Consider the following 57,057-nt stretch of genomic DNA (forward strand, 5'->3'; position numbering starts at 1 on the left):
CTCCGGGACGGCTGTCGGCCGGGGGTGTGGGGGTTGCCCCCTCATACCGCGGTACGGCTGCCGTCCGCCGAAGCGTCGCCGCGTCTGACGCGGGCCTCGGCTCCGGGACGGCTGTCGGCCGGGGGTGTGGGGGTTGCCCCCTCATACCGCGGTACGGCTGCCGTCCGCCGAAGCGTCGCCGCGTCTGACGCGGGCCTGGCTTCGCGGAGCGGCCTCGCCGCTCCGAGTGGCTTGTCGCAGCGGTACGGACTCACCTCCGGACCGTTGTGACCGGGCGGTACGTCCCCTTCGGGGCGTACCGCCCGTACCCTGTTTTAAGCAACACCTGTCGGGCGTCAAATAGCGGGCGCCCCCGACTGAAGGAACGATCCGCATGCTGATCGCTCAGCGTCCCTCGCTGACCGAAGAGGTCGTCGACGAGTACCGCTCCCGGTTCGTGATCGAGCCGCTGGAGCCGGGCTTCGGCTACACCCTCGGCAACTCCCTCCGCCGTACCCTCCTCTCCTCGATCCCGGGCGCGGCCGTCACGTCCATCCGGATCGACGGGGTCCTGCACGAGTTCACCACCGTGCCGGGCGTCAAGGAGGACGTCACCGACCTGATCCTCAACATCAAGCAGCTCGTGGTCTCCTCGGAGCACGACGAGCCGGTCGTGATGTACCTGCGCAAGCAGGGCCCGGGTCTGGTCACCGCCGCCGACATCGCGCCTCCGGCCGGTGTCGAGGTCCACAACCCCGACCTCGTCCTCGCCACCCTCAACGGCAAGGGCAAGCTGGAGATGGAGCTGACCGTCGAGCGCGGTCGCGGCTATGTCTCCGCCGTGCAGAACAAGCAGGTCGGCCAGGAGATCGGCCGGATCCCGGTCGACTCCATCTACTCGCCGGTCCTCAAGGTCACGTACAAGGTCGAGGCCACCCGAGTCGAGCAGCGCACCGACTTCGACAAGCTGATCGTCGACGTCGAGACCAAGCAGGCGATGCGTCCCCGTGACGCCATGGCCTCCGCGGGCAAGACCCTGGTCGAGCTGTTCGGTCTCGCCCGCGAGCTGAACATCGACGCCGAGGGCATCGACATGGGCCCGTCCCCGACGGACGCCGCGCTCGCCGCGGACCTGGCCCTGCCGATCGAGGAGCTGGAGCTGACGGTCCGCTCCTACAACTGCCTCAAGCGCGAGGGCATCCACTCGGTGGGCGAGCTGGTGGCCCGCTCCGAGGCGGACCTGCTCGACATCCGCAACTTCGGCGCCAAGTCGATCGACGAGGTCAAGGCGAAGCTGGCCGGGATGGGCCTGGCGCTCAAGGACAGCCCGCCCGGATTCGACCCGACCGCCGCGGCGGACGCGTTCGGCGCGGACGACGACGCGGATGCCGGTTTCGTGGAGACCGAGCAGTACTGAGGCGGCTCCCCCCGGGGCGCGCGGGCAGGACCGTAGGTCCGCTGCCCGGTGGGGGACTGCCGGTCGACTTCGGTTGATCGCGCAGTTCCTCGCGCCCCTGGCGGGGCGCACCTACTTCCCGGCCCTGAGAAGGGCCGGGCACAGTTGCCCGTAGGCGGCCGCCTGCGGGGTCCTGACATCGGTACCTGATACGGCCGGTGCAGACACAAGGAGAAACACCATGCCGAAGCCCGCCAAGGGCGCCCGTCTGGGCGGCAGCGCAGCGCACGAGCGGCTGCTCCTCGCGAACCTCGCGAAGGCGCTGTTCGAGCACGGCCGGATCACCACGACCGAGGCCAAGGCCCGTCGTCTGCGTCCGGTCGCCGAGCGGCTGATCACCAAGGCGAAGAAGGGCGACATCCACAACCGTCGCCTCGTTCTTCAGACGATCACGGACAAGGGCATCGTGCACGCGCTCTTCACCGAGATCGCTCCGCGCTACGCCGAGCGCCCGGGTGGCTACACCCGGATCACCAAGATCGGCAACCGTCGCGGTGACAACGCCAAGATGGCCGTCATCGAGCTGGTCGAGGGCGAGATCGCCAAGAAGGCGACCGTCGCCGAGGCCGAGGCCGCGACCGTGCGCGCGGTCAAGGAGGACGCCCTGAAGAAGGAGTCCGCCGAGGCCGAGGCCGCTCCGGCCGAGGACGCCAAGCCGGCCGCCGAGGCCGCCGAGGAGTCCAAGGACGCCTGATCGGTTTCCCCGATCGCGTTCCGAAGGCTGATGGACGGGCCCGTTCCCTCTCGGGGGGACGGGCCCGTTCCGTTGGCGGTATCCGCAGAGACGAGGATCTTCAGAGATGACCGATGACGGCTACGGCGTCCCGGCGGGCCGGGTGCGGGTGCGGTTCGATCTGTCGTACGACGGCACCGCGTTCTCCGGCTGGGCCAAGCAGGCCGCCGGGCGCCGGACCGTGCAGGGCGAGATCGAGGACGCGCTGCGTACGGTGACCAGGTCCCCGGAGACGTACGAGCTGACCGTCGCCGGGCGGACCGACGCCGGGGTGCACGCCCGGGGCCAGGTGGCCCATGTCGATCTGCCCGCCGGGGTGTGGGCCGAGCACCGGGAGAAGCTGCTGAAGCGGCTCGCCGGGCGGCTGTCGCGCGATGTCCGGATCTGGCGGGCCGAGGAGGCCCCCACGGGCTTCGACGCCCGGTTCTCGGCGGTCTGGCGGCGGTACGCGTACCGGATCGGCGACCATCCGGGCGGGGTCGACCCGCTGCTGCGCGGGCATGTCCTCTGGCACGACTGGCCGCTCGACGTGGCCGCGATGAACGAGGCGTCCCGGGGGCTGCTCGGCGAGCACGATTTCGCCGCGTACTGCAAGCGGCGGGAGGGCGCGACCACGATCCGTACCCTTCAGCGGCTGGAGTGGGAGCGCGACGGGGACGGGATCATCACGGCGACCGTGCGGGCCGACGCCTTCTGCCACAACATGGTCCGCTCCCTGGTGGGCGCGCTGCTCTTCGTCGGCGACGGGCACCGGCCGGTGCAGTGGCCCGCCCAGGTGCTGGCCGCGGGTGTGCGGGACTCCGCCGTCCATGTCGTACGGCCGCACGGGCTGACCCTGGAGGAGGTCGGCTATCCGGCCGACGAGCTGCTGGCGGCCCGCAGCCGCGAGGCCCGTAACAAGCGGTCGCTGCCGGTGGCCGGGGCCGGGTCAGTCGGAGGGCCCGCCGACTGCTGCTGACGCCTGGGCGGTGCCCCGGGCCGCGATCTGCTTGAAGACGAAGTCGGCGACGTCGTTGTTCATCCGGTAGGCCCGGTCGTCGCCGGGGGTGACGTTCTTCGTCCCGGTGTAGCCGGTCGCCGTGTAGTACGCGTACCGGCCGACCTGGTTGGACGTGAAGAGGCAGACCCGGCGGCCGCCCTGGCAGAAGGAGGGGACGCCCTTCCCGGCCAGCGGGGCGATGTTCCGGCTGGTCTCCTTCGCCCGCTGGGCCTCGGCCGTGGTGCCGAAGACCGCGATACCGACGGTGACCGCGAGACCGTCCCGGTGGTACGTGGCCCGGAACACCTGGTCGCAGTTGTTGGTGCGGAGCGTCGCGGCGAGGGCCCGCTGGGCGACGGCCGCGCAGTTGCCGGTCCGGTGGGTGCTCCCCTTCGCGTACGACCGGTCCCCGGCGGTGATCCGGTCGCCGGGGAAGAGGCCGTCCGCCGTCAGCGGCGCCTTGTCCTTCTTCTCGTCGGCGATGAAGTCATTGGGGTTCGGCGGGGGCGGCGGGGCGACCGAGGAGAACGAGGGGCCCGGCTCGGACGGGCCGGGCGCGGTGCTCTGCTTGCCGTCGGCCCGGTCGCCGCCGCCCTTGCCGTCGTCCGACGTGACGATCGCGGTGGCCACGATTCCGGCGATCGCCACGGTCGCCAGCACACCGCCGCCGACCATCAGCAGGCGCCGCCGCCGGGCGCGGGCCGCGGAGGCGTCCGCCAGGGCCGCCCAGTCGGGGGTGGCGCCGCCGTCCCGGCCCTGGGCGGCGTGGTTGCCGTACGGGTCGTGGCCCGGGCCTCCGGAGCCGTACGGCGCCCCGCCCTGCCACGGGTTCTGGTTCTGCGGCTGCTGTCCTTCACCGGCCCCCCACGGAGGCCCCCCCTGACCGAAGCTCATGCCGCGCATCCTAAACCGGTTGGGTGAGGGGGGTATCGACCCGCATCATCGGAGGATGGGACATCTCGAAGCCGCGCATCTGGAGTACTACCTTCCCGACGGGAGGATCCTGCTCGCCGACGCCTCCTTCCGGGTCGGCGACGGCGCGGTGGTCGCCCTGGTGGGGGCGAACGGCGCGGGCAAGACGACCCTGCTGAGGATGCTGTCGGGCGAGCTGCGGCCGCACGGGGGCTCCGTCTCGGTCAGCGGCGGGCTGGGAGTGATGCGCCAGTTCATCGGCTCCGTACGGGACGACCGCACGGTCCGCGATCTGCTGGTGTCCCTCGCCCCCGAGCGGATCAGGACGGCCGCCCTGGCGGTCGACGAGGCCGAGCGTCTGATCATGACCGTGGACGACGAGGCCGCCCAGCTGCGGTACGCGCAGGCGCTCAGCGACTGGGCGGAGGTCCGGGGGTACGAGTCCGAGACGCTCTGGGACATGTGTACGACGGCGGCGCTCGGCGTGCCGTACGAGCGGGCCCAGTTCCGGGACCTGAAGACGCTCAGCGGCGGCGAGCAGAAGCGGCTGGCGCTGGAGGCGCTGCTGCGCGGTCCGGAGGAGGTGCTGCTCCTGGACGAGCCGGACAACTATCTGGACGTGCCGGGGAAGCGGTGGCTGGAGGAGCGGCTGAAGGAGACCCGTAAGACGGTCCTCTTCGTCTCCCACGACCGCGAGCTGCTGTCCCGGGCCGCGGAGAAGATCGTCAGTGTGGAGCCCAGCCCGGCCGGATCGGACGTCTGGGTGCACGGCGGCGGCTTCGACAGCTACCACCGGGCGCGGGCGGAGCGGTTCGAGCGGTTCGAGGAGCTGCGGCGGCGCTGGGACGAGAAGCGGGCGCAGCTGAAGAAGCTGGTACTCGACCTCCAGCAGTACGCGGCCCGCAGCGACGACATGGCCTCCCGGTACCAGGCGGCCAAGACCCGGCTGCGGAAGTTCGACGAGGCGGGGCCGCCGCCCGAGCCGCCCCGGCAGCAGGAGATCCGGATGCGGCTGACCGGCGGCCGGACCGGGGTCCGGGCGGTGACCTGCGAGGGTCTTGAGCTGACCGGGCTGATGAAGCCGTTCGACCTGGAGGTGTTCTACGGCGAGCGGGTGGCCGTGCTGGGCTCGAACGGCTCGGGGAAGTCGCACTTCCTGCGGCTGCTGGCCGGGGACGGCTCGGTGGGGCACTCGGGACGGTGGAAGCTGGGCGCCCGGGTCGTGCCGGGGCACTTCGCCCAGACCCACGCCCACCCCGAGCTGGCCGGGCGGCCCCTGGTGGACATCCTGTGGACGGAGTTCGCCCGGGACCGGGGCGGCGCGATGTCCGTACTGCGCCGGTACGAGCTGGAGCGGCAGGGCGACCAGCCGTTCGACCGGCTCTCCGGCGGGCAGCAGGCGCGCTTCCAGATCCTGCTGCTGGAGCTGGCCGGGACCACGGCGCTGCTGCTGGACGAGCCCACGGACAATCTGGACCTGGAGTCGGCGCAGGCGCTCCAGGACGGTCTGGAGGCGTACGAGGGGACGGTGCTCGCGGTCACCCACGACCGGTGGTTCGCCCGCTCCTTCGACCGGTATCTGGTCTTCGGCGAGGACGGCGTGGTCCGGGAGACCGACGGGCCGGTCTGGGACGAGCGGCGGGTCCGGCGGGCGCGGTAGCCCGTACGGGAGCCCCGGGGCGGCGCCGGGCCGCTCAGCGGGACTGGAGGGCGTCCGGGGCCACGGCCGTGGAGAGCACCAGCCCGCGGTCGGGGTCCGGGTCCTGGATCCGGACCGGATAGCGGTCCCGGATGCCCCACTTCCGTTCCACCGAGAAGACCGGGACACCGTCCCGGACGAAGCCGAAGTGGAAGACGAAGGACGCGGTACCGCGAACGGCAGGACCATGTCCGCGACCTTCCACGCCCGGCGCGGTACGGCGATCCCGGCGCTGCGCTCGGTGCCCGTCGCCCCGGCCGGGCCGGTGACGTCGCGGGCCGGGCCGAGGTCCCAGACCTGGCGGGCGCGGAAGGAGCGGACTTCGTCCCGGCGGTCCTCGCCGGTGTGCGGGGCGCCCCGTTGCTTGAGGGCGAGCCGCTTCTGCCGGGCGAAGGCGATCAGAGGTCCTTCGCCGTCCCCGGCGGTGATCCGGTACTGGTTGACGACCGGGGTGATCTTCTGGATCACGACGAACTCGGTGAGCTGCTGCCCGACCGGGACGGCGGGCGGGGCCGGGCGGCCGGCCCAGGTGCCGGAAGCGGACGGGCCGGGAGACTTTCGTCGTACGAGGCACCCGGCCGCGCGTCTCGGGGCCCGCTCCGGCCCCGTACGGCTCCCGCTGCCGCGTCTCCGGACCGGTCGTCGCTCTCCGTCCCGGCCGGTCGACCGGGGGCGACTTTGACCCGTGCGAAGGGGGCCGGGTAAGCTTCTGGTTCGTTATGCGTATTGGCTTGCTCTATCTCACGTGAGGGGCCCTTACGCCGGTCCACCAGGCCGATGACCAGCGACAGGCACCCGGGTTGCGTCCCCGGCGTGCTGTCACGGCTGTCGTGATCGTTCAGGTGGCCTTGTCAGGACCTTCTTCTCCAGTCCTCGCGGACCGGGGAAGACCAACTCACTGAAGAAGCGAAGGCTACGACCGTGCGTACGTACAGCCCCAAGCCCGGCGATGTGACGCGCCAGTGGCACATCATCGACGCGCAGGACGTTGTCCTGGGCCGTCTGGCTACCACCGCCGCCACCCTTCTCCGGGGCAAGCACAAGCCGATCTACGCCCCCCACGTCGACGCTGGTGACTTCGTCATCATCATCAACGCGGACAAGGTGCACCTGTCCGGCAACAAGCGGACCCAGAAGATGGCGTACCGCCACTCCGGCTACCCGGGTGGTCTGCGTTCCGTCCGCTACGACGAGCTGCTGGCGAAGAGCCCGGAGAAGGCCGTCGAGAAGGCCGTCAAGGGCATGCTCCCCAAGAACACCCTGGGCCGTCAGATGCTCTCGAAGCTGAAGGTCTACTCGGGCGAGAACCACCCGCACGCTGCCCAGCAGCCGGTTCCGTTCGAGATCACCCAGGTCGCGCAGTAATTCCGGCCACCCCCTAAGACGAAAAGAATCTGAGGAGCATCGTGGCCGAGACCACCGCTGAGAACCCCGTCGAGGTCGAGGAGACCTACGAGGAGGTCACCACCTTCGAGTCGGAGACGCCCCTGGAGGGCGAGTACACCTCCGAGTCGATGGCGTCCCGCTTCGGCGACCCGCAGCCCGCCGCGGGCCTGGGCCGCCGCAAGAACGCCATCGCCCGCGTCCGGATCGTTCCGGGCACCGGCAAGTGGAAGATCAACGGTCGCACCCTCGAGGACTACTTCCCGAACAAGGTGCACCAGCAGGAAGTCAACGAGCCCTTCAAGGTGCTCGAGCTCGACAACCGCTACGACGTCATCGCCCGTATCGCGGGTGGCGGCGTCTCCGGCCAGGCCGGCGCCCTGCGCCTGGGCGTGGCCCGCGCGCTGAACGAGGCGGACGTGGACAACAACCGCGGCGCGCTGAAGAAGGCCGGCTTCCTGAGCCGCGACGACCGCGCCGTCGAGCGCAAGAAGGCCGGTCTGAAGAAGGCCCGTAAGGCCCCGCAGTACAGCAAGCGTTAATCACGCCTGCTCGGTCTGTTTCACACGTACGCCCCGGCGGCACTGTTCGTGCCCCCGGGGCGTACGTTTTGCACAGCTGAACGAAGCTGAACGAAGGAGTCCGCCCGTCCCGGCGGACCCTCGGGCCCGCGGCCGGGCCCGGTGTTTTCAATCCCGGAGCAGGGCTCAGGCTCACGAGGCACTTTCGGAGGACGGTTGTGGGACGACTCTTCGGCACGGACGGTGTGCGCGGTGTCGCCAACGCGGATCTGACGGCCGAGCTGGCGCTCGGTCTGTCGGTGGCGGCGGCGCACGTACTCGCCGAGGCGGGTACCTTCGAGGGCCACCGGCCCACCGCCGTGGTGGGGCGCGACCCGCGGGCGTCGGGCGAGTTCCTGGAGGCGGCCGTGGTCGCCGGTCTCGCCAGCGCCGGTGTCGACGTGCTGCGGGTCGGTGTGCTGCCGACCCCGGCGGTGGCGCATCTGACCGGGGCGCTCGGCGCCGATCTCGGTGTGATGCTCTCCGCCAGTCACAACGCCATGCCCGACAACGGCATCAAGTTCTTCGCCCGCGGCGGCCACAAGCTCGCCGACGATCTGGAGGACCGGATCGAGACGGTCTACGAGCAGCACCGCACCGGTGCGCCGTGGGACCGGCCGACCGGGGCGGGCGTCGGCCGGGTCACCGACTACGACGAGGGCTTCGACAGGTACGTCGCCCATCTCATCGCCGTACTGCCGAACCGGCTCGACGGGCTGAAGGTCGTCCTCGACGAGGCGCACGGCGCGGCGGCCCGGGTCTCCCCGGAGGCGTTCACCCGGGCGGGCGCCGAGGTGATCACGATCGGCGCCGACCCGGACGGCCTCAACATCAACGACGGCTGCGGCTCCACCCATCTGGGCCAGCTGCGGGCCGCGGTCGTGGAGCACGGCGCGGACTTCGGCATCGCCCACGACGGCGACGCGGACCGCTGCCTCGCCGTCGACGCGACGGGCGAGGAGATCGACGGCGACCAGATCCTCGCGGTGCTGGCGCTGGCCATGCGCGAGGCGGGCACCCTGCGCGGCGACACGGTCGTGGCGACCGTGATGTCGAACCTGGGCTTCAAGCTGGCGATGGAGCGCGAGGGCCTCGAACTGGTCCAGACGGCGGTAGGCGACCGCTATGTCCTGGAGTCCATGAAGGAGCACGGCTACGCGCTCGGCGGCGAGCAGTCCGGCCATGTGATCGTCCTCGACCACGCCACCACCGGCGACGGCACCCTCACCGGTCTGATGCTGGCGGCCCGGGTCGTCGCGACCGGCCGGTCCCTGGCCGATCTCGCGGGTGTGATGGAGCGGCTGCCGCAGATCCTGATCAACGTCCCGGACGTCGACAAGTCGCGGGTCCACACCTCGGCGGAGCTGGCGTCCGCGGTGACCGAGGCGGAGCGCGAGCTGGGCACCACCGGCCGCGTACTGCTCCGCCCCTCCGGTACGGAGCCGCTGGTCCGGGTCATGGTCGAGGCCGCCGACATCGAGCAGGCGCGGGCGGTCGCGGAGCGGCTGGCGGACGCGGTGAAGTCGGCCCTGGGCTGACGCGGACGGTTCTTCTCCCGTGCCCCCGGGCGTACCTGTCGTACGCCCGGGGGCACGGGTGTGTCCGGTGGTCCGCGGCGGGCCTTCCGGCCGTCCGGTCAGTCGAAGAGGGAGACGGCGCCCAGCACCCAGAGCGTGACGGCGGCGGCGGCGACGGTCAGACAGCCGAGCCCGATGAAGACGTCGGTGACCGTATCGCGCCAGGTGCGCGTCGGCTCCTCCGCATCGGGCTCGAACTCGTCGTCCTCGGGGATGCGGTCCCAGCCGACGTCCCGCCCGACCGCGTCGGAGCAGGCGGTCCGGACGGCGGCCAGCCGTTCGCGGGCGAGGTCGGAGGGCGCGTCGGACTCCGGCCCCCGCCAGGCGAGGGCCCGCATCCGGCGGCCGGGGTTGCGGTACCGCTCCTCGAAGGCCGCGGTCTCGGCCGGGTCGCGGTCCGTTTCGAGATACATCCAGCGGCCCGCCTCGGCCGGGTCCCCGTAGAGCCGGTAGACCTCGGCCAGCCGCCGGCGCGGCACCGGATCGCCGGGGTAGGACGCGACCAGTCCGCGGAGCCGCTGGCGGGCCATGGGTATGCGTCCGGCGGCGAGGTCGGCGTCGACACGGGCGAGGGTCTCTCTCAGGGCCATGAGGGCATGATCGGCCAGCGGCCGGACCGCCGTCGAACCGGTTTCGCCGACGGCCCTGATCAGGGCCGGTCGGCCCGGAGCGCCCGTTCGACCTCGGCGGCCGGGTACGGGGTCTCCCGGCTCTCCTCCGTCAGCCTGCCGTGGAACTCGGTGACGACGGCGGCGATCCGCGCGTGCCGGACGATCGCGGCCCGGGCGGCCTCGGGCCCCGGCGGTGGCTCGGCCCCGTCGGCACAGGCCCGGATCAGGGCCTCGCGCTCGGGCCGCCGGTACCCGTAGACGGCGCTGATCAGCCAGTTGACCAGATAGCTCAGGGCATACGCCGGGTCGTGGGCGCGGTGCCGGGCGGCGAAGTCGCGTTCGGCGGGGGAGAGATCGAAGCCGGGGGAGAGGGCGAGCCCGAAGTCGGTGAAGCGGAGCCGGCGGCCGTCGGTGAGGACATTGCCGAAGTGGCCGTCGAAGTGCAGCAGCCCCAGCTCGTTCATGGCCCGTACCCCGGCGGTCAGTTGCTCCTCGACGGACCGTACGGCGGCGTCCGCCGTGCCCCGGTCGGCCCCGATCCGCGCGGAGAGCCAGTCGTGCAGGGTCTCCGGCAGCCGCTCCAGGAACAGGACGAGACTCGCGGGGGAGCCCCGCAGCCCCTCGATCCGCCGCCGGATCCCGTCCCCGCCGCCCCAGTAGGCCACGGCCCTTTCGACATCGGCGAGTTCGGCGGGCAGCGGCGAGGGTTCCCCGGGCAGTACCCGCCAGTGATAGAGCAGGGGAAAGCCGTCATGGGCCCCGGTCAGCGCCCAGTCGGTGGTCATCCGGTGCGCGGCCAGCTCACGCCACGCCCCGAACCCCGGACTGCCGGGCAGGCCGACGCCGTAGTGGCAGTACGCGGGCAGCCCGAAGACATCGGCGGTCGAGTACCGGTGCTCCGGGACCAGTTCGCCGGCGGTGAGGGGTACGCGCTTCACGAAGACGGGCGTCCCGGCGACGTCCAGCACCCCCGTGGCACCCCCGATCCCGGCCCCCAGCGGCACGACCCCCGCCAGCACCTCCCCGAGTCGCCGCTCCCCGACCGCCGCGAGCCACCCGCCGACCTTCTCGTACGCGCCCAGCCGCGCGCCGTGGTCCGGTCCGGTGCCCATGGTGGTTCTCCCTCCTGGGGCGGGGTGTCCGGGCACTGTACGCGGGCGGCGGCTATCACGGTCCGATGGCAGGACACCTTGTGGAAAAAGGGGGCCGTCCGGCCGGGAGACCCCACCGGCAGTCGGCGATTCGGACGTACGGCCGTCCGGCGCCCGCACCGCCCTGCTCGCGGCTCTCCCCTCCTTGATCACCGAACTCGAACGCGGCGCTCCGGATCCAGCCGATCCCCACCGCGTTCGGGTGGTGGACCTCACCGACTGGTAAGTCGAAATTCTCTTCGATTTCCCGGGAGTGCCGTCCGTGTGGTCCCGATCGTGGCGGATCCGTCCGGGGAGGTCGGGGCGGGTGTCCGGGGGCGCGGCCGGGGCATGGGCGGTGCGTCGTTGCCCGCCGGGCCTTCGTGCATCCGGGGGATTCCGCGCGCCGCTCCTCGACCAAGCGCTAACGGAATGTCAGGATGACGCAACTCACCCTGTTTCCAAGGGTGTTGGAGGGGTGTTGACGGCCTCAGGGCTTCGCCCGCTTCTTCTGGCGGGTCCAGAAGAGTTTCTGGGCCAGCAGGGTCAGGGTGCCCGCCGTCATGATGCCGAGGAGGTTGAGGAGGAGCTGTTCCGTCGAGCCCCAGGCCTGGCGGTACTCGTCGAAGGAGAAGGCGACCGCCGCGTTGGCCGCCGCCGGGATCGTGGTGACCGAGATGGCGACGCCGACGAGGGCGCCGGACTTGGCGGAGGTGAGGGAGAGGGTGCCCGCGACGCCCGCGAGGATGGCGACGACCAGGGAGAACTCGTCGGGCTGGTAGATGAAGTTGGTGTTGGGGCGGGGGGCTTCGAGGGCGGCCGCGTCGAAGAGGTCGAACCAGGTCATCAGGTGGCTGAAGCCGACCGTGACGGACATCGCGGTGGCGAAGCCGATCAGCAGGGCCAGCAGGGAGCGGGCCGCCAGCCGGGGCGCGCGGCGGACCAGGGCGGTGGAGAGGCCCGCCAGGGGGCCGAATTCGGGGCCCACCGCCATCGCGCCGACGATCAGGATCGCGTTGTCGAGGACCACGCCGCAGGCGGCGATCATCGTGGCCAGCGACATGAAGGCCAGATATGTGGCCGAGAGGGTCGACTCCTCGTGGGTGGCGTCCTCCAGGTGGTCCCAGAGGACCGCGTCCGCGCTCTCGCCGGGGGCCTCGTGTTCCGCGTGGTCGGCGCGGCGGGAGACGGAGAGGTCGATGTTCTCGACCGCGATGCAGCCGGTCTCGTCGATGCCCAGTTCCCGTAGGTCGGCGATGAGTTCGTCGGCGGCCTCCCGGGCCACGTCGCAGAGGACCAGGTCGCCCGCCGGGTCCCGGGCCGCGCCCGGCAGGACGACCAGGTGGGCGGTGCCGACCGCGGCTTCGAGCAGCCGGGTGACGTCGGCGGTGCGGTCGGCGGGGGTGATCAGTCGCAGATGCAGCACGCCGGGCGGCTCCCCACGGTCCGGGACGGTCAGAGTTTGCGCAGGGAGAGCCGTCGCACCTTGTGGTCGGGGCCCTTGCGCACCACCAGGGTGGCACGGCCGCGGGTCGGAGCCACGTTCTGGAGGAGGTTCGGCTTGTTGACGGTGCGCCAGGTGGTGCGGGCGTACTCCATCGCCTCCTCCTCGGTGACCTCGGTGTACTTGCGGAAGTACGAGGACGGGTCCCGGAACGCGGTCTCCCGGAGCTGCCGGAACCGGTTCAGGTACCAGGTCTCGATGTCCTCGGGGCGGGCGTCGACATAGACCGAGAAGTCGAAGTAGTCGGCGAGCGCGACCCGGGTCCGGCCGTCCTGGCCGGGGAGGGCGGGCTGGAGGACGTTGATGCCTTCCACGATGAGGATGTCGGGACGGCGTACCACCAGCCGCTCGCCGGGCACGATGTCGTAGATCAGATGGGAGTAGACGGGTGCGGTGACCTCGTCCTTGCCCGCCTTGATGTCGGCGACGAACCGGGTCAGCGCCCGGCGGTCGTACGACTCCGGGAACCCCTTGCGGGACATCAGGTCCCGGGCCTTCAGCTCCTTCATCGGCAGCAGGAAGCCGTCGGTGGTGACCCGCTCCACCCGGGGGTGTTCGGGCCAGCGGGCCAGCAGGGCCTGGAGCAGCCGGGCGACCGTCGACTTGCCGACCGCGACCGAGCCCGCGACCCCTATGACGAAGGGGGTGCCGCGCTGGGGGACCTGGCCGCCGCCGGTGTCCCCGAGGAAGGTGTTCAGGGCCCCGCGGAGTTCGCCGGTGGCCTTGACGTAGAGGTTCAGCAGCCGGGAGAGCGGCAGGTAGACGTCCCGTACCTCGTCCAGGTCGATCACGTCCCCGAGGCCGCGCAGCCGCTCGACCTCGTCGGCGGTGAGCGGTAGCGGGGTCTTGTCGCGCAGCGCGCTCCACTCCGCCCGGGTGAGGTCGACGTACGGGGTGGCGTCGGCGGCCTTGCGGTGGGTGTTCCGTGGCGGCGTCGTGATCACAGGCCCATTGTCGGTGCCGGGCGGCGGAAGCGGGCCGTGGGGTCCGTCACGCGGGTGGTGACAGGGGTGATAACAGGGGTCGCGAGGGTGGAAGGGGAGGGGTCCCTGGTGTGCCTGGGACAGGTGAGGCTTGTGGTCCGTGAGGGCTGGGCGGGTGGCGTGCCGCCGGGCGACGGGCGGTGGTGCGGACGCGGTACGGCTCCGGCGCCGTACAGTGCGGCATATGTGTGGAATCGTGGGGTATGTCGGAGGGCAGTCGGCGCTGGACGTCGTGGTCGCCGGCCTCAAGCGGCTGGAGTACCGCGGCTACGACTCCGCCGGGGTCGCCGTACTCGCCGACGGGGGCATCGCCGCCGCCCGGAAGGCCGGAAAGCTGGTCAATCTGGAGAAGGCGCTGGTCGAACGGCCCCTGCCGGCCGGATCAACCGGGATCGGGCACACCCGCTGGGCCACCCACGGCGGCCCCACCGACGCCAACGCGCATCCGCATCTCGACAACGCGGGCCGGGTCGCCGTCGTCCACAACGGCATCATCGAGAACTTCGCCGCCCTCCGGGCCGAACTGGCGGACCGGGGTCATCGGCTGGACTCCGAGACCGATACCGAGGTCGCCGCCCATCTGCTCGCCGAGTCCTTCTCCTCCTGCGGTGATCTCGCCGACGCGATGCGGCTCGTCTGCCGTCGGCTCGAAGGCGCGTTCACCCTGGTCGCCGTACACGCCGACCAGCCCGGTACCGTCGTCGGCGCCCGGCGGAACTCGCCCCTGGTCGTCGGGGTCGGCGAGGAGGAGTCCTTCCTCGCCTCCGACGTCTCCGCCTTCATCGCGTACACCCGCTCCGCGATCGAACTGGGCCAGGACCAGGTCGTGGAGGTGCGCCGGGACGGGATCACCGTCACCGGCTTCGACGGCGCCCCGGCCGAGGTCCGTCCGTACCACGTCGACTGGGACGTGTCGGCGGCCGAGAAGGGCGGCTACGCCTCCTTCATGCTCAAGGAGATCGCCGAGCAGCCGCGGGCCGTCGCCGACACCCTGCTGGGCCGGGTGGACGCGGACGGGTCCCTGACCCTGGACGAGGTCCGGATCCCGGTACCCGAGCTGCGGGCGGTGGAGAAGGTCGTGGTCGTCGCCTGCGGGACGGCGTTCCACGCGGGTCTGATCGCCAAGTACGCGATCGAGCACTGGACCAGGATCCCCTGTGAGGTCGAGCTGGCGAGCGAGTTCCGCTACCGGGACCCGATCCTCGACCGGCGGTCCCTGGTGATCGCGATCTCCCAGTCCGGCGAGACCATGGACACCCTGATGGCGGTCCGGCACGCCCGGGAGCAGGGCGCGAAGGTCCTCGCGGTCTGCAACACCAACGGCTCCACCATTCCGCGCGAGTCGGACGCCGTGCTCTACACCCATGCCGGTCCCGAGGTCGCCGTCGCCTCCACCAAGGCGTTCCTCACCCAGCTCGTCGCCTGCTATCTGGTCGCCCTCTATCTGGGGCAGGCGCGCGGGACGACCTGGGGCGACGAGATCCGGGCGGTCATCCGCGACCTGGCCGGGGTCCCGGCCGCGCTCGACCGCGTACTGGAGACCACGGAGCCGGTACGCGCCCTCGCCCGCTCGCTGGCCGGTCAGGGCACCGTCCTCTTCCTGGGCCGCCATGTCGGCTATCCGGTCGCCCTGGAGGGCGCGCTCAAGCTGAAGGAACTGGCCTATATGCATGCCGAGGGCTTCGCCGCGGGTGAGCTGAAGCACGGTCCGATCGCCCTGGTGGAAGCCGGGCTCCCGGTGGTCGTCGTGGTGCCGTCTCCCCGGGGCCGGTCGGTGCTCCACGGCAAGATCGTCTCCAATATCCAGGAGATCAGGGCGCGGGGGGCGCGGACCGTGGTGATCGCGGAGGAGGGCGACGAGGCGGTGGTGCCGTACGCGGATCATCTGGTCCGGATCCCGGCCGTCCCGACCCTGCTCCAGCCGCTGGTCGCTACGGTTCCGTTGCAGGTGTTCGCCTGTGAGCTGGCCACGGCCCGGGGCAACGAGGTCGACCAGCCGCGCAATCTGGCCAAGTCCGTGACCGTGGAGTAGTGAGTCAACAGATGATCATCGGGGTGGGGATCGACGTCGCCGAGATCGACCGGTTCGCGGCGTCGCTGCGGCGTACGCCGGGGATGGCCCGGCGGCTCTTCCTGGAACGCGAGCTGCTGCTGCCCAGCGGGGAGCGGCGGGGGTACGCGTCCCTCGCGGCCAGGTTCGCCGCGAAGGAGGCGGTGGCGAAGGCGCTGGGCGCTCCGCCGGGCCTCCAGTGGACGGACGCGGAGATCCGCGTCGAGTCCGACGGGCGCCCCCGGCTGGAGGTCTACGGCACGGTGGCGGCGCGGGCGACGGCGCTGGGGGTGCGCTCCTGGCATATCTCCCTCAGCCATGACGCGGGCGTGGCGTCGGCGGTGGCGATCGCGGAGGGGTGACGGGCCGTCCGCGGCGGGCTCGGAGGGGGCTGGGCTCCGACGGGCGGCGGGTCGGCCGGGGCGGCGGTCGGCGGGCGGCGATGAGCGGGTGCCGCGGAACACCGGTGCCGCCGCCCGTTCCCCGGGGAGGGAGGAGGGCGGCGGCACCGGTGGGTCCCGCGGGGGGTGTAGGGCCCCGGTGAGGGCCGGGACGGCCCGCGCGAGCCTTGCAGGGGCGCGCGGTCCGTCCCGGCCGGCGGGTGTTCCGGCCGGTGGGGTGTTCCGGGCCGGGTCAGGCCGTCCCGCGACGGCGGTGGACCAGGAAGGTGGCCAGGGCGCCCGCGACCGCGAGTCCGGCCGCCGCGCCGGTGAGGGCGAAGGCGCTCGTACCGGTGGAGGCGAGCGATCCGCCGCCGGATCCGCCGGTACCGCCGCCGGACGCGCCGCCGCCGGTGGAGCCGCCGCCTGCCGAACCGCCGCCCGAGGCACCCGTCGTACCGCTGTTTCCGCCGCCCGTGGAGTGGCCGCCGGTGCTGCCGGAGGACGAGCCGCCCGACGAGCCGCCGTTGGCCGAACCGTTGGACGAACCGCCGGCCGAGCCGGGCGGCGGCTCCTGCGTGGCCTCCTTCACCGTCAGTGCGGCCGGGGCGGAGCGCAGGGACCCGACGGGGTTGGAGAAGACCGCCCGGTAGCGGTTCCCGTCGTGCTCCCTCGCCGCCGTGAAGGTGAGCTTCGGGCCCGACGCGCCGGCGATCGGCAGCCAGGCCGAGCCGTCCGAGCTGACCTCCCAGCCGTTGACGGGCGCCGGGAAGCCCGTCGCCGCGGCCGTGAACTCGGCCTTCCCGCCCGCCGTGACCGTCGCCGCCTTCGGGGCCCGGGTCACCGCCGGGGAGACCTGTCGCTGGCTGTGGGTCACCTTGCCGTCGGCGACCGTGAAGACGCCGCGGACCTCCGGATCGAGGGTGATCCCGGAGGGCTGGTCGCCGACCTCCAGTACCTCGGTCTTCCCGGTCCTCACATCGATCGCGGCGACCTCCGGCGCCTGGGTCCGGGCCACGTACAGCGTCTCGGTGGACGCGTCGAACGCCATCGCCTTCGGGTTGGGGCCCGCGGGCAGGGTGCCGGTGACCTTGTTCGCCGCCAGGTCGACGGCGAAGGCCGTGCCCGCCGCCAGATTGGCGACATAGCCGGTACGGGTCTTCGGGTCGACTGTGAGCCCCATACTGCCGAGCGCCGACGTGCCCAGGCTCAGCTCGCTCGTGACCGCCCCGGTCTTCCCGTCGATGCCGTTCAGGATGTTGTGGAACGTCATCGGCGAGGTGGAGGTGTTGGGCCCGACATGGGTGGCGTACGCGCGGTCCGCCGAGGTGTCGACGGCCAGCCCCGCGGGCGGGAACCGGAGTACGGCCGGTGCGCCGATCCGCTGCCAGTCGGCGGACGCCGTCCTCCCGGTGGTGAAGGTCGTGACCGACCTCCTTGACGGTTCGGCGGCGTAGACCCGCCCGGCCGAGGGATCGACGGCCAGCAGACTCACATGGGCGTCCAGCAGCGCCTTGTCCGTCAGCTCGCCGGACTTCGTGTCGTACGTCGCCAGCCGCCCGTCGAAGGCCAGATGCAGGGCGTTCGCGCCGGAGTCCAGTGCCATCGCCGAGACCGCGCCCGGCAGTACGGCGGGGGCGCCGACGGCCTGCCCCGTGGTGGTGTCGTAGGTCGTCAGCCGCCGCTCGGTGCCGCTGTCGCTCGCCACGTACAGCCGCCCCTTCGCCGGGTCGGCCACCGCGTGGTCGGCGCCGCCGACGGGCGGGGTGAGGGTCCGCAGCGCCTGGTGCCGTACGGTCCCGGCCGGGACCTCGGGCGCGGGCGGTCCGCCGCCCGCCGCGAAGGTGAACGGGACGATGACGTCCTGGTCGCGGTCGGAGATATGGGTGTGGTCCGCCCGGGTGACGACGGCACAGCGGGCCTGGGTGCAGTCCGCGCCGCTGTCCTTCGCCTTGAGGGTCAGATCGAAGGTGAAGCTCCCCTTGCCGTCGCCGTCGGCGGTGAACTTCTTCACCAGGCCGACGCCGTAGGGCGGCGGGTTGTTGGAGATCCAGTAGGAGGAACCGGAACTTCCGGAGAAATCACTGCCGCCCAGGCAGGGGCTGGGCTGCTCGCCGGGCTCGGGAACCCGGCAGACCGCCAGGTAGATGCCCTTGGTGACGTCGTAACCGGTGCCGGAGACCCGGACCTTCTGTCCGGCCGGGTCGATATTCGCCGTCTCGGAGACGGTCAGCTTCTGGCCGGTGGGCCCGGTGGCCTCGCCGGGCGTGGCCGCCGCGGCCGTTCCCGGCGCCGCCGCGGTGAGGGCCGCGGCGGCGAACAGGAACGGCGCGGCGAAGGCCACGAGGCGTCCGGCGCTTCTGGTGCGCGTGGGCATGGGTTAGGAGAACGTCACCGGGACGTAGACGTCGTACTTGCGGTCATTGGTATCGAAGTGGTCGGCGCGGGTGACGATCGCGCAGGTCACGCCGTTCTGGCCGCAGGTGACGGAGGGCGAGATCTGCGCCTTGACGTGGATCTGGACCGAGAAGCCGCCGCGACCCGCCGCGACCGTGTACGGCGAGGAGTTGTTCGGGGCCATCCAGTACCAGTCCTTGTTGACCCAGTGCGACGCGCCCGTCGTACCGGCCTGGTCCTGGCCGCCGAGACACGGCGTCGGCTTGGCGTTCCAGGTCGACGGGTCGGTGACGTTCACACCCGCGGGCACCGCGCACAGGCCCACGTACACACCCCGCGAGGGGTTGTAGCCGGAACCGCTGACGGTGACGTTCTGCCCGGTCGCCGCGGCCGTGTTCGGGGCGGTCAGGGAGAGGTTGTACGTCGCCCCGTCCACCACCGTTCTCGTCACGGTCGCCGCGGACGCGGAGGAGGCGAGGCCCAGGGTGAGGGCGGCGGCACCGAGCGCGGCGACACCGGCGCGGGCGGCCGTACGAGCGGCCTTGCTGGGGGCCTTGGTGGCGGCAGAGCGCATGGGTGGGGGCACCTTTCGGTTTCGGGGAAGGCCAGGAGTGGTCGCGAAACGCTCACGACCACTTAGGTAAGGCAAACCTAAGTTCGACTTGAGGTCGCGTCAACCCCGCGGTGAGGCCGGGGTACGCGCCCACGCGGTCCGGCGCCTGAGACCTCGTCAGCGGCCCCTCCGGGGAGGGCCGGGGCCTCCGGGGCCCGGGCGTGGTGGGGGCGCGGCCGGACGAAGGGTGGGGGAGACTCGGACCATGCGTACCGCCCACACCGTGGACACCGTCCGCCGCGCCGAGGCCGAACTGATGGCCCGGCTCCCCGACGGCACCCTGATGGCGCGCGCCGCCGCCGGACTCGCCGCCGTCTGCGCCCGGCTCCTGCGGGGCGGACCGGGCGGCGGGCCCGGCGGCGGACCGGCCGGCGGACCGGCCGGCCGGGTCTACGGGTCACGGGTCGTCGTCCTCGCGGGCGGCGGCGACAACGGCGGCGACGCCCTTTACGCGGGCGCCCGGCTCGCCCGCCGGGGCGCCGCGGTGAGCGCCGTACTCCTCGCCCCCGACCGGGCCCACCCCGGCGGCCTCGCGGCGCTGCTCGCGGCGGGCGGCCGGGTCGCCGACGACCCGTACGAGGTCCTGGCCGCGGCCGACCTCGTACTCGACGGGATCACCGGCATCGGCGGCCGAGGCGGACTCCGCCCCGACGCCGTGCCCGTGGCCCGCGCCGCCCGGGGCTCCCGGGCCGTGATCGTCGCCGTCGACCTGCCCAGCGGCGTCGAAGCCGACAGCGGCGAGGTGCGCGGCGAGCCGCTCCGGGCCGATCTGACCGTCGTCTTCGGCACGGAGAAGCCGGGGCTCCTCGTCGACCCGGCGCGCGAACACGCGGGCGCGGTACACCTCGTCGACATCGGACTCGGCGGCGTACTGCCGTCCGTACCGGCGCTGGAGGCCCTCCAGCACGCCGACGTGGCCCGGCTGCTGCCCCGGCCCGGCGCGGCCGACGACAAATACCGGCGCGGTGTCGTCGGGATCGCCGCGGGCTCCGCGCGCTACCCGGGCGCGGCGGTCCTCGCGGTCGCGGGCGCCCTGCGGGGCGGCGCCGGAGCCGTACGGTACGTCGGGCACGCCGCCGACCAGGTGATCGCCCGCTACCCCGAGACGCTGGTCCACGCCGGGCCGCCGGAGAAGGCGGGCCGCGTCCAGGCCTGGGTCGTCGGGCCCGGACTCGGCGACGAACTCGACGCCGTCGCGGAGATCCTCGCCGCGCCCGTCCCCGTACTGGTCGACGCGGACGGACTGCGCCGCCTCGCCGACGAACCCGGCCTGCTGCGGGACCGCGCCGCGCCCACCCTGCTCACCCCGCACGCAGGCGAGGCGGCGGCGCTCCTCGGCACCACCCGCGACGAGGTCGAGGCCGGACGGCTCGCCGCCGTCCGGGAACTCGCGGGCCGGTACGGGGCGACGGTCCTGCTCAAGGGCTCCACGACCCTGGTCGCCGACGCGGACCCGGGAACACCGGTCCGGGCCGACACGATGGGCACACCATGGCTGGCGACGGCGGGCTCCGGGGACGTGCTCTCCGGCCTCGCGGGCTCCCTCCTCGCGACGGGCCTCTCCGCGCGGGACGCGGGCTCCGCCGCGGCCTACCTCCACGGCCTGTCGGCCCGCACGGCCGCGACCCGGGTCGGCACCCCGGTCACGGCCCCCGACATCGCGACGACCCTCCCTGCGGCGTGGCGCGACATCCAGTCCCCCTGAGGGCCATCGCCGTCCCGCCTCGGACGGAGGGGGCGGCGTTCGGGGGCGCGGCCCCCAGCGCCTCGGCCCTTCGGGTGAGGGCCACGCCATCCGACCTGCCGGGCGGGTGTTGTCGGGCGACCGCCCGCCGTCTGTAGCTGGTCGCGCAGTTCCCCGCGCCCCTAAATGCTCTCCCCAGCGCCGTCCCTGAAAAGGGCCCCGCCTCCCTGCAAGGGCGGTGACGAGGGCAACCCAGGGGCTCGGGGAACTGCGAGACGAGCCACCGGCGGTCCGCGGGCCGCCGGTGGCGCCAGGTCGCCGGGCGCGGCCCGGTTGGTCGGGGGCGGTACCCCGGGGACGGGCTCCCGCCGCGGGCGCCCGCAGGGGCAGGTACCCCTCAGCGGGGGCTCTGAGAGACTGGGGGGGATGAACGACACCGTCACCACCTCAGGCTTCTCCCGCGTCCGCGCCGAGATCGATCTCGGCGCGCTCCGCGGCAACGTCGCGACGCTGCGCGCCCGGACCGGCGGCGCGGCGCTGATGGCCGTGGTGAAGTCCGACGCCTACGGGCACGGCGCCCTGCCCTGCGCCCGGGCCGCCCGGGAGGCGGGGGCCGCCTGGGTGGGGACGGCGACGCCGTGGGAGGCGCTCGCGTTGCGCGCCGCCGGGCTCGACGGGCCCCTGATGTGCTGGCTGTGGACGCCCGGCGGCCCCTGGCGCGAGGGTGTCGAAGCCGGGCTCGACATGTCGGTCAGCGGTATGTGGGCGCTGACGGAGGTGGTCGCCGCCGCCCGGGAGGCCGGCCGCCCCGCCCGGATCCAGTTGAAGGCGGATACGGGCCTGGGCCGTAACGGCTGCCAGCCCGGCGACTGGCCCGAGCTGGTGGCCGCCGCCCGCGCCGCCGAGGCGTCCGGCGCGGTCCGGGTGACCGGTGTCTGGTCGCATTTCGCCTGCGCCGACGAGCCGGGGCATCCGTCGATCCGGCTCCAGTCGGACACGTTCCGGGAGATGCTGGCGTACGCGGAGGGCCGGGGCATCGATCCGGAGGTGCGGCACATCGCCAACTCCCCGGCTGCCCTCACCCTCCCCGAGGCCCATTTCGACCTGGTGCGGACGGGGATCGCGATGTACGGCATCTCGCCGTCGCCCGAGGTCGGTACGGCCCGGGAGCTGGGGCTGCGGCCGGTGATGACGCTCTCCGCCCGGGTCGCTCTGGTGAAGGCCGTCCCGGCCGGACACGGCGTCAGCTACGGGCACACCTATGTCACCGGCGAGGAGACGAACCTCGGTCTGATCCCCGTCGGGTACGCGGACGGCGTTCCGCGCCATGCCTCCGGCCGGGGGCCCGTACTCGTCGGCGGGGAGCTGCACACGGTCGCCGGACGGGTCGCCATGGACCAGTTCGTGGTCGATCTGGGGCGGCACAAGGTGCAGGAGGGCACGGAGGCGGTGCTGTTCGGCCCGGGGGACCGGGGTGAGCCGACGGCCGAGGACTGGGCGCGGGCCTCGGACACCATCGCGTACGAGATCGTCACCCGGATCGGCCAGCGGGTGCCCCGCCACTACGTCGGCACGGCCGCCGGCGCCGGAACCGCGCCCGCCGCCGACCCGAACGGCGGTACGCAGCCCCCGGCATGAGAACCGGGTCCGCGCGGAAGGAGCGGGAGGGCCGATGCCCGCCCGCCCGGATCCCCCCGGGGCCGCGGGACCACGGAGACGGACGACGACCCGGCCGACGAGGACGACCAGGAGGAGCCGCACGGTGACCGAGACCAGTACGGGGGAAGCCCTGGCCGCAGCCGCGGTCTCCGCCGGGACGGGCCCCTGGCGCCGGGCCGGGATCGCGGGCGCCGCGATAGGGGTGATCGCGGCGGGCGCGGCCGTGGGCGTGGCCGTCGAGCGGCTCACCGTCGGCCGGGGGGTCCGTAAGAAGGCCCGGCTCGCCCTCGACGCCACGGGCCCGTACGGATCGGTGCGCGGCGTCCCCGGGAAGGCCGTCGCCGACGACGGCACCCTCCTCTACTACGAGGTCGACGATCTCGATCCGCAGGCCGCCGGGCCGCGTCGGCGCAGGCTCTTCGGCCGTAAGGCGCCCGCCCCGGTCACCGTCGTCTTCAGCCACGGCTACTGCCTCAGCCAGGACGCGTGGCACTTCCAGCGGGCCGCCCTGCGCGGACTGGTCCGTACCGTCCACTGGGACCAGCGGAGCCACGGCAGGTCGGAGCGGGGCGCCGCCCAGCAGGGGCCGGGCCGGCGGCCGGTCTCCATCGACCAGCTGGGCCGGGATCTGAGGGCCGTGATCGACGCGGCGGCCCCCGAGGGTCCCGTGGTGCTCGTGGGGCATTCGATGGGCGGGATGACGGTGATGGCGCTGGGCTCGCAGTATCCGGAGTTCGTCCGGGACCGGGTCGCGGCCGTCGCCTTCGTCGGCACCTCCAGCGGACGGCTGGGCGAGGTCAACTACGGGCTCCCGGTCGCGGGTGTGGCCGCCGTACGGCGCGTACTGCCGCAGGTGCTGCGGGCCCTCGGCTCCCAGGCCGAGCTGGTGGAACGCGGCCGCCGGGCCACGGCCGACCTCTTCGCCGGGCTGATCAAGCGGTACTCGTTCTCCTCCCGCGACGTCGATCCGGCGGTCGCGCGGTTCGCGGAGCGGATGATCGAGTCGACCCCGATCGATGTGGTCGCCGAGTTCTATCCCGCCTTCGACGACCACGACAAGGCCGGTGACCTGGAGGTCTTCGCCGGCCTTCCGGTACTGGTACTGGCCGGGGACAAGGATCTGGTCACCCCGAGCGCGCACAGCGAGTCCATCGCCGACCTGCTGCCGGACGCCGAGCTGGTGATCGTGCCGGACGCCGGACATCTGGTGATGCTGGAGTACCCGGAGGCCGTCACGGACCGGCTGGCGGATCTGCTCGCCCGCGCCGGGGCGGTACCGGCAGCGGCTAACGTTGGCCCGTATGGAAGCACCGCACAACCCGGCTGACGCCGTCCCCGCGCCGCCCGCCCCCGCGTCCGGAGCCGCGTCCGGCTCCGCCCCCGCTGCCGCCGCCGTCGCCGGACGTGCCGTCGAATCGGCCGAGGAGATGCGCGACCTGGGACGACGGCTGGCGAAGCTGCTGCGCCCCGGCGATCTGGTGATGCTCACCGGCGAGCTGGGCGCCGGAAAGACGACCCTGACCCGGGGGCTGGGGGAGGGCCTCGGCGTCCGGGGCGCGGTCACCTCGCCCACCTTTGTCATCGCCCGGGTCCATCCACCGCTGAGCGGCGGCCCGGCCCTCGTCCATGTGGACGCCTACCGGCTGGGCGGCGGTCTGGACGAGATGGAGGATCTCGATCTCGACGTCTCCCTGCCGGATTCGGTGGTCGTGGTGGAGTGGGGCGACGGGAAGGTCGAGGACCTGTCGGACGACCGGCTCCATGTGGTGATCCACCGGGTCGTCGGCGACACCGACGACGACCGCCGGACGGTGACGCTGACCGGGTACGGGGCGCGCTGGGCGGAGTCGGACCTGCGGTCGGTCTGACGTCGGGGCGGCCGTGCCGCGCCCGGAGCCGGGGTTTGCGACGGGCGAGGTTTCGCGACCGGCGGGGTACGCGTACGAGCCGGGGTCCGGCGGGTCCGGAGGCGATCCCGCGCGGCGCTCCGGCCGGATTCCCCGGATATTCCGACAAGCCGTCGGGAAATTGTTGCGCGGGACGTACCGGGCGTGGTGACATGGTACGGACGCTTGGTTAGGTGTACCTAACTACCCGACCGTCCACCGATGACCGTCGACCGAACCGGTCCTCGTGACCTGGGAGGCAGCCATGGCATCCGAGCGCGACACGGCACTCCGGCCGTCCCGGCGGCACCGGCCGCCCCAGCCGCCGTCCATGCGGGATCTGCTGGCCTCCTGCGCGGCGGCGACGGCGGTCTCCACCCCGCCCCGGCTCCACGACGAGACCGACCGCGACCGCGCATACGAAGGTGCGGACTGCGTGGCGCACGCCGAGCCGGGCGCCCGTGCCGACGAGGCCCGTCCGCCGACCCGCCGCGACGCCGCCTGACCGTCCGGCCGGGGCCGTCCGGGCGCCGGAGCGCCCGGAGCCGTACGAACGCGTACCGGGGCCGGGGACGTACCGCCGAGGAGTACGGGACCTCTCACCCCGCCGGGTCCTCCGTACGGGCGGTTCTCCCCGCCTGTACGTCGACGCGACCGGCCGGGGCGGTGCCGGACCGGTCAGGGGAGGACGACGACCTTCGTCCCGACCGTCGCGAAGCTCCAGATCACATCGCCGTCGGCGCGCGTCATCCGCACACCGCCGGTCTTCTTCTTCGGATTCGGCGCCGCCATGGAGCCGTTGACCGCCGCGCTGAAGCCGACCGTCACCCCGTCGGCCTTGGCGAACCGGATCACATGCTCGATCGCCACCCCGTCGGAGCCGGGGATCTTCCCCGCCCGCGAGGTCACCGAGTACGTCCCCGGCTTCGGGTTCACCGTCGACGGCATCACCTGGAAGGTGTGCTTGACCTTGTTCCCCTTGGCCTCGACGAGCCAGACCCGGCGCGACTGGAGCCCGTAGACCACCCGTTCGCCCGAGCCCGATCCGGCTGGCAGCGCCAGCGGGTTGACCGGCGTCTTGGGCGCGGACTTCCCGGGGCCCGTACTCGCGCCCGGCCTGGCCTTCATGTCGGAGACGCTGGCCTCCGCCTTGTAGGCGAGGAAACCGACACCCGCCAGAGCGGCTGCCGTGAGCCCGGCCACCAGTCCCGAGCTGCGTGCCACCTGCGCCACCTTTCGGTCTTCTCCGGCTCTCCGGGTCCGTCGCTTCCGTCATGCCGACTTCCGGGCCGGGCCGGGTCGGTTCGGTCCGTCTTCCGTTCCGAATCCGTTCCGGCCTGACCGGCGTCGTTCTGTTCAGATCCGTATCTGACCCGTATCTGATCCATTTCGTTCCGGATCTGCTCCGGGACGTCGAAACGACTGAACGACTGTCGCATGGGATGTCTCCGTGGCGACGGTAGCAGCAGCCTCCCCCCTGGGAGGGGGAGCCGTGCCCGGGTCGCGGGAGCCGTAGGCTGTTCGCGTGCTCCTGCTCGCCGTAGATACCGCCACGCCCGCCGTCACCGCCGCCCTCCACGACGGCACCGACGTCGTCGCCGAGTCCAGCCGGGTGGACGCCAGGCGCCACGGCGAACTGCTGCTGCCCGCCGTCGACCGGGTCCTGACCGAGGCCGGGGTCGGACTCGACGCCGTCACGGCCGTGGTGACCGGGGTCGGCCCCGGCCCCTACACCGGGCTGCGGGTCGGTCTGGTGACCGCCGCGACCTTCGGTTCGGCGCTGGGCGTGCCCGTGTACGGGCTCTGCACGCTGGACGGGATCGCCTACGCGGCCGGACGCGACGCGGGCCTCGAAGGGCCGTTCGTGGTGGCGACGGACGCCCGGCGCAAGGAGGTCTACTGGGCCCGGTACGACTCCCCGCGCGCCCGGGTCGAGGGACCGGCCGTCGACCGGCCCGCGGACCTCGCCGAGCGGGTCGCGGGCCTGCCCGCCGTCGGCGCGGGCGCCCTGCTCTACCCCGACGCCTTCACCACCGTGCTGCCGGGACCCGAGTACGTGTCGGCCGCCGCCCTGGCGGCGCTGGCCGCCGACGAACTGGCCCGGGAGGCCGCGTCCGGCGAGCCGTCGGCGGTGTTCCTGCCGCCGAGGCCGCTGTATCTGCGCCGGCCGGACGCGCAGGTGCCGAAGAACTACAAGGTGGTCACCCCGCAGTGACCGTCCCGCGCGATCCGGCCGGGGACGGCCGGGCTTCTGCCTCCACCACCGAGCCCGAATCCGAGCCCGAATCCGGGTCCGGGTCCGGGTCCGGGTCCGGTGCCGGTTCCGGCGGCGCTCCCGTCCTGCGCGGGATGCGCTGGTGGGATCTCGGACAAGTACTTGTCCTGGAAAACGACCTCTTCCCCGAGGACGCCTGGTCACCGGGGATGTTCTGGGGCGATCTCGCCCATGCCCGGGGGCCCCGCGCCAACCGCCACTACGTGGTCGCCGAGGAGCCCGGGACCGGCCGGATCACCGGCTACGCCGGGCTCGGCGCGGCGGGCGGCCTCGCCGACGTCCTCACCATCGCCGTGGCCCGCGACCGCTGGGGCACCGGCCTCGGCGCCCGGCTGCTGACCGATCTCGTCCGGCACGCCACCGCCTTCGAGTGCGAGGAGATCCTGCTCGAAGTGCGGGTGGACAACACCAGGGCCCAGAAGCTCTACGAGCGCTTCGGCTTCGAGCCCATCGGAATCCGCCCCGGCTACTACCAGCCGGGCAATGTCGACGCGCTCGTCATGCGCCACCAGGTGCGCGGCACCGCGAAGGAATGTTGAGTGATGGCTGACGAACCGCTGGTCCTCGGTATCGAGACCTCCTGCGACGAGACCGGCGTCGGGATCGTCCGGGGGACGACCCTGCTCGCCGACGCCGTGGCGTCCAGCGTCGACGATCACGCCCGTTTCGGCGGCGTCGTCCCCGAGATCGCCTCCCGCGCCCATCTGGAGGCCATGGTCCCCACCATCGAGCGCGCCCTGAAGGACGCGGGCGTCTCGGCCCGCGACCTCGACGGGATCGCGGTCACCGCCGGGCCAGGTCTGGCGGGCGCGCTGCTGGTGGGCGTGGCGGCGGCGAAGGCGTACGCCTATGCCCTCGGCAAGCCGCTGTACGGGGTCAACCACCTCGCCTCCCATATCTGCGTCGACCAGCTGGAGCACGGCAAACTGCCCGAGCCGACGATGGCCCTGCTGGTCTCCGGCGGCCACTCGTCGCTGCTGCTCGCGCCGGACATCACCAGCGACGTCCGGCCCCTGGGCTCGACCATCGACGACGCGGCGGGCGAGGCGTTCGACAAGATCGCCCGGGTGCTGGACCTCGGATTCCCCGGCGGCCCGGTGATCGACCGGCTGGCGAAGGAGGGCGACCCGGCCGCGATCGCGTTCCCGCGCGGACTGACCGGCTCCCGCGACCCGGCGTACGACTTCTCCTTCTCCGGGCTGAAGACGGCCGTGGCCCGCTGGATCGAGGCGAAGCGGGCGGCGGGCGAGGAGGTGCCGGTACGCGATGTGGCGGCGTCCTTCCAGGAGGCGGTCGTCGACGTCCTGACCCGTAAGGCGGTCCGCGCCTGCCGGGACGAGGGCGTCGACCATCTGATGATCGGCGGCGGCGTGGCGGCCAACTCGCGGCTGCGGGCGCTGGCCCAGGAGCGGTGCGAGCGGGCGGGCATCCGGCTGCGGGTGCCCCGGCCCAAGCTCTGTACGGACAACGGGGCGATGGTGGCGGCGCTGGGCGCTGAGATGGTGGCGCGCAACCGGCCCGCGTCGGATCTGGAGCTGTCGGCGGACTCGTCGCTGCCGGTGACGGATCCGCATGTACCGGGCGCCGGGACGGGAGACCACGGCCACGGTGATGGCCACGGGCACGAGCATTCCCATGACCACGACCATGTGCACGAGATCAGCAAGAAGAACCTGTACTCGTGACGGCCCGGAGACGGGCCGAGGGGAGGCGTCATGACGGCGAACGCGGACGCGAACGGGGACGGCGGGCCGGCTGATTCGGCGCTGGTCGCCCTGATGTGGGAGGCCAAGGCGGCCCCGGGCCGGGGCGCCGAACTGCTGGCCTGGGCCCGTAGCCGACCGCTGCCCGGCCCGCACCGGCGGGAGACCTTCGGTGCCGGGGCCGACCGGGTCCTGGTGATCACCTGGTGGCGGACGGCCGACGGGCTCGGGGCCGGCCTGCCCGAGCTGCCCGACCCCCCGGCGGAGCTGGTCTCCCGGCCCGTACACCGCTGGCGGTTCGAGTCGCTCGGCGTCGGCTGACTCCGGCAGGTACCGGGGCTGAACTGGGCTTTTCGGGTGCTGAAAAGTTTTTTCGCGGGTCGTGTCGAAAACGTCGTCGCGCGATCGACGGAAGGGTGAGAGGCGGGAAGAAGACCCCGCGCGAACTCTCATCCGAACCAACGAGGAGCTTGTCATGCCCCGCTTTCTGACCCTGGTCCGAGTCGACGAGAACAACGTGCCCGAGGAGGGCTTCTCCCCCGAGATGGGCGAGCGGATGGGTGCCCTCCTGAAGGAGATCACCGAGGCCGGGGTGATGCTGGAGACCGCCGGTCTCGCCCCCACCTCGGAGGGGCGCCGGGTCACCTGGTCCGGCGGGAAGCTCTCGTACACGGACGGCCCCTTCACCGAGGCCACCGAGGTCGTCGGGGGCTACTCGATCATCCAGGCCAAGGACATGGCCGAGGCCGTGGAGTGGGCGAACCGCTTCCTCAAGGTCCACGACGACGCCTGGACGGTGACCTGTGAGGTCCGGCAGATCACCGAGATGACCGACGAGGGCTGACCCCCGCACCGGGTCCCGCACCGGGTCCCGCACCGGATCCCGGGGCGTACCCGGCCCGGCTTGCCGTCGCCGTCCACGGCTGCTCTGATGGGTGGCCGTGACGGCGGCGAGTGCGGTGGAAACGGTGTTCCGGATCGAGCAGCCGCGGGTGATCGCCGCGGCGGCACGGATCGTCCGGGACGTCGGAACGGCGGAGGAGATCGCGCAGGACGCCCTGGTCAGCGCGCTCGAACAGTGGCCCGCCGAAGGGGTCCCGGCGAAACCCGGGGCATGGCTCGTCGCGGTCGCCAAGCGCCGGGCGATCGATCTCGTCCGCCGCCGGGAGAACTACGCGCGGAAGCTGGCCGAGGCCGGCCGGGCGCAGGAGACCGCGGCGCCGCCGCCGCCGGAGCCGTCGGACGACACCGGTACCGAGGCCGATATCGACGACGATCTGCTCCGGCTGATCTTCACGGCCTGCCATCCCGTGCTGTCGACCCAGGCGCGGATCGCCCTGACGCTACGGCTCCTCGGCGGACTGACCACCGACGAGATCGCCCGCGCGTTCCTGGCCGCCGAACCCGCGGTGGCCCAGCGGATCGTCCGCGCCAAACGCACCCTCGCCGGGGCCGACGTGCCGTTCGAGGTGCCGTACGGGCCCGACCGCGCGGCCCGGATCGGCTCCGTACTGGAGGTCGTCTATCTCGTCTTCAACGAGGGCTACTCGGCCACCAAGGGCGACGACTGGGTACGACCGGCGCTCTGCGAGGAGGCACTGCGGCTGGCCCGGGTCCTCGCGGGGCTGCTGCCGGACGAGGCCGAGGTGCACGGGCTCGTCGCCCTGCTGGAGATCCAGGCGTCGCGGATCCCGGCCAGGATGGGGTCCGGCGGCGAGCCCGTCCTGATCGCCGACCAGAACCGGGCCCGCTGGGACGGGCTGCTGATCCGGCGCGGCTTCGCGGCACTCGACCGGGCGGGCGCGGCCGGAACGGCGGCCGGGGCCGCGCCGGGTCCCTATACGCTCCAGGCCGCGATCGCCGCCTGCCACGCCCGCGCGGTCCGGTACGAGGACACCGACTGGGCCATGATCGCCACGCTGTACGGGCGGCTCGCCGTCGTCGCGCCCTCCCCGGTCGTGGAGGTCAACCGGGCGGTGGCCGTCGGAATGGCCCTCGGCCCCGAGGCCGGGCTCGCTGTGGTGGACGCGGTCGCCGACGACCCGGGGCTGCGCGAGTACCACCCGCTGCCGGGCGTACGGGGCGATCTGCTGGCCCGGCTCGGCCGCACGGCGGAGGCGGCGGAGGAATTCCGCCGGGCGGCGGCGCTGGCCCGCAACGCCCGCGAACGCGCCCTGCTCCTCACCCGCGCGAACACCCCTCCCCCGGAGCCCCCGAACACGCCGTAGCCCGCCGGGCGGGACCTCGCGCCGAATGCCCCGCCGTGCGGGCGCCGCCGGACGCCCGCGCGCAGTTCCCCGCGCCCCTGGTTGCCCTCCTCAACGCCCTCGCAGAGAGGCGGGCCTCCTTTCAGGGTCGGAGCGGGGAGGGCATTCAGGGGCGCGGGGAACTGCGCGAACGGCCACGGGCGGTCCGCGGACCGCCGACAACACCAGGCCGCCGGACGCGTCCCGGCACTTCGAGACCTGGACCCCGCAGGAGGCGGGTTCGCGCGTCCCGGCACTTCGAGACCTGGGACCCCGCGGGAGGCGGGGACTCCGGGCCCGGGGGCTCGCCGCAGGCGGGTCCGCTAGTCTCCGCGCATGTCTGAGCTGCCCTCACCACCACCGGACCCGGACGACATATCCCCCTGGCCGGACCGGGTCGCCCTGCTCGACGAGCGGCGGCGGGTGCTCGAACGGCTGGTCGGCAAGTCGGTGGGACCGGCCCGGCTGCTCGGTCTGCTGCTGGTGGTGGCGGCGTTCGAGGCGGGCTGGGCCCTCGTGGGCGTCGGGCTCCGCGCCGTCGACGACACCCTGGACGGCTTCAATCTGGTTTTCGCCGCGTTCGTCGGCCTGGTCGGGGTGGCGATCCTGGTGCCGACGCTGGCCGTGGTGGCGGCGGAGGCCCGCGAGGACCGGGCCGTACGGGGGCTGCTGCGGTCGTGGACTGCGCTCGACCGGGATCCGCGCGGTGACGCCCGGTTCGGCCGGGGCTGGCTCAACGCGGGCTGGCTGCTGGTGTCCCTGGGCTGTGTGGCGGCCGGGCTCCTGGTCTGCGGCACGCTCTCCGGCGCCGTGGAGGAGGGGCATCGCACCCCGTACTCGACCCTGGTCTACGTCCTGGGCGCGGGGATCGTCCCGATCATCGCCGGGCTCGCGGGCCTGGTGAACACGGTGGCGCATCTGCGCTGGCTGGCCCGGACTCTCGATCCGGTCCCCGCCGCGCGCCGCCCCGGGGGCGCGCACCGCTGACCCGGGCGCCCCGCCGGGCCGGGCGCCTCCACCACCAAAGCCCCACCAAAGCCCCGCGTCACCCCGGGCCCGCCGTCACCGGGTGACCGATCAGCATCGAGGGCGCCCCGCTCACCCGGGTCAGGATGACCGTCGCCGCGTTCGGCCCGCTCGGTTTCACCTTCCGCCGTACCTCCTCGGGTTCGACCGCCGATCCCCGCTTCTTCACGGTCAGCGTGCCGACCGCCCGTTCCCGCAGCAGCGCCTTCAGCCGCTTGAGGTTGAACGGCAGTACGTCCGTGAGCTCGTACGCGGCGGCGGACGGCAGCGGGCGCAGCTCGTCCGATGTGATGAACGCGATCGTCTCGTCGATCAGGCCGCCGTCGGGGAGTCCGGCCGCCGCCTCGGCCACCAGATGGGCCCGGATGACCGCGCCGTCCGGCTCGTACAGATAGCGCCCGACGGGCCGTACCGGCGGGTTCGGCAGCCCCAGCCCGGTGAGGGCGTACGGCTCGGAGCCGTCGCCGGAGAGCAGGGTCGCGGTGACACCGCCCGGCGCCGGGTCGGTCGTACCGCGCCAGAGCACGGCCTCCTTCACCTCGCCCTCGTACGAGATCCACTCGGCCGAGAAGTCGGGCGGGATCAGTTCGTGCGGCACGCCGGGGGCGATCTTGAGGGCGGCGACCGGGCGGCGGCGGGCCGCGTCGAGCGCCCAGGACAGCGGGGGCGAGTACGCCTCCGGGTCGAAGACCCGGCCCCGGCCGCCCCGCCGGGCGGGGTCGCAGAAGACCGCGTCGTACGGCTCGGTGTCGATCTCCGTGACGTCGGCGCACCGCACCTCGATCAGCCCGGTCAGGCCCAGGGCCTCGGCGTTGGCCCGGACCACGGCGGCGGTCAGCGGATCGCGGTCCACGGCCAGGACCCGGATCCCGGCCCTGGCCAGGGCGATGGCGTCGCCGCCGATACCGCTGCACAGATCGGCGACGGACCGGACCCCGCACTCCGCGAGCCGGGCGGCCCGGTGGGCGGCGACCGGGGCGCGGGTGGCCTGCTCGACCCCGTTCGGTGTGAAGAACATCCGCTCCGCGTCCGCCGCGCCGAACTTGGGCACGGCGCGCCGCCGCAGCGCCGCCTGGGCCAGCGCCGCCGAGACCAGTTCGGCCGGGTGGTCGCGGCGCAGCCGGGTCGCCAGCGCCAGTTCACCGGCCGGGTCGTACTCCCGTACGGAGTCGAGCACGGCACGGCCCTCGGGGGAGAGCAGGACCGCGAGGGGCGCGGGGACTCCGGCGGGGACTCCGGCCGGGGCGTCGGCGGAGGACCCGGGCGAGACGGGGGAGGCGGGGGCGGGCACGTCGTTCACCCGGCCCATTGTGAGCCAGGTGTGGGCCAGGCGGGTCACTGTCCACAGGCCATGGCGGTGTCGTACGGATCCGGCCCGGACGGGCTGCCAGGATGCAGCGCCATGCGACTAGTACGACAAAACGGAAAGATGGTTGAAACGGTAGATATCGCGAGCCGGTCCGGGCCGGGGGCCGTGACCGGGCGCGGGGCGGGGCCCGGCGCCCTGAGCGCCTTCGCGGGGGCGCGCGGCCGGCGGCTCCGCCGGAGCGCGATCGCCCTCGTCCTGCTCGCCGGAGCCCTCGGTACGGGCTGTACCGTCCCCGGCCCGGAGGGCCATGGCGCCCCGGCCCCCCATTCCGGGGCCCAGGCGGAGAAGTCCCAGCTGGAACGGGCCGAGCAGGACGCCCACCGGGCGGGCCCCGCCGGATCGCGGGCCGACTACGTCGAACAGGTGGCCAAGGACCAGAAGGCCCGGGTGGCCGCGGCCCGCACCTGGGGTCTGGAGAAGACCCCGCTGCCGGCGCCCCGGCCCCCGGCGACCAAGCCCTTCCTCAACACCCGCCAGGGGTTCGAGGTCGAGGGCGGCGCGGCCCTCCCGCCGGTCTTCACCACCGTCCCGGTGAAGGAGAAGATCGTCTTCCTGACGGTCGACGACGGCGCCGAGAAGGACCCCGACTTCATCCGGATGATGAGCGAGCTGAAGATCCCGTACAGCGCCTTCCTCAGCGACTACGTGATCAACGACGACTACGGCTACTTCCGGCGGATGCAGGACGCGGGGGTCGCCCTGCACAACCACACCCTCAACCACCGCTATATGCCCGGCCTCTCCTACGAGGAGCAGCGCCGGGAGATCTGCGGCCAGCAGGACAGCCTCCAGCGGCTCTACGGCAAGCGTCCGCCGCTCTTCCGGCCGCCGTACGGCAACTACAACCGGGACACCCTGAAGGCCGCGCAGACCTGCGGGGTCAAGGCGGTGCCGCTGTGGGCGGCGGAGGCTTTCCCGGACCATATGGAGTGGCGCGAGTGGGATCGCGACCTGCACCCCGGCGACATCATCCTGACCCACTTCCGGGGTACCGGTGACTGGAAGGGCAGCATGCCGGACATGGTGCGCCAGGTGATGAAGACGGTCACGGACAAGGGATACGCCGTGGCCCGGCTGGAGGACTACGTCTGAGCCCGGGGCGCCGCCCGGCTCCGCCGGGCGGCGCCTTTCGCGGGGGCGGGGCGTGCTGGAATCCGCCGCGGACGGCCGGTTCGCGGAGGCGCGCGCCCGGCGCGCCGGGTTCCGCCACGGGCGGACGGATTGGCACTCCGCTTGACCGAGTGCTAATCGCGGTCATAGTCTCGGTTCTGGCACTCCCCCAGGGAGAGTGCCAAAACAGCGACGGGCAGGTCCGGCACCCGCGACGACGGATCGACCTGGTCGCCACCTCAGACAGTTAACCCCGTGAGATCTCCGAAGGGGGAGGTCGGATCGTGACGACCGCCAGCTCCAAGGTTGCCATCAAGCCGCTTGAGGACCGCATCGTGGTCCAGCCGCTCGACGCCGAGCAGACCACGGCCTCCGGCCTGGTCATTCCGGACACCGCGAAGGAGAAGCCCCAGGAGGGCGCTGTCCTCGCCGTCGGTCCGGGCCGCTTCGAGAACGGCGAGCGCCTGCCGCTCGACGTCAAGGTCGGTGACGTCGTGCTGTACAGCAAGTACGGCGGCACCGAGGTGAAGTACAACGGTGACGAGTACCTCGTGCTCTCGGCTCGCGACGTGCTCGCGATCATCGAGAAGTAAGCCGAGCCGTCTCCGCTTGTTCTTGATCCGCGCCCCTGGCTCCCGCTGACGTACTGAACCGGGCGCCGGGGGCGCGGTTTTTTCGCAGACCTTTTCAGAAGAGGACAGAAACGCTCCCATGGCGAAGATCCTGAAGTTCGACGAGGACGCCCGTCGCGCCCTTGAGCGCGGCGTCAACAAGCTGGCCGACACCGTGAAGGTGACGATCGGCCCCCGTGGCCGCAATGTCGTCATCGACAAGAAGTTCGGCGCTCCCACGATCACCAACGACGGTGTCACGATCGCCCGCGAGGTCGAGATCGAGGACCCGTACGAGAACCTGGGCGCCCAGCTCCTCAAGGAGGTGGCGACCAAGACCAACGACATCGCGGGTGACGGCACCACCACCGCCACCGTGCTGGCGCAGGCGCTGGTCCGCGAGGGTCTGCGCAACGTCGCCGCCGGTGCCTCCCCGGCCGCCCTGAAGAAGGGCATCGACGCCGCGGTCAAGGCCGTCTCCGACGAACTGCTCGCCACCGCCCGTCCGATCGAGGACAAGTCCGACATCGCCGCCGTGGCCGGGCTCTCCGCCCAGGACCCGCAGGTCGGCGAGCTCATCGGCGAGGCGATGGACAAGGTCGGCAAGGACGGCGTCATCACCGTCGAGGAGTCCAACACCTTCGGTCTGGAGCTGGACTTCACCGAGGGCATGGCCTTCGACAAGGGCTACCTCTCGCCGTACATGGTCACCGACCAGGAGCGGATGGAGGCCGTCCTGGAGGACCCGTACATCCTGATCAACCAGGGCAAGATCTCCTCCATCCAGGATCTGCTGCCGCTGCTGGAGAAGGTCATCCAGGCCGGTGGCTCCAAGCCGCTGCTGATCATCGCCGAGGACGTCGAGGGCGAGGCGCTCTCCACCCTCGTCGTCAACAAGATCCGCGGCACGTTCAACGCCGTCGCGGTCAAGGCCCCCGGCTTCGGTGACCGCCGCAAGGCGATGCTCCAGGACATGGCCACCCTCACCGGTGCCACCGTCGTCGCCGAAGAGGTCGGCCTCAAGCTCGACCAGGCCGGTCTGGACGTGCTGGGCTCCGCCCGCCGCGTGACCATCACCAAGGACGACACCACCATCGTCGACGGCGGCGGCGACTCCGCCGACGTCGCGGGCCGCGTCGCCCAGATCAAGGCCGAGATCGAGGGCACGGACTCCGACTGGGACCGCGAGAAGCTCCAGGAGCGCCTCGCCAAGCTGGCCGGCGGCGTCTGCGTGATCCGGGTCGGCGCCGCCACCGAGGTGGAGCTGAAGGAGAAGAAGCACCGTCTGGAGGACGCCATCTCCGCGACCCGCGCCGCGGTCGAGGAGGGCATCGTCTCCGGTGGTGGCTCCGCTCTCGTCCATGCCGCCAAGGTGCTCGACGGCGACCTCGGCAAGAAGGGCGACGAGGCCACCGGTGTCGGCGTCGTCCGCCGCGCCGCGGTCGAGCCGCTGCGCTGGATCGCCGAGAACGCCGGCCTCGAGGGCTACGTCATCGTCTCCAAGGTCCGCGAGCTGGAGACCGGCCACGGCTACAACGCCGCCACCGGCGAGTACCTGGACATGGTGAAGGCCGGCATCAACGACCCGGTCAAGGTCACCCGCTCCGCGCTGGAGAACGCCGCGTCGATCGCCTCCCTGCTGCTCACGACCGAGACCCTGGTCGTCGAGAAGAAGGAAGAGGAGCCGGCGGACGCGGGCCACGGCGGCCACGGCCACTCGCACTGACGCCTCCCGCCACCAAGGCCCGGCGCCCCCACGGGGCCCGGGCCTTGTGCGTTTCCGCCTCTCGCGGAGGGGGCCTCAGCCTTCCGGGGCACCGCCCCGAACTACCCGGGTCCCGCCCGGCGGCCTGATGCTGTCGGCGGTCTGCGGACCGGCCGTGGCTGGTCGCGCGGTTCCCCGCGCCCCTGAACACCTCCACCTGCTCCTGCTTCCGAAGGAGCCCGGCTCCGGGCCCGGGCTCCTCCTCAGCGGTGGTGCTGGGGAGAGCATTTAGGGGCGCGGGGAACCGCGCGAACGGCCACAGACGGGCCGCGGGCGCTCCGAAAGCGGTACTTCTGCGGCGCTGCCCCCGGCACGAGAACAAGGCGGCGCCCCGGGGGGCCTACGCCGAGTGGTGGAGCGACTCCCGGGTGACCGGTGTCGCGAACGGCGCGCCCCGGGCGAACCGTTCCAACTCCGAGAGCGCCGCGTCCGCCAGCCGGTGCAGCTCGTTCCCGAGCGACCCCGCCAGGTGCGGGGTCAGCAGCACGTTCGGCAGGGAGTACAGCGGTGAGCCGGCCGCCGGGACCTCCGGCTCCGTGACGTCCAGGACCGCGAAGAGCCGCCCGGACTCCAGCTCCCGTACCAGCGCCTCCTCCGCCACGAGCGACCCCCGGGACGTGTTGATCAGGGTCGCGCCGTCCGGCATCAGCGCCAGCCGCCGCGCGTCGATCAGCGACCTGGTCTCCGGCAGTTCCGGCGCGTGCACCGTGACGATGTCGCCGCGTGCGCAGAGCTCGTCGAGACCCACCGCCTCCGCGCCGAGCGCCGCCGCTTCCGCGCCGCCCAGGTACGGGTCGTACACCAGGACGTCCAGGTCGAACGGGCGCAGCAGTCCGATCACCAGACGGCCGATCCGGGACGCCCCGACGACTCCGACCGTACGGCGGTGGTTGCCCGCCCCGGCCAGTTCGGCGCCCCAGTCGTGGGCCGTACGCAGCTCCGCGTACCGCCGGGCCGACGGCAGGACCCGTTTGCCCGCGAAGAGGATCGCGGCCAGCGTGTACTCGGCGACCGGGACCGCGTTGGCCGCCGCCGCCGAGGAGACGGCGATGCCCCGCGCCCAGCAGGCGGCCGTGATGTGGCCCCGGACGGAGCCCGCCGCGTGCACCACGGCCGTGAGCCGGGGGGCCGCCGCGAGTGCCTCGGCGTCGAGGACCGGCGCTCCCCAGCAGGTCAGCAGGGCGTCGGCGGTCGCCAGGGCGTCGCGGACGGCGGGGGAGGGGTGCCGTAGATCATGGGCGACGAGCGCCGGATCGGTCCGGGCGATCGAGGTCAGCCGGTCCAGTCGGCGGCCGGTGAAGAGGCGTTCCGCGAGGCCGGGTTCCATGGCCAGCAGCACCCTGGGCCGGGTGTCCCCGCTGCCCCGGTCGCCGTCGGCGGCGTCCCCGCCGTCCGGGGCAGCGGCGGTGTCCGTGGTCCGCACGGGCGCGCCCTTACCGGGGGCCGTACTTGCGGCCGGTCCTGGAGGTGAGTCCCCCCAGCAGTCCGCGCGGGGCCAGTTTCACCACCCCCATCAGCGCCTTGTACCGAGGGTCCGGGATCGAGACCGACTTGCCGCGCGCCAGGTCCGCCAGCGCCGCGTCCACCAGCTTGTCGGCGTCCAGCCACATCCAGCCGGGGATGTTCTCCGTGCCCATTCCGGCCCGCTGATGGAACTCGGTCCGTACGAAACCGGGGCAGAGCGCCATCAGACGTACGCCCGAACCCGCCAGGTCCCGGGCCGCGCCCTGGGTGAACTGGACGACCCACGCCTTGGACGCGCCGTAGGTGCCGCGCGGGACGAAGGCCGCCACCGACGCCACATTGACCACACCGCCCCGGCCCCGGTCCCGCATCGGCCCGGCCGCCGCCGCGGTCAGCCGCAGCACCGCCTCGCAGTGGACCTTGAGCATGGTCAGCTCGTCGGCCATGGAGACTTCGAGGAAGCGGCCCTTGTTGCCGAAGCCCGCGTTGTTGACCAGCAGGTCCACCGGGTTTCTGCGGTCGTCGAGCCGCCGTTCCACGGCCGCGATGCCGTCCTCCGCCGACAGATCGGCGGTCAGCACCTCCGCCTCGATGCCGTGCCGGTCGTGCAGTTCGGTGGCCTGCTCCCGGAGCCTCTCGGTGTCCCGGGCCACCAGGACCAGATCGCGGCCGTCGGCGGCGAGTCGGCGGGCGAACGCGGCGCCGATCCCCGCGGTCGCTCCCGTAATCAGTGCGGTCGTCATAGGCGGCACGTTAGTGCCCCGGCCAGGGCCCGGACGTCGGCGCCCGCCCCGGCCGGAACCGGGACGGGCGCCGAAGACGGCCCCGGGCGGCGGTCCCGGACGCTCCCGTACGGCCGGGGGCGGCCCCGGCCCGTGCCGTCAGGCGGACCGCGGCCGTCCGGCCTGCCTGGCCAGATACTTGTCCATCTTCTCGATCACCGACGGATTGAGGACGTCCCGGACGACCCGCAACGACGGCAGCAGGTGCCGCTCCGTGGTGGCGGCCCGGAAGCAGAGGTTGACCGTGATCCCGTGGTCCGGGCGGTACGCGATCTCCACCGGGTCGCCCGCGCGGACCTCGCCGGGCTCGACGACCCGCAGATACGCCCCCGAGTCGGCCTGCTGGGTGAACCGCTTCAGCCAGCCCTTCTCGGGCAGTCCCAGTTCGCCGAGCCGGCCCGCGAACGTCCGGCACGGCACCCGGCCGCTGGTGACCTCCAGCAGGGCGCCGCCGATCCGCCAGCGCTCACCGATCAGGGCGCCGCTGACGTCGACACCGAGCGTCGTGAGGTTCTCGCCGAAGGAGCCGTTGGCGATCGGCTGCCCCAGCTCGCGCTCCCAGCGGTCCAGGTCCTCCCGGGCGAAGGCGTACACCGCCTGGTGGGGGCCGCCGTGGTTCTCCGCGTCGCAGACCGTGTCCCCGGCCACCCCGCTGCCCACGTTCCCCGCGCCCGGGTCCGCGAGCCCGACCGGCCCGTCGGCGGGCCGCTTGTCGATACCGGTGACCCCGCCGGGCGTACTCGTGTAGTCGACTATCCGGGGGCGGGCGACATTCACCGTCAGTAGCTTCATGTCCCTACGCTAAACCCCCGTGCTCAAAGCATCCACGGAGTAAGTCGCGCGATACCCAAGAATCTCTTATATTCGAAGGATGATCGAGGCGCGTCATCTCCGAGTCCTGCGCGCGGTGGCCGCCACCGGCTCCTTCTCCGCCGCCGCCCGCACCCTGGGCTGCACCCAGCCCGCGGTCAGCCAGCAGATGAAGGCCCTGGAGGGCTCGGCGGGCACCCCGCTGCTGATCCGTACCGGCCGTGAGATGCGACTCACCCAGGCCGGGGAGGCGCTGGTACGCCATGCCTCGGGCATCCTCGCCGGGCTCACCGCCGCCGAGGAGGAGGTCGCGGCGATCGCCGGGCTGCGGGCCGGCCGGGTCAGGCTGGTCTCCTTCCCCAGCGGCAGCTCCACCCTGGTCCCGACCGCCCTGGCCGCGCTCCGCGCCGCCCATCCCGGCACCCGGGTCTCCCTGGTCGACGCCGAGCCTCCGCGCTCGGTGGAGATGCTCCGCGACGGCGACTGCGATGTGGCGCTGGCCTTCCGCTACGCGGACCCGGGCGGGGACGCCGCGCCCGGAGCCGGAGCCGGAGCGGAAGGCCGGGCGGCCGACCGTGCCGACCAGGCCGACCAGTGGGACGACCTGGTGGTCCGGCCGCTGCTCGCCGACCGGCTCGTAGGGCTGGTCCCCGAGGGCCACCGGCTCGCCGGCGCCGGGACCGTCGCCATCGGGGACCTCGCCGACGATCCGTGGATCGCGGGCTGCCCCCGCTGCCGCCGTCAGCTGGTCGATGTCTGCGAGTCCGCCGGGTTCACCCCCAGGATCGACTTCGCCACCGACGACTACCCGGCCGTCGCGGGGCTCGTCGGCGCCGGGCTCGGCGTCGCCGTCCTGCCCGAGCTGGCGCTGGAGTCGGTCCGGGCCAAGGGCGCGGTCACGGTCACGCTCGCCCCCCGGGTCGAACGGGAGATCGTCGCCCTCACCCTGCCCGACCTGGCCCAGGTGCCCGCCGTCGCGGCCACCCTCGACCAGCTGACCCGGGCCGCCGCGCGCTGAGCCGCCGTACGCCCGACCGCCCGGACGGCCGCCGTGCCGTACGGGCCGCGCCGGTACGGGCGCCCGCGCCGGGGCGGCCGGCCCCTGCGGCGGGCCGGCTGTAAAGAAACGTTTCTGCGCTGTTCGGGGCCGGTTCGGTCAATGCCGGCGGTTGGTCTCCCCGGCGCCGCTCCCGGCGGGCACCAGCCGGTGCCGCGCCCGCCCCATCAGCTCCTCGCGCTCGTCCTCGGTCAGCCCGCCCCAGACGCCGTAGGGCTCCCGCACCGCGAGGGCGTGGGCCGCGCACTCCGCCCGTACCGGGCACCGCATGCACACCTCTTTCGCCGAATTCTCCCGGGCGCTGCGGGCGGCGCCCCGCTCGCCCTCGGGGTGGAAGAAGAGAGAGCTGTCCACCCCGCGGCAGGCGGCGAGCAGCTGCCAGTCCCACAAGTCGGCGTTGGGTCCCGGAAGGCGGGAGAAATCTGCCATGGCTTGCCCCTTGAATCCGTGCTCAGTGGGTCCGGTCGGGTCGTACGGGCGTGTGGCCGCCGCGCCGCGCCGATGTCCGCACCATGTCTCACGACCGTACATCTACTATCTAAGTAGATGTAAATATGATTCATTGCGAATCTAGCCATAGACACTGACGAAAGTGAAGAAAAAGCATCTAAATGGGGCATAGCTTTCAGGTAAACCCCGCCACCCGCGCGGTCCCGCCCGGATGCCGAAGAGGCCCCGGGAACCCGTAACTCTTTCGAGTGACCGTCGTTTGTAGGTCGAGGCGGTTGAAGGAACGAGCGCTCGGGCACATGTCCGAGAGCGTTCAACCGCACAGGTGACGATACGTACCAGCCTGGAGGCTCAAGGTGACGCGCATCAGCTGCGAGCGCCGCGGAGGTCAGCCATGACGTCCGTCCTCGTCTGCGACGACTCCCCGCTCGCCCGAGAGGCGCTCCGCCGCGCGGTGGCAACCGTGCCCGGCGTGGAGCGCGTGACGACCGCGGCCAACGGCGAGGAGGTCCTCCGCCGCTGGGGTGCCGACCGCTCGGACCTCATCCTGATGGATGTCCGCATGCCCGGCCTGGGCGGGGTCGAAACCGTCCGGCGGCTGCTCTCGGCCGATCCGGGCGCCCGGATCATCATGCTCACGGTCGCCGAGGACCTCGACGGGGTGGCCCTCGCGGTCGCCGCCGGGGCCCGCGGCTATCTCCACAAGGACGCCTCCCGCGCCGAGCTGCGGGCGACGGTCACCCAGGCGCTGGCCGACCCGACCTGGCGGCTCGCCCCCCGGCGGCTGCGGTCGGCCGAGATGGGTGCCGCCCCCACGCTCACCGCCCGGGAGATCCAGGTCCTGGAGGGTATGAGCCACGGCCGGTCCAATGCGGAGATCGGCCGGGAGCTGTTCCTCTCGGAGGACACGGTCAAGACCCATGCCCGCCGCCTCTTCAAGAAGCTGGGCGCGTCGGACCGGGCGCACGCCGTCGCGCTCGGATTCCGCTGGGGCCTGGTCCGCTGAGGGCAACCCCCTGATGAACTCGACGCTCCTTCGCGGGACCCCGGTCCCCGGAGGCACCGGGTACCCCGCTCGCCGTACGGTGGTGGGCGGGGAGACGGAGCCGGCGGGCGTTCGTTTCCTCCGCGATGCCGCATCCTTGAGGTGTGGAGTTCCTCGGGGAGTCGGTCGAGCGGAAGGGGAGGGCGCTAGCGATGAGTTCCGGCGCACCTGCTCATAACGCTTCGGTGCACAACATGGGGCGCGGTGCCACGGACGAGCGGCCACCGAGGCACCATGGACCGATGCGTGACGACAGAAGCACAGTGATTGGTGCCCTCGTTCGCCACGCCGTCGACGGGGACGAACGGGCCACCCGCGATCTGCTCGCCCATGTTCACCCCCTCGCGCTGCGCTACTGCCGCACCCGGTTGAGCAGGCTCCCCGGTGACGCCCGCCACTTCGTCGAGGACCTGGCGCAGGAGGTCTGCGTCGCCGTGCTGATGGCCCTGCCGCGCTACCGGGACACGGGCCGCCCCTTCGAGGCGTTCGTCTTCGCCATCGCCTCCCACAAGGTCGCCGACCTGCAACGGGCCGCCATGCGGCACCCCGGTTCGACGGCCGTGCCCTCCGACGAGATGCCGGAGCGGCCGGACGATTCCCTCGGGCCCGAGGAGCGGGCGCTGCTCAGCAGCGACGCCGAATGGGTCAAGAAGCTGCTGGCCAATCTGCCCGAGACGCAGCGCGAGCTGCTGGTGCTGAGGGTCGCGGTGGGGCTGACGGCGGAGGAGACCGGCCAGATGCTCGGGATGTCGCCCGGCGCGGTCCGGGTCGCCCAGCACCGAGCGCTGAGCCGGCTGCGGGCCCTCGCCGAGCAATAGCCGTACGCCTCCCGGGACGAGGTGAGCCGCGCCGGGACGAGCCGCGCCGAGCTGCGGTCCGACGCCGGAACGGTGCCGCGACGGCGCCGGAACGAACCCGGCGGGTCGGCTGGTTTCGATGGCGGGCCGGTTCCGTGCGAGCGGGGCGCGTACGGCATTCGTACGGCCCCCGGGCCTCGCGCCTACGCCATCCGTCCGCCGCCCGCAAACCATTCGTACGACATGTGGACCATCGCACAAAGTGGCCGGGTGATCTTGATCGTGGAATGGGACGGGCCTCCGGGCCGTTAGCATGGACATCCGCACCGATCAAGGCCATTTGGGGAAGGTGTCATGACCAACGTCGACGGAGTGCCCGAGAAATTCGCGACACTCGGGCTGACCTACGACGATGTGCTGCTGCTGCCGGGCTCCTCCGATATGGCCCCCGACCAGATCGACACCTCTTCGTACATCTCCAGGAACGTCCGGGTGAACGTCCCGCTGCTCTCCGCGGCCATGGACAAGGTCACCGAGTCCCGGATGGCCATCGCGATGGCCCGTCAGGGCGGCGTGGGCGTACTGCACCGCAATCTCTCCATCACCGACCAGGCCAACCAGGTCGACCTGGTGAAGCGGTCCGAGTCCGGCATGGTCACCGACCCGATCACGGTGCACCCCGACGCCACGCTCGCCGAGGCCGATCTGCTCTGCGCCAAGTTCCGGATCAGCGGTGTCCCGGTCACCGACCGGGGCGGCAAGCTGCTGGGCATCGTCACCAACCGCGATATGGCCTTCGAGTCGGACCGGGGCCGTCAGGTCCGTGAGGTCATGACCCCGATGCCGCTGGTCACCGGCAAGGTCGGGATCTCCGGTGTGGACGCCATGGAGCTGCTGCGCCGTCACAAGATCGAGAAGCTGCCGCTGGTGGACGACGCCGGGGTGCTCAAGGGCCTGATCACGGTCAAGGACTTCGTCAAGGCCGAGCAGTACCCCAACGCGGCCAAGGACGGCAACGGCCGGCTGCTGGTCGGCGCGGCCGTCGGAGTCGCCGGTGACGCCTTCGAGCGGGCCCAGGCCCTGATCGGGGCCGGGGTCGACTTCATCGTGGTCGACACCGCGCACGGCCACTCCCGGCTGGTCGGCGACATGGTCGCCAAGATCAAGTCGAACCACGGGGGCGTCGATGTCATCGGCGGCAACGTGGCCACCCGCGACGGCGCCCAGGCGCTGATCGACGCGGGCGCCGACGGCGTCAAGGTCGGGGTCGGCCCCGGCTCCATCTGCACCACCCGGGTGGTCGCCGGTATCGGCGTCCCCCAGGTCACCGCGATCTACGAGGCGTCCCTCGCCGCCAAGGAGGCCGGGATCCCGGTCATCGGCGACGGCGGCCTCCAGTACTCGGGCGATATCGCCAAGGCCCTGGTCGCGGGTGCCGACACGGTGATGCTGGGCTCCCTGCTCGCCGGGTGCGAGGAGTCCCCGGGCGAGCTGCTCTTCATCAACGGCAAGCAGTTCAAGTCGTACCGCGGCATGGGTTCCCTGGGCGCCATGCAGTCCCGCGGCGAGCAGCGCTCCTTCTCCAAGGACCGCTACTTCCAGGAGGGCGTCGCCTCCGACGAGAAGATCGTCCCCGAGGGCATCGAGGGCCAGGTTCCGTACCGGGGTCCGCTCTCCGCCGTCGTCCACCAGCTGGTCGGCGGGCTGCGCCAGTCGATGTTCTACGTCGGCGGCCGTACGGTCCCCGAGCTCCAGGCCAACGGCCGGTTCGTCCGGATCACCTCGGCCGGGCTCAAGGAGAGCCACCCGCACGACATTCAGATGACCGTCGAGGCGCCGAACTACAGCCGTAAGTAATTCGCGCACCGGTACCCCGTGACGGTTGTGCGGACCGTCACGTCCCCGGGAGGGGCGGTACGGGGCGTTCCGCGAGGACGCCCGGGCCGCCCCTCCGTCATGTGTCGGGGATACTGGTAGGCGCTGACTCAGAGGAAAGGTCCGGACAAGGTGACTGAGATCGAGATCGGGCGCGGCAAGCGCGGACGGCGGGCGTACGCGTTCGATGACATCGCCGTCGTACCGAGCCGTCGTACGCGGGACCCGAAGGAGGTCTCGATCGCCTGGCAGATCGACGCCTACCGCTTCGAGCTGCCCTTCCTGGCCGCCCCCATGGACTCCGTGGTCTCCCCGCAGACCGCGATCCGGATCGGTGAGCTGGGCGGACTGGGCGTACTGAACCTCGAAGGGCTCTGGACCCGGTACGAGGACCCGCAGCCGCTGCTCGACGAGATCGCCGAGCTGCCCGCCGAGACGGCGACCCGGCGCCTCCAGGAGATCTACGAGGCTCCTATCAAGGAAGAGCTGATCGGGCAGCGGATCAAGGAGGTGCGCGACTCGGGCGTGGTCACGGCCGCCGCGCTCTCCCCGCAGCGCACCGCGCAGTTCTCCAAGGCCGTGGTGGACGCGGGTGTGGACCTCTTCGTGATCCGCGGGACCACGGTCTCCGCCGAGCACGTCTCGGGCGCCGCCGAGCCGCTCAACCTCAAGCAGTTCATCTACGAACTGGACGTTCCGGTCATCGTGGGCGGCTGTGCCACCTACACGGCCGCCCTGCACCTGATGCGGACCGGCGCGGCCGGTGTGCTGGTGGGCTTCGGCGGCGGCGCCGCGCACACCACCCGCAACGTGCTGGGCATCCAGGTGCCGATGGCGACGGCGGTGGCCGATGTCGCCGCGGCCCGCCGGGACTACATGGACGAGTCCGGCGGCCGGTACGTGCACGTCATCGCCGACGGCGGAGTGGGCTGGTCCGGCGATCTGCCGAAGGCCATCGCCTGCGGCGCCGACGCCGTGATGATCGGCTCCCCGCTGGCCCGCGCCACGGACGCCCCCGGCCGGGGCCGCCACTGGGGCATGGAGGCCGCGCACGAGGACGTCCCGCGCGGCAAGCTGGTCGACCTGGGCATCGTCGGCACCACCGAGGAGGTCCTCACCGGCCCCTCGCACACGCCGGACGGTTCGATGAACTTCTTCGGCGCGCTGCGCCGGGCGATGGCGACGACGGGCTACAGCGAGCTGAAGGAGTTCCAGCGCGTCGAGGTCACGATCGCGGATTCCCAGCACCGCCGCTGATCTCTCTCCGCCTCTCGGGGCCCGCCACCTGCGAAGGTGCCGGGCCCTTCGGGCTTTCCGGGGGCGGGGGCCGCCTTCCTCCAGGGCGGCGCCGGTGAGGCATCCAGGGGCGCGGGGAACTACGCGACCAGCCACCTCCGAGCTGCGGTCGAGGCCAACCGTTCCCGGCAGACGCGACCGCCCCCACGAAAGATTCAGAGGCGGTACGCCGCCCCCGTCGGCGTCGCGCCCCTCGTGTCGAGGAAGAGCTGCGCCTTCACCGCGAGCCCCTGGAGGTCGTAGGTGCGGTGGTTCTGGAGGAGGACCGTGAGATCCGCGTCGGCCACGGCCTCGTAGAGCGATTCGGCCCGGGGGACGGGCGCGCCGTCGACCTGCCAGTCGAGGATGTACGGGTCGTGGTAGCCGAGGGTCGCGCCGAGCCCGGTCAGCCGGTGGGCGATCTCGGTGGCGGGGGTGCCCCGGAGGTCGGCGATATCGGGTTTGTAGGTGACGCCGAGCAGCAGGACCCGCGCGCCCCGGGCCGATTTGCCGTGCTCGTTGAGGAGCGTCGCGCACCGCTGGACGACGTACCGGGGCATTCGGCCGTTGATCTCCCGGGCCAGCCCGGTCATCCGGAGGGCGGGGCCGGGGGCCCGGCCGGGGTCCAGCGGCGCGCCGTGGCCGCCGACGCCGGGGCCGGGGCGGAAGGCGTGGAAGCCGTACGGCTTGGTCTCGGCGCAGCGGATGACGTCCCACAGGTCGACGCCGAGGTCGTGGCAGAGCACCGCCATCTCGTTGACGAGGGCGATGTTGACCTGGCGGTAGTTGGTCTCCAGCAGTCTCACGGTCTCGGCCTCGCGCGGGCCCCTGGCCCGGACGACCCGGTCGGTGAGCCTGCCGTAGAAGGCGGCGGCGGACTCGGTGCAGGCGGGGGTGAGGCCGCCGATGACCTTGGGGACGGTGGTGTAGTCGTGGGTCCGGCGGCCGGGGTCCACCCGTCCGGGCGAGTACGCCAGATGGAAATCGCGTCCGGCCCGCAGTCCGGAGCCCTCTTCGAGGAGGGGGCGCAGAAACGTCTCGGTGGTGCCGGGCGCGACGGGGGACTCCAGCAGGACGGTGGTGTGGGGGCGGAGCCGGGCGGCGAGCAGCCGGGTGGCGTCGGCGAGGCCGGTGAGATCGGGGTCGCCGACGGGGTCGAGGGGGGTGGGGACGCAGAGGGCGGCGGTGCGTACCCGGCCGAGTTCGGCGGGGTCGGTGACGGCTTTGAAGCCGCCCGCGACCATCCGGCGGACGTCGGCGGGGGTCCGCCCGGCCGCCGGATCGGCGAGGCGGGCGGGGTCGGGGTCGTAGCCGATGGTGGCGATACCGGCGGTCACGGCGGCCTGGGCGAGCGGGAGGCCGTCGGTGCCGAGTCCGATGACGGCGAGATCTGCGGGCATGGCGTGGGCCGTCCTTCCCTTAACCGGAGGGGGTTGTCGGCGCAAGCCCGGTGGGCTGCATGGGCGGGCGCAATGTCAGACTAGGCGTAAATATGAACGTTATGTCGGATTGTGCGGCTGTGGGATACGGAGTGTTATCCACAGGCGGTGGCTGAAGTCGCGGAGCGGGGACAGAATCGAAGAGGTGGACCCGGCGGGATCTTCCGGCCGGACCACCGGACCGGTCCTGGGCCGGTGCGGTTCGGCATGGTTCTGTGCGGGCCGCCGGGCGGAACCGATCCGTGCGGGCCGCCGGGCCGCGGCGCATGGGCGCGGTGTGCGCGGGCACGCGCATATCGGGGCCCGCGGCTCGCGGCTTCGCGGGCCGGGCAGGGCAGACGGGGGCGACGGGAGGCATGCGGTGAAGACAGCGGCACTTGGACCCGAGGAGCGCGCCGAGGCGCTCGCCGCGATGGCGGAGCGGGAGTTGGACGTCCTGGTCGTCGGCGCGGGCGTGGTCGGCGCCGGTACGGCGTTGGACGCGGTGACCAGAGGGCTCTCCACCGGCCTGGTGGAGGCCCGTGACTGGGCGTCCGGTACGTCGAGCCGGTCGAGCAAGCTCATTCACGGGGGGCTGCGCTATCTGGAGATGCTGGACTTCGCGCTGGTCCGCGAGGCGTTGAAGGAGCGGGGGCTGTTGCTGGAGCGGCTCGCGCCGCATCTGGTGAAGCCGGTGCCGTTCCTCTATCCCCTCCAGCACAAGGGCTGGGAGCGGTTCTACGCGGGCGCGGGCGTCGCGCTCTACGACACGATGTCCATCTCCTCCGGCCACGGCCGGGGCCTGCCCGTCCACCGCCATCTCTCCCGGCGGCACGCCCTGCGGGTGGCGCCCTGTCTGCGCAAGGACGCCCTCGTCGGCGCCCTCCAGTATTACGACGCCCAGATGGACGACGCCCGGTTCGTCGCCACCCTGGTGCGGACCGCCGCGACCTACGGGGCCAGGGTCGCCAGCCGGGCCCGGGTGATCGGCTTCCTGCGGGAGGGCGAGCGGGTCGTCGGCGCCCGGGTGCAGGACGTCGAGGGCGGCGGGGAGTACGAGATCCGGGCCCGCCAGGTGGTCAACGCCACCGGTGTGTGGACGGACGACACCCAGGCCCTGATCGCCGAACGCGGCCAGTTCCACGTCCGGGCGTCCAAGGGCATTCATCTCGTCGTCCCCAAGGACCGGATCCACTCCACCACCGGGCTGATCCTGCGGACCGAGAAGTCGGTGCTCTTCGTCATCCCCTGGGGACGGCACTGGATCGTCGGCACCACGGACACCGACTGGGATCTCGACAAGGCGCATCCCGCCGCCTCCAGCGCCGATATCGACTATCTGCTGGAGCATGTGAACTCGGTCCTGGCCACCCCGCTGACCCGGGACGACGTCCAGGGCGTCTATGCCGGACTGCGGCCCCTGCTCGCCGGGGAGTCCGATGCGACCAGCAAGCTCTCCCGGGAGCACACGGTCGCCCATCCGGTCCCCGGCCTCGTGGTGGTGGCGGGCGGCAAGTACACGACGTACCGGGTGATGGCGAAGGACGCGGTGGACGAGGCGGTGCACGGGCTCGACCAGCGGGTGGCCGCCTGTGTCACCGAGGAGACGCCCCTGGTCGGTGCCGAGGGCTACCCGGCCTTGTGGAACAAGCGCGCCGGGATCGCCGCCAGGACCGGACTCCATGTCGTCCGGGTCGAGCATCTGCTCAACCGCTACGGCTCATTGGCCGAGGAGGTCCTCGCCCTGGTCACCGAGGATCCGGGGCTCGGGGAGCCGCTGGGCGGCGCGGACGACTATCTGCGGGCCGAGGTCGTCTATGCCGCGTCCCACGAGGGCGCCCGCCATCTCGACGACGTCCTCACCCGCCGGACCCGGATCTCCATCGAGACCTTCGACCGGGGGACCCGCTGTGCCCGGGAGTGCGCCGAGTTGATGGCCCCCGTGCTGGGCTGGGACGCGAAGCAGATCGAGAAGGAGGTCGAGCACTACGAGAAGCGGGTGGAGGCCGAACGGGAGTCGCAGCGCCAGCCGGACGATCTGACGGCGGACGCGGCGAGACTGGGCGCGCCGGACATCGTGCCGCTCTGACGGGAGGCGGGAGTCCGGCGCGGCGCGCGGCCGAGAGGCCGAGGGGGCGGACCCGCGCGGCGCCGGTGCGAGGCGCGTCCGGTACGGCGACGGCCGGGCGCGTCCGGGGCGGGTGAGCGCGTCGGAAAGGGGGCGTGCGATCGGTGGGGCAGATGTTTTCCATGAGCTGGGAGGGACGTGCAGGGCCGGAGTTCCCGGCGGGATTTCGTCATCGACCGTCCCGTGGTGGGGAATTCACCGCGGGCCGGTGGCCGCCGCCGGGGGCGGGGGTGTACCACCGCGTGGGACGGTGCCCCGCCGAGGGTGGGGGCCCGGCGGGTTCCGTACTACTCTCGCCAGAACCCACGGGTGTGCGGCGGACCCTGAAGACATGCCCTGCCCGGAGTGAGAGACAATGAAAGCTCTGCCAGGGCGTGTTACCGCATCGCGCGGGAGCGACAGGCGCGGGCGAAGACCAGGGATCGCAGAGGGGACGCATGTCGGAGGCAGAGCAGTCGCGGAAGCCCCAGCGGGACGGCTCCGAGGAGCGTGCGTCTGCGGTGGACGGGGCGGGTAACGGAGCTGACGGCGGATCGGCCGCGGACCCGGGCTCCGGCCGGGGCGGCGGTGCGGAGCCGGCCCGGGAAGAGCCCGCCCGGAAGAAGTCGGCGGCCGGGAGCGAGCGGACGGCGGAACCGGCCTCCGCGGACGCGAAGACCGCCGTCGTGGGCGCGTCCGCCGGGGCCCGTAAGGCCGGTGGCCCGTCCGGCGAGGGCGGCGCGAGTACCGGGAAAGGCGCGTCCGGCGAGCGTCCCGGCGGCGACAAGGAGCCGGTGATCGGCGCCCAGGCCGACCGGCGTTCGAAGGCCCGCCCGGCCCCTGAACGCGCCACCGGCAGCGGCACCGGTGGCGAGAGCGACGGCGACGGACCCGGGGCGGGTTCGGACGAGGGCGGGAACACGGACTCGGACGAGTCGAAGGCCGCCCCGGCGGCCGGGGGCGCCGGAGAGCCGGCGAAGCCCGTAAAGGCCGATGAGAGCGGCGAAGCCCGTAAGACGGCGAAGAAACCCGCCGCCTCCGCCGCCTCCGCCGACTCCGGGCGCAAGGCCCGGGGCACGGGCCGCGCCGAGTCCGAGGGGCGGCTGCTCGCCGGGCGCTACCGGCTGGGCGGGGTGCTCGGCCGGGGCGGTATGGGCACGGTCTGGCGGGCCGAGGACGAGACCCTCGGCCGGACCGTCGCCGTCAAGGAACTGCGCTTCCCCAACCAGATCGACGAGGACGAGAAGCGACGGCTCATCACCCGGACGCTGCGCGAGGCCAAGGCGATCGCCCGGATCCGCAACACCAGCGCCGTCACCGTCTACGACGTGGTCGACGAGGACGACCGGCCGTGGATCGTGATGGAGCTGGTCGAGGGCAAGTCCCTGGCCGAAGTCATCCGCGAGGACGGCATCCTGACGCCCCGCCGCGCCGCCGAGGTCGGCCTGGCGATACTCGACGTCCTGCGGTCGGCCCACCGCGAGGGCATCCTGCACCGCGATGTGAAGCCGTCGAACGTGCTGATCGGCAAGGACGGCCGGGTCGTCCTCACCGACTTCGGTATCGCCCTGGTCGAGGGCGACCCCTCCATCACCTCCACCGGCATGCTCGTCGGCGCCCCCTCGTACATCTCGCCCGAGCGGGCCCGGGGCCACCGGCCGGGACCCGCGGCCGACCTGTGGTCGCTGGGCGGTCTGCTCTACGCCAGCGTCGAGGGCACCCCGCCGTACGACAAGGGCTCGGCGATCGCCACCCTGACCGCCGTCATGACCGAACCCCTGGACCCGCCGAAGAACGCGGGCCCCCTGGAGGAGGTCATCTACGGACTGCTCGCCAAGGACCCCGCGCAGCGCCTCGACGACGACGGCGCCCGGGCCCTGCTGAGCCGGGTCGTCAACGCCCCGGACGAGCCGGTGGCGCCGCTCCCGGCCGACGCCACCCGCGCCATGGCGCTGCCGACCATCCCGCCGCCCGAGCCCGCCGCCCCGGCCCGGCCGCCCGTCGCCGACCGGCCGCGCGGCCCCCGGCGGCCCGCCCGTCCCGGCGGCCGGGGCGCCGCCGCTACAGGTGCCGCCGCCACGGGCGCGGCGGCCGGAGGCGCGGGCGCCGTACAGCAGCCCGCCCGGCCGCCGGAGCCGCCGGTGCAGCGGGCCGCGCCCCGCCGGGCGCCCCTGACCGACGTCGTCCCGCGCCGTACGCTGATCCTGCTCGCGGTCGGCGTCGTGCTGGCCCTGCTCGGCACGATCCTCTATCTGACCATCGGCCGGGACGGGAACAACGGCGACGACGCGGCGAAGACCGGTACCGGGAAGCCGCCCGCGTCCGCCGGGGCCGACGACGGCACCAGGGGCGACGGCGGCCGGGAGAAGACCACCGGCGGTACCGGCAGGGAATCGCCCGCCGGTGACCCCGCGAAGGACGGCGGCAAGTCCGGTACCACCCCCGGCGGTACGAACCCCGGGGCGTCGAAGCCGCCCGCGAAGGGCGACGGCGCCAAGGGCGACCCGGCGAAGGGCGAACTGCCCGCCGGATACGCGGCCAAGTCCGACGACCGGTTCCGCTTCTCCATGGCGATGCCGAAGGAGTTCCGCCGGACCCAGATAGCCGGGCGGAACTCGGGCGGCATATTCAACGACCGCAGGGGCGCCTACCCGCGCGTCCAGGTCGACTTCAACAGCAGCCCCGGCAATGACGCGGCCGCCGCCTGGCAGGCCGCGGTCCCCGCGACCCGGGGCAGCAGCCGGAACTTCAAGCAGCTCGGTATCGAGACCGTCCAGTACCGGGGCTATCCGACCGTCGCCGACTGGCGGTTCGAACGGGACCACGACGGCGAGCGCATCCGCTTCCTCAACCGGGGCTTCAAGGTCGACGAACGGCGCGGCTACTCGATCATGGTGTCCTGTCCGGTGGCCGAGTGGGACGGGCCCGAGTGCCGGACGCTGCGGGACACCGCGTTCGCGACATTCGAGCCCAAGGACTGAGCGGGTACACGTATCGTGAGAAGTCCCGGACGGAACGCGGCCGGACGGGCGTTCGGAACACCGTGCGGACGGCCGGAGGGACCGGCGGACGACCCGGCCGCCGATACGTCCTGACGGACCGTACGGACCCGGCCGGCCGCCCCGGCACTGGTTGCGGGCGGAACGGACCGGCCGTGGGGGCCGGGGAGCGTTGACCACGGGCAGGAGGGGAGGCGGCATGGACGACTACGCGGGCAGGGTGCTGGCCGACCGCTACCGCCTGCCGCTGCTCCCCGCCGACGACACCGAGCCTCATGAGGCCGCCGAGACCCGGGCCTTCGACACCTACAGCGGCCAGGAGGTACTGGTCCGTCAGGTGCCGCTGCCCGAGGTCGTGGAGGCGGAGGTGGTCGGCCCCGACGAATATCCGGGGCCCGCGGGCGGCCCCGGCGGCTACGGGGGCGGCCGGGCCCACGGCAGCGCCCTCAGACCCGACGACCCGGCGGTCCAGCGCGCCGTCGAGGCGGCGCGGGCCGCCGCCCGGGTGCCCGACCATCCGCGCCTCGACCAGGTCTTCGACGTCTTCGCCGAGGACGGGTCGCTCTGGATCGTCAGCGAGTGGGTCGACGCCCGGCCGCTCGCCGCCTTCCTCGCCGAGCAGCCGATGACGCCGTACCGGGCGGCCGAGGTCGCCTCCGACGTCCTCACGGCCCTCGGCGCGGTGCACGCGTACGGCTGGACCCATCGCAATGTCACCGCCCGTACGGTCCTGGTCTGCGAGGACGGCCGGGTGGTGCTCACCGGCCTGGCGGCGGGCGCGGCCGAGGAGGCGCTCTGCGGCTACGCCCCGGTGCCCGCCGGGCCGCCCCTCGACCCCCACGGGGACTTCGCCCCCGGCGACGGCGAGGATGACGGGGACGACGCGTACGACCCCGATATCGAAGGTGCCGAGAGTGCCGAGGACGCCGAGGACGGGTACGGCGACGGCGGTTACGAGGACGACGACGAACCCGGCGGTACGGTCTACGACGCCCGCGACCCGGACGGCGGCGGCCGGGCCGGGGCCTCCGGATCCGGCGCGTACACCGTCGAGCCGTGGCGGTCGGGCCCGGACGTCCGGGGCGCCCGGAGCGGGGCCATCGCCGCCTACCGGGCCGGGGCCCGGGCCGCGGGCCGGGGTGCCGACGGCCGGACCCCCGAAGGCGACGGGCCCGACTGGTGGGCCACCAAGCCCGACACCCCCGCCCTCCCCGCCGGGCCGGACTCCGCCGGACCGGACCGCACCGGATCCGACGGCGGACACGAGGGCCCCCGCTACCACGACCACGTCACCCCCGACACCGACAACACCGACACCGATACCGGCACCGGACCGGGCCACGGCCCCGCCCGCCCCGACGGCGACCCGACCGGTCCCGAGGCGCCCGGCGGCCACGAACCGCACCGCCACGACCCGTACGGCACCGAGGCGTACGGCCGCGATCCGTACGGCACCGGCGGCCCCGGCCCCGCGCATCTCACCGGCAGTTGGCACGACGGCCCGACCGGCGCCGAAGGGCCCCGGTCCCTCCCGGCGGGCGGCACCACCCCCGCCCTCCCGGGACCGGCCGACGGCACCCCCGCCCCCGGCTCCCGCCCCCAGCGCCACAGCGACCCGTACGGCGTCCGCGCCCTCCCGCCGGGCGACCCCGCCCCGCCGCCCGGCGGACTGCCCGCCCTGCCCGTCGCCCGCGCCGGACGCCCCGGCGGCGCCCCGGCCCCCCGCGACGACCGGCCCGAGATCCCGCCGCCCGCCACCGCCTCCGGCTGGGACCGGGGCGGCGCGGGCCGCGAGGCGCTCCGCGCCGACGCCCGGCGCGACCCCGGCCCCGACCGCCCGGCACCACCGGCCCCCGGCGGCTGGGACGAGCCGCCCGCCGCTCCCGGTGCCCCCGTCCACCGGGGCCCGGCGACCCCGCTCGCGGCCGAACGGGCCCGGCAGGCCAGGATCACCGTGGTCGGCGCCGTCACCGAGCGATGGGCGCCCGAACAGGCCGGACCCGTCCACGAGAACTGGCAGCTCGCCGCCCCCGTCGGCCCCGCCACCGACCTGTGGGCCCTCGGCGCCCTGCTCTACCGCTCCGTCCAGGGCCACGCGCCCTACCCCGAGGACAGCGCCGCCGAACTGGTCCATCTGGTCTGCGCCGAACCGCCCGCCTTCGCCGAGGAGTGCGGCCCGCTCCGCCCGGTCGTGGAGTCCCTGCTCCGCCAGGACCCCACCGAGCGCCCCGACACGGAGGAACTCCGCGGCTGGCTGCGGTCCCTGATCCGGTCCGCGCCCGAGCCCGACGCCGGACTGGACGTGGTGGCGCTGCCCGCCGCCCGGCCCGAGCGGGGCGGCAGCCGGCTGCCCATCCTCCGCCGCCGGGGCGAACTGGTCCGCAGACGCCGGACCTCCGCCGAGGTCGTCCACGGCCGCCACCGCCACAAGAAGCCCCGGACCGACCGGGAGCGCGGCCCCAAGTCCCTCGGCCGCAGGCTGCTCGTCGTGGTCCTGCTGCTGATGACCGCCGCCGTGCTCTACGCGGTGCTGTTCATGCCCAAGGAGAACGACTCCGCGGACCGTACCGCTCCGGGCGGCGATCAGCGCCCCACGGCGACGACCGGTACGGCCCCCGGCGGCGAGCCGCGCCCCTCGGGATCCCCCCGCACCTCGCCGGACGGCGAGAACACCGGGAACACCGGCAGCAATGGCGGCGACGACGGCACCGGGACGCCCGGCGCCGGGGACGTGGCGCGCGGCTACGCCCTGCGGAACGACGCCGAGGGCTTCACCGTCGCCGTCGACCAGGGCTGGCAGCGCCGCCCGATGAACGACACGGGCCAGGTCAGGTACGGCGACGGCGACTTCACCCTGATCGTCGTCCCCGGCCGCGACCGGGTCCGCGACGGCGAGGACCCTCTCGACTACCAGCGCGACCGGGAGCGGGAACTGGAGCCCTTCCGCAGCTCCTCCTGGGCCACGTCGAGCGGGCTGCGCCGGATCGAGGTCGGGCAGCGGGTGATGGCGGAGGGCCAGTACACCTGGCAGGACAGCAGCGGCCGTGAGGTCTTCGTCCGCAACCGGGTCGTGGTGATCGGCGACCGGTACCACGTGATCCAGGTGATCGGCCCCGGCGACCGCCGTGAGAAGGTCTCGGAGGCGTACGACCAGGCCGTCGCGGTCTATCGGGGCAGAGGCTGAGCCCGGGGCCGGACACCGGCGGCAACTGACGGCCGGTCATCACGGCGGCCTGGCGGGTCACTCGTGACCGGCGGGGGAGAGCCCGTCAGGAACCGTCCCATCCTCCTCGTCGTCCCCTTCCATGGCCCGGATTGCGAGGTCCGGACGGCGGGCGGCCGTTCCGGCGGCCGGAACGGCATGACAGGGTGTGGGACGGGGTGACGGGGCCACAACGGGGCGGCCAGCGTACGGAGAAACGGGGCGGGGAGACGTCGGGCACGTGGAGAACACGAGGAACACGGGCGAGGGAGTCGTACTCGCCGGGCGGTACCGGCTGGGCGAGTCCATCGGCAGGGGCGGCATGGGCCGGGTCTGGCGGGCCCGTGACGAGGTGCTGCACCGGGTGGTCGCGGTCAAGGAACTGACCGCCGGAATGTACGCCTCCGAGTCGGACCGGGCCCGGCTGCACGCCCGGACGCAGAAAGAGGCCAGGGCCGCCGCCCGAATAACCCACCCCGGCGTCGTCACCGTCCACGACGTCCTGGAGCACGACGACCGGCCGTGGATCGTGATGCAGTACGTCGAGGGCAGGTCCCTCGCCGACGCCACCAAGGAATCCGGCGGGCTGCCCGCGCTGGAGACCGCGCGGATCGGGCAGCGGGTCCTCGACGCGCTGGGCGCCGCGCACGCCGCCGGGGTGCTCCACCGCGATGTGAAACCGGCCAATGTGCTGCTGGCCCGGGACGGCGGCGTACTCCTCACCGACTTCGGTATCGCCGTGATCGAGGGCGACTCGACCATCACCAGGACCGGCGAGATCGTCGGTTCCATCGACTACGTCGCCCCGGAGCGGGTCAGGGGCGGCGATCCCGGGCCCGCCTGCGATCTGTGGTCCCTGGGCGTGACCCTGTACTCGGCGGTGACCGGCGAGTCGCCGTTCCGCCGGACGTCCCCGCTGGGCACGATGCGGGCGGTCGTGGCCGAGGAGCCCGGACTGCCGCGCGGGGCCGGTGCGCTGGGCCCGGTGGTGATGGCCCTGCTGGCGAAGGAACCGGAGGCCCGGCCGGGGGCGGCCGAGGCGGCCCGGATGCTGTCGGCGGCGGTCGCCGAGCTGGAGCGGGCGGGGACGGGCGGCTCCGAGGGGGCGACCGCGGTCTCCACGGCCGTGCTCCCGCCCGAGCCCGGCTTCGGTTCCGGATTCGGGCCGGGCTTCGGGTCCGGCGGGACCCGCGCGCCCGGCGGGCCCGGCCCGGATGCCCCGGGCGGCGGCTCGTTCGCGGACTCGTCCGGTACGGCCGTTCCGGCGGGCTCCGGCGGCCTGTTCGACGCGGCCGACCAGGGCCGGTACGGCGATCCGTACGGCTCCGGGGGTGTCACGGGTTCGTCCGGCCCCGCCGGGACCGGTGACTACTTCCGGCCGGGCGGGGCGGTGGACTCGCCCGAGTACGCGGGCCTCGGCGGCCCGTTCGTCCCCGGTGACCGGGCGGGAGCCGACGCCGCCCCCGGCTCTGGTGCCGGTTCGGGAACCGGCGCCT

General features: G+C 73.2%; 48 protein-coding genes (1 of these 48 cut by a window edge). 33 read left to right on the forward strand and 15 right to left on the reverse strand.

Annotated elements, in window-relative coordinates:
- The first annotated feature begins 373 nt into the window (after positions 1–373).
- From ABZ714_RS05575 to truA, 3 genes are all read left to right on the forward strand, one after another.
- A complete protein-coding gene (locus ABZ714_RS05575) occupies positions 374–1,396 on the forward strand; it encodes a DNA-directed RNA polymerase subunit alpha (RefSeq protein ID WP_003956430.1) in 1,023 nt (340 codons plus the stop codon).
- A gap of 220 nt (positions 1,397–1,616) precedes the next feature.
- A complete protein-coding gene (rplQ, locus tag ABZ714_RS05580; protein ID WP_358823846.1) occupies positions 1,617–2,129 on the forward strand; it encodes a 50S ribosomal protein L17 in 513 nt (170 codons plus the stop codon).
- Between the two features lie 106 nt (positions 2,130–2,235).
- A complete protein-coding gene (truA, locus tag ABZ714_RS05585) occupies positions 2,236–3,126 on the forward strand; it encodes a tRNA pseudouridine(38-40) synthase TruA (protein ID WP_358823847.1) in 891 nt (296 codons plus the stop codon).
- Here truA and ABZ714_RS05590 read toward each other — a convergent pair.
- Positions 3,097–4,041 (reverse strand): hypothetical protein, encoded by a 945-nt coding sequence (locus ABZ714_RS05590; RefSeq protein WP_358823848.1) that lies wholly within the window; start codon positions 4,039–4,041, stop codon positions 3,097–3,099. The two genes, truA and ABZ714_RS05590, sit on opposite strands and share 30 nt — an antisense overlap.
- A 55-nt stretch (positions 4,042–4,096) precedes the next feature.
- On the opposite strand from ABZ714_RS05590, the gene ABZ714_RS05595 reads away from it, so the two are divergent.
- Positions 4,097–5,719 carry an ATP-binding cassette domain-containing protein gene (locus ABZ714_RS05595; RefSeq protein ID WP_358823849.1) on the forward strand — a complete coding sequence of 541 codons (1,623 nt, stop codon included), beginning with the start codon at positions 4,097–4,099 and terminating at the stop codon, positions 5,717–5,719.
- A 34-nt stretch (positions 5,720–5,753) separates the two neighbouring features.
- On the opposite strand, the gene ABZ714_RS05600 is transcribed toward ABZ714_RS05595, so the two are convergent.
- Positions 5,754–5,963 (reverse strand): hypothetical protein, encoded by a 210-nt coding sequence (locus ABZ714_RS05600; protein ID WP_358823850.1) that lies wholly within the window; start codon positions 5,961–5,963, stop codon positions 5,754–5,756.
- 716 nt (positions 5,964–6,679) lie between these two features.
- On the opposite strand from ABZ714_RS05600, the gene rplM reads away from it, so the two are divergent.
- From rplM to glmM, 3 genes are all read left to right on the forward strand, one after another.
- A complete protein-coding gene (gene rplM / locus ABZ714_RS05605) occupies positions 6,680–7,123 on the forward strand; it encodes a 50S ribosomal protein L13 (RefSeq protein WP_358823851.1) in 444 nt (147 codons plus the stop codon).
- Positions 7,124–7,164: 41 nt separating this feature from the next.
- The gene (gene rpsI, locus ABZ714_RS05610; RefSeq protein WP_358823852.1) at positions 7,165–7,683 is read left to right on the forward strand and encodes a 30S ribosomal protein S9; all 519 of its coding nucleotides are present in this window, start codon (positions 7,165–7,167) and stop codon (positions 7,681–7,683) included.
- Between the two features lie 197 nt (positions 7,684–7,880).
- Positions 7,881–9,239 (forward strand): phosphoglucosamine mutase, encoded by a 1,359-nt coding sequence (gene glmM, locus ABZ714_RS05615; RefSeq protein WP_358823853.1) that lies wholly within the window; start codon positions 7,881–7,883, stop codon positions 9,237–9,239.
- A gap of 98 nt (positions 9,240–9,337) precedes the next feature.
- Here the strand turns inward: glmM and ABZ714_RS05620 are convergent, their stop codons facing one another.
- The 4 genes from ABZ714_RS05620 to coaA form a co-directional block, all read right to left on the reverse strand.
- Positions 9,338–9,868 carry a DUF6584 family protein gene (locus ABZ714_RS05620; protein ID WP_358823854.1) on the reverse strand — a complete coding sequence of 177 codons (531 nt, stop codon included), beginning with the start codon at positions 9,866–9,868 and terminating at the stop codon, positions 9,338–9,340.
- A gap of 59 nt (positions 9,869–9,927) precedes the next feature.
- On the reverse strand, positions 9,928–11,001 hold the full coding sequence (locus tag ABZ714_RS05625; protein ID WP_358823855.1) for a protein kinase family protein: 1,074 nt from the start codon (positions 10,999–11,001) through the stop codon (positions 9,928–9,930).
- A 508-nt stretch (positions 11,002–11,509) separates the two neighbouring features.
- The gene (locus ABZ714_RS05630) at positions 11,510–12,445 is read right to left on the reverse strand and encodes a DUF389 domain-containing protein (RefSeq protein ID WP_358823856.1); all 936 of its coding nucleotides are present in this window, start codon (positions 12,443–12,445) and stop codon (positions 11,510–11,512) included.
- A gap of 29 nt (positions 12,446–12,474) precedes the next feature.
- Positions 12,475–13,467: a type I pantothenate kinase gene (coaA, locus tag ABZ714_RS05635; RefSeq protein WP_358823857.1), complete on the reverse strand. Its 993-nt coding sequence runs from the start codon at positions 13,465–13,467 to the stop codon at positions 12,475–12,477.
- Between the two features lie 223 nt (positions 13,468–13,690).
- Here coaA and glmS point away from each other — a divergent pair, with 223 nt between their 5' ends.
- Positions 13,691–15,538: a glutamine--fructose-6-phosphate transaminase (isomerizing) gene (gene glmS, locus ABZ714_RS05640; RefSeq protein WP_358823858.1), complete on the forward strand. Its 1,848-nt coding sequence runs from the start codon at positions 13,691–13,693 to the stop codon at positions 15,536–15,538.
- A gap of 11 nt (positions 15,539–15,549) precedes the next feature.
- On the forward strand, positions 15,550–15,918 hold the full coding sequence (locus tag ABZ714_RS05645; protein ID WP_358823978.1) for a holo-ACP synthase: 369 nt from the start codon (positions 15,550–15,552) through the stop codon (positions 15,916–15,918).
- A gap of 271 nt (positions 15,919–16,189) precedes the next feature.
- On the opposite strand, the gene ABZ714_RS05650 is transcribed toward ABZ714_RS05645, so the two are convergent.
- Both ABZ714_RS05650 and ABZ714_RS05655 read right to left on the reverse strand, forming a co-directional pair.
- The gene (locus ABZ714_RS05650) at positions 16,190–18,313 is read right to left on the reverse strand and encodes an endoglucanase (protein WP_358823859.1); all 2,124 of its coding nucleotides are present in this window, start codon (positions 18,311–18,313) and stop codon (positions 16,190–16,192) included.
- Positions 18,314–18,316: 3 nt separating this feature from the next.
- The gene (locus ABZ714_RS05655; protein ID WP_358823860.1) at positions 18,317–18,907 is read right to left on the reverse strand and encodes a hypothetical protein; all 591 of its coding nucleotides are present in this window, start codon (positions 18,905–18,907) and stop codon (positions 18,317–18,319) included.
- A gap of 244 nt (positions 18,908–19,151) precedes the next feature.
- Here ABZ714_RS05655 and ABZ714_RS05660 point away from each other — a divergent pair, with 244 nt between their 5' ends.
- The 5 genes from ABZ714_RS05660 to ABZ714_RS05680 all read left to right on the forward strand — a co-directional run bounded on the left by ABZ714_RS05660 (position 19,152) and on the right by ABZ714_RS05680 (position 24,680).
- Positions 19,152–20,651, forward strand: coding sequence for an NAD(P)H-hydrate dehydratase (locus ABZ714_RS05660; RefSeq protein WP_358823861.1), 1,500 nt, complete (start codon positions 19,152–19,154; stop codon positions 20,649–20,651).
- A 405-nt stretch (positions 20,652–21,056) separates the two neighbouring features.
- A complete protein-coding gene (gene alr, locus ABZ714_RS05665) occupies positions 21,057–22,268 on the forward strand; it encodes an alanine racemase (RefSeq protein ID WP_358823862.1) in 1,212 nt (403 codons plus the stop codon).
- A 124-nt stretch (positions 22,269–22,392) separates the two neighbouring features.
- On the forward strand, positions 22,393–23,616 hold the full coding sequence (locus ABZ714_RS05670) for an alpha/beta hydrolase (RefSeq protein ID WP_358823863.1): 1,224 nt from the start codon (positions 22,393–22,395) through the stop codon (positions 23,614–23,616).
- Positions 23,591–24,157 carry a tRNA (adenosine(37)-N6)-threonylcarbamoyltransferase complex ATPase subunit type 1 TsaE gene (tsaE, locus tag ABZ714_RS05675; protein WP_358823864.1) on the forward strand — a complete coding sequence of 189 codons (567 nt, stop codon included), beginning with the start codon at positions 23,591–23,593 and terminating at the stop codon, positions 24,155–24,157. Before ABZ714_RS05670 ends, tsaE begins: the two co-directional genes overlap by 26 nt.
- Before the next feature lie 283 nt (positions 24,158–24,440).
- A complete protein-coding gene (locus ABZ714_RS05680) occupies positions 24,441–24,680 on the forward strand; it encodes a hypothetical protein (RefSeq protein WP_358823865.1) in 240 nt (79 codons plus the stop codon).
- A 173-nt stretch (positions 24,681–24,853) separates the two neighbouring features.
- Here ABZ714_RS05680 and ABZ714_RS05685 read toward each other — a convergent pair whose 3' ends face one another.
- The gene (locus tag ABZ714_RS05685) at positions 24,854–25,399 is read right to left on the reverse strand and encodes a hypothetical protein (RefSeq protein ID WP_358823866.1); all 546 of its coding nucleotides are present in this window, start codon (positions 25,397–25,399) and stop codon (positions 24,854–24,856) included.
- A 301-nt stretch (positions 25,400–25,700) separates the two neighbouring features.
- On the opposite strand from ABZ714_RS05685, the gene tsaB reads away from it, so the two are divergent.
- The 7 genes from tsaB (at position 25,701) to ABZ714_RS05720 (ending at position 31,386) form a co-directional block, all read left to right on the forward strand.
- Entirely contained in the window at positions 25,701–26,390 is a 690-nt protein-coding gene (tsaB, locus tag ABZ714_RS05690) for a tRNA (adenosine(37)-N6)-threonylcarbamoyltransferase complex dimerization subunit type 1 TsaB (RefSeq protein ID WP_358823867.1), read from the forward strand.
- 134 nt (positions 26,391–26,524) lie between these two features.
- Positions 26,525–26,989 carry a ribosomal protein S18-alanine N-acetyltransferase gene (gene rimI, locus ABZ714_RS05695; RefSeq protein ID WP_358823979.1) on the forward strand — a complete coding sequence of 155 codons (465 nt, stop codon included), beginning with the start codon at positions 26,525–26,527 and terminating at the stop codon, positions 26,987–26,989.
- Between the two features lie 3 nt (positions 26,990–26,992).
- Positions 26,993–28,135 carry a tRNA (adenosine(37)-N6)-threonylcarbamoyltransferase complex transferase subunit TsaD gene (tsaD, locus tag ABZ714_RS05700; protein ID WP_358823868.1) on the forward strand — a complete coding sequence of 381 codons (1,143 nt, stop codon included), beginning with the start codon at positions 26,993–26,995 and terminating at the stop codon, positions 28,133–28,135.
- Between the two features lie 30 nt (positions 28,136–28,165).
- Complete coding sequence (locus tag ABZ714_RS05705; RefSeq protein WP_358823869.1) at positions 28,166–28,474, forward strand: hypothetical protein; 309 nt, start codon at positions 28,166–28,168, stop codon at positions 28,472–28,474.
- Between the two features lie 154 nt (positions 28,475–28,628).
- On the forward strand, positions 28,629–28,997 hold the full coding sequence (locus ABZ714_RS05710; RefSeq protein WP_358823870.1) for a YciI family protein: 369 nt from the start codon (positions 28,629–28,631) through the stop codon (positions 28,995–28,997).
- 97 nt (positions 28,998–29,094) lie between these two features.
- Positions 29,095–30,381 carry a sigma-70 family RNA polymerase sigma factor gene (locus tag ABZ714_RS05715; RefSeq protein WP_358823871.1) on the forward strand — a complete coding sequence of 429 codons (1,287 nt, stop codon included), beginning with the start codon at positions 29,095–29,097 and terminating at the stop codon, positions 30,379–30,381.
- Positions 30,382–30,735: 354 nt separating this feature from the next.
- Positions 30,736–31,386: a hypothetical protein gene (locus ABZ714_RS05720; RefSeq protein ID WP_358823872.1), complete on the forward strand. Its 651-nt coding sequence runs from the start codon at positions 30,736–30,738 to the stop codon at positions 31,384–31,386.
- A 58-nt stretch (positions 31,387–31,444) separates the two neighbouring features.
- Here the strand turns inward: ABZ714_RS05720 and ABZ714_RS05725 are convergent, their stop codons facing one another.
- A complete protein-coding gene (locus ABZ714_RS05725) occupies positions 31,445–32,734 on the reverse strand; it encodes a methyltransferase domain-containing protein (RefSeq protein WP_358823980.1) in 1,290 nt (429 codons plus the stop codon).
- A gap of 120 nt (positions 32,735–32,854) precedes the next feature.
- Between ABZ714_RS05725 and ABZ714_RS05730 the strand changes: the two genes are divergently transcribed.
- The 3 genes from ABZ714_RS05730 (at position 32,855) to groL (ending at position 36,241) form a co-directional block, all read left to right on the forward strand.
- Positions 32,855–33,886, forward strand: a complete 1,032-nt coding sequence (locus ABZ714_RS05730; protein WP_358823873.1) for a polysaccharide deacetylase family protein — start codon at positions 32,855–32,857, stop codon at positions 33,884–33,886.
- Between the two features lie 302 nt (positions 33,887–34,188).
- Entirely contained in the window at positions 34,189–34,497 is a 309-nt protein-coding gene (groES, locus tag ABZ714_RS05735) for a co-chaperone GroES (protein WP_004955293.1), read from the forward strand.
- A gap of 118 nt (positions 34,498–34,615) precedes the next feature.
- Entirely contained in the window at positions 34,616–36,241 is a 1,626-nt protein-coding gene (groL, locus tag ABZ714_RS05740) for a chaperonin GroEL (protein WP_358823874.1), read from the forward strand.
- Between the two features lie 379 nt (positions 36,242–36,620).
- Here the strand turns inward: groL and ABZ714_RS05745 are convergent, their stop codons facing one another.
- From ABZ714_RS05745 to ABZ714_RS05755, 3 genes are all read right to left on the reverse strand, one after another.
- Positions 36,621–37,607, reverse strand: coding sequence for a hydroxyacid dehydrogenase (locus ABZ714_RS05745; RefSeq protein WP_358823981.1), 987 nt, complete (start codon positions 37,605–37,607; stop codon positions 36,621–36,623).
- Between the two features lie 106 nt (positions 37,608–37,713).
- On the reverse strand, positions 37,714–38,487 hold the full coding sequence (locus tag ABZ714_RS05750) for an SDR family oxidoreductase (RefSeq protein ID WP_358823875.1): 774 nt from the start codon (positions 38,485–38,487) through the stop codon (positions 37,714–37,716).
- Positions 38,488–38,625: 138 nt separating this feature from the next.
- Complete coding sequence (locus tag ABZ714_RS05755) at positions 38,626–39,318, reverse strand: MOSC domain-containing protein (RefSeq protein WP_358823876.1); 693 nt, start codon at positions 39,316–39,318, stop codon at positions 38,626–38,628.
- Between the two features lie 79 nt (positions 39,319–39,397).
- Here ABZ714_RS05755 and ABZ714_RS05760 point away from each other — a divergent pair, with 79 nt between their 5' ends.
- The gene (locus ABZ714_RS05760) at positions 39,398–40,354 is read left to right on the forward strand and encodes a LysR family transcriptional regulator (protein ID WP_358823877.1); all 957 of its coding nucleotides are present in this window, start codon (positions 39,398–39,400) and stop codon (positions 40,352–40,354) included.
- Between the two features lie 138 nt (positions 40,355–40,492).
- On the opposite strand, the gene ABZ714_RS05765 is transcribed toward ABZ714_RS05760, so the two are convergent.
- Positions 40,493–40,822 carry a WhiB family transcriptional regulator gene (locus tag ABZ714_RS05765; protein ID WP_358823878.1) on the reverse strand — a complete coding sequence of 110 codons (330 nt, stop codon included), beginning with the start codon at positions 40,820–40,822 and terminating at the stop codon, positions 40,493–40,495.
- Between the two features lie 415 nt (positions 40,823–41,237).
- On the opposite strand from ABZ714_RS05765, the gene ABZ714_RS05770 reads away from it, so the two are divergent.
- From ABZ714_RS05770 to ABZ714_RS05785, 4 genes are all read left to right on the forward strand, one after another.
- Complete coding sequence (locus ABZ714_RS05770) at positions 41,238–41,849, forward strand: response regulator transcription factor (RefSeq protein ID WP_003948568.1); 612 nt, start codon at positions 41,238–41,240, stop codon at positions 41,847–41,849.
- A gap of 281 nt (positions 41,850–42,130) precedes the next feature.
- A complete protein-coding gene (locus ABZ714_RS05775; protein WP_358823879.1) occupies positions 42,131–42,706 on the forward strand; it encodes a sigma-70 family RNA polymerase sigma factor in 576 nt (191 codons plus the stop codon).
- Between the two features lie 333 nt (positions 42,707–43,039).
- The gene (guaB, locus tag ABZ714_RS05780) at positions 43,040–44,542 is read left to right on the forward strand and encodes an IMP dehydrogenase (protein WP_358823880.1); all 1,503 of its coding nucleotides are present in this window, start codon (positions 43,040–43,042) and stop codon (positions 44,540–44,542) included.
- Between the two features lie 150 nt (positions 44,543–44,692).
- The gene (locus tag ABZ714_RS05785) at positions 44,693–45,817 is read left to right on the forward strand and encodes a GuaB3 family IMP dehydrogenase-related protein (RefSeq protein WP_358823881.1); all 1,125 of its coding nucleotides are present in this window, start codon (positions 44,693–44,695) and stop codon (positions 45,815–45,817) included.
- 194 nt (positions 45,818–46,011) lie between these two features.
- Here ABZ714_RS05785 and ABZ714_RS05790 read toward each other — a convergent pair whose 3' ends face one another.
- Positions 46,012–47,235 carry a nucleotide sugar dehydrogenase gene (locus ABZ714_RS05790; RefSeq protein ID WP_358823882.1) on the reverse strand — a complete coding sequence of 408 codons (1,224 nt, stop codon included), beginning with the start codon at positions 47,233–47,235 and terminating at the stop codon, positions 46,012–46,014.
- A gap of 400 nt (positions 47,236–47,635) precedes the next feature.
- On the opposite strand from ABZ714_RS05790, the gene ABZ714_RS05795 reads away from it, so the two are divergent.
- The 4 genes from ABZ714_RS05795 to ABZ714_RS05810 form a co-directional block, all read left to right on the forward strand.
- Entirely contained in the window at positions 47,636–49,342 is a 1,707-nt protein-coding gene (locus ABZ714_RS05795; RefSeq protein ID WP_358823883.1) for a glycerol-3-phosphate dehydrogenase/oxidase, read from the forward strand.
- Positions 49,343–49,818: 476 nt separating this feature from the next.
- The gene (locus ABZ714_RS05800) at positions 49,819–52,341 is read left to right on the forward strand and encodes a protein kinase (protein ID WP_358823884.1); all 2,523 of its coding nucleotides are present in this window, start codon (positions 49,819–49,821) and stop codon (positions 52,339–52,341) included.
- 217 nt (positions 52,342–52,558) lie between these two features.
- Positions 52,559–55,543 (forward strand): protein kinase, encoded by a 2,985-nt coding sequence (locus ABZ714_RS05805; RefSeq protein WP_358823885.1) that lies wholly within the window; start codon positions 52,559–52,561, stop codon positions 55,541–55,543.
- Positions 55,544–55,802: 259 nt separating this feature from the next.
- Positions 55,803–57,057, forward strand: the 5' portion of a protein-coding gene (locus tag ABZ714_RS05810; RefSeq protein WP_358823886.1) for a serine/threonine-protein kinase. The gene runs 920 nt beyond the window's last position; only the first 1,255 of its 2,175 coding nucleotides appear in the window; the start codon lies at positions 55,803–55,805; its stop codon lies off the right edge, out of view.

The sequence above is a fragment of the Streptomyces sp. NPDC006798 genome, assembly GCF_040635975.1.
Taxonomy (GTDB): Bacteria; Actinomycetota; Actinomycetes; order Streptomycetales; family Streptomycetaceae; genus Streptomyces.

Bases quoted from the DNA above. Each gene is read 5' to 3' on its own strand.
- ABZ714_RS05805 (WP_358823885.1), top strand. From the start codon at position 52,559: ATGGACGACTACGCGGGCAGGGTGCTGGCCGACCGCTACCGCCTGCCG.
- ABZ714_RS05770 (WP_003948568.1), top strand. From the start codon at position 41,238: ATGACGTCCGTCCTCGTCTGCGACGACTCCCCGCTCGCCCGAGAGGCG.
- ABZ714_RS05595 (WP_358823849.1), top strand. From the start codon at position 4,097: ATGGGACATCTCGAAGCCGCGCATCTGGAGTACTACCTTCCCGACGGG.
- groL (WP_358823874.1), top strand. From the start codon at position 34,616: ATGGCGAAGATCCTGAAGTTCGACGAGGACGCCCGTCGCGCCCTTGAG.
- rplQ (WP_358823846.1), top strand. From the start codon at position 1,617: ATGCCGAAGCCCGCCAAGGGCGCCCGTCTGGGCGGCAGCGCAGCGCAC.
- alr (WP_358823862.1), top strand. From the start codon at position 21,057: ATGAACGACACCGTCACCACCTCAGGCTTCTCCCGCGTCCGCGCCGAG.
- ABZ714_RS05655 (WP_358823860.1), bottom strand. From the start codon at position 18,907: ATGCGCTCTGCCGCCACCAAGGCCCCCAGCAAGGCCGCTCGTACGGCC.
- truA (WP_358823847.1), top strand. From the start codon at position 2,236: ATGACCGATGACGGCTACGGCGTCCCGGCGGGCCGGGTGCGGGTGCGG.
- ABZ714_RS05730 (WP_358823873.1), top strand. From the start codon at position 32,855: ATGGTTGAAACGGTAGATATCGCGAGCCGGTCCGGGCCGGGGGCCGTG.
- rimI (WP_358823979.1), top strand. From the start codon at position 26,525: ATGCGCTGGTGGGATCTCGGACAAGTACTTGTCCTGGAAAACGACCTC.
- ABZ714_RS05800 (WP_358823884.1), top strand. From the start codon at position 49,819: ATGTCGGAGGCAGAGCAGTCGCGGAAGCCCCAGCGGGACGGCTCCGAG.
- ABZ714_RS05750 (WP_358823875.1), bottom strand. From the start codon at position 38,487: ATGACGACCGCACTGATTACGGGAGCGACCGCGGGGATCGGCGCCGCG.
- tsaE (WP_358823864.1), top strand. From the start codon at position 23,591: ATGGAAGCACCGCACAACCCGGCTGACGCCGTCCCCGCGCCGCCCGCC.
- ABZ714_RS05760 (WP_358823877.1), top strand. From the start codon at position 39,398: ATGATCGAGGCGCGTCATCTCCGAGTCCTGCGCGCGGTGGCCGCCACC.
- ABZ714_RS05755 (WP_358823876.1), bottom strand. From the start codon at position 39,318: ATGAAGCTACTGACGGTGAATGTCGCCCGCCCCCGGATAGTCGACTAC.
- ABZ714_RS05660 (WP_358823861.1), top strand. From the start codon at position 19,152: ATGCGTACCGCCCACACCGTGGACACCGTCCGCCGCGCCGAGGCCGAA.
- tsaD (WP_358823868.1), top strand. From the start codon at position 26,993: ATGGCTGACGAACCGCTGGTCCTCGGTATCGAGACCTCCTGCGACGAG.
- ABZ714_RS05720 (WP_358823872.1), top strand. From the start codon at position 30,736: ATGTCTGAGCTGCCCTCACCACCACCGGACCCGGACGACATATCCCCC.
- ABZ714_RS05575 (WP_003956430.1), top strand. From the start codon at position 374: ATGCTGATCGCTCAGCGTCCCTCGCTGACCGAAGAGGTCGTCGACGAG.
- guaB (WP_358823880.1), top strand. From the start codon at position 43,040: ATGACCAACGTCGACGGAGTGCCCGAGAAATTCGCGACACTCGGGCTG.
- ABZ714_RS05775 (WP_358823879.1), top strand. From the start codon at position 42,131: ATGCGTGACGACAGAAGCACAGTGATTGGTGCCCTCGTTCGCCACGCC.
- ABZ714_RS05710 (WP_358823870.1), top strand. From the start codon at position 28,629: ATGCCCCGCTTTCTGACCCTGGTCCGAGTCGACGAGAACAACGTGCCC.
- ABZ714_RS05590 (WP_358823848.1), bottom strand. From the start codon at position 4,041: ATGAGCTTCGGTCAGGGGGGGCCTCCGTGGGGGGCCGGTGAAGGACAG.
- ABZ714_RS05625 (WP_358823855.1), bottom strand. From the start codon at position 11,001: ATGGGCACCGGACCGGACCACGGCGCGCGGCTGGGCGCGTACGAGAAG.
- ABZ714_RS05620 (WP_358823854.1), bottom strand. From the start codon at position 9,868: ATGGCCCTGAGAGAGACCCTCGCCCGTGTCGACGCCGACCTCGCCGCC.
- ABZ714_RS05680 (WP_358823865.1), top strand. From the start codon at position 24,441: ATGGCATCCGAGCGCGACACGGCACTCCGGCCGTCCCGGCGGCACCGG.
- ABZ714_RS05645 (WP_358823978.1), top strand. From the start codon at position 15,550: ATGATCATCGGGGTGGGGATCGACGTCGCCGAGATCGACCGGTTCGCG.
- ABZ714_RS05745 (WP_358823981.1), bottom strand. From the start codon at position 37,607: ATGGAACCCGGCCTCGCGGAACGCCTCTTCACCGGCCGCCGACTGGAC.
- ABZ714_RS05765 (WP_358823878.1), bottom strand. From the start codon at position 40,822: ATGGCAGATTTCTCCCGCCTTCCGGGACCCAACGCCGACTTGTGGGAC.
- ABZ714_RS05790 (WP_358823882.1), bottom strand. From the start codon at position 47,235: ATGCCCGCAGATCTCGCCGTCATCGGACTCGGCACCGACGGCCTCCCG.
- glmS (WP_358823858.1), top strand. From the start codon at position 13,691: ATGTGTGGAATCGTGGGGTATGTCGGAGGGCAGTCGGCGCTGGACGTC.
- ABZ714_RS05725 (WP_358823980.1), bottom strand. From the start codon at position 32,734: ATGGGCCGGGTGAACGACGTGCCCGCCCCCGCCTCCCCCGTCTCGCCC.
- ABZ714_RS05705 (WP_358823869.1), top strand. From the start codon at position 28,166: ATGACGGCGAACGCGGACGCGAACGGGGACGGCGGGCCGGCTGATTCG.
- ABZ714_RS05650 (WP_358823859.1), bottom strand. From the start codon at position 18,313: ATGCCCACGCGCACCAGAAGCGCCGGACGCCTCGTGGCCTTCGCCGCG.